Origin of the sequence: Serratia sp. 4542 (assembly GCF_016805595.1) — a bacterium.
Taxonomy (GTDB): domain Bacteria; phylum Pseudomonadota; class Gammaproteobacteria; order Enterobacterales; family Enterobacteriaceae; genus Serratia; species Serratia nevei.
In genome coordinates, this window is sequence record NZ_RXKV01000002.1 from 56,935 (window position 1) to 114,605 (window position 57,671).

General features: G+C 61.8%; 50 protein-coding genes and 1 riboswitch (1 of these 51 running past the window's edge). Of the genes, 38 read left to right on the forward strand and 12 right to left on the reverse strand.

The genetic code is table 11. The features are described 5' to 3' along the window. Positions 1-227 precede the first annotated feature (227 nt). The 6 genes from ppk1 to EKL15_RS01405 all read left to right on the forward strand — a co-directional run bounded on the left by ppk1 (position 228) and on the right by EKL15_RS01405 (position 9,812). Entirely contained in the window at positions 228-2,291 is a 2,064-nt protein-coding gene (gene ppk1, locus EKL15_RS01380; protein WP_033648827.1) for a polyphosphate kinase 1, read from the forward strand. A gap of 10 nt (positions 2,292-2,301) precedes the next feature. Then, positions 2,302-3,852 (forward strand): exopolyphosphatase, encoded by a 1,551-nt coding sequence (gene ppx, locus EKL15_RS01385; protein WP_049200673.1) that lies wholly within the window; start codon positions 2,302-2,304, stop codon positions 3,850-3,852. A gap of 182 nt (positions 3,853-4,034) precedes the next feature. Further along, a complete protein-coding gene (locus EKL15_RS01390; RefSeq protein ID WP_149571687.1) occupies positions 4,035-4,217 on the forward strand; it encodes a YfgG family protein in 183 nt (60 codons plus the stop codon). Between the two features lie 103 nt (positions 4,218-4,320). Continuing rightward, positions 4,321-5,754 (forward strand): magnesium transporter, encoded by a 1,434-nt coding sequence (mgtE, locus tag EKL15_RS01395; protein ID WP_015378729.1) that lies wholly within the window; start codon positions 4,321-4,323, stop codon positions 5,752-5,754. Between the two features lie 185 nt (positions 5,755-5,939). Then, positions 5,940-9,266, forward strand: coding sequence for a diguanylate cyclase (locus EKL15_RS01400; RefSeq protein ID WP_203088681.1), 3,327 nt, complete (start codon positions 5,940-5,942; stop codon positions 9,264-9,266). Between the two features lie 192 nt (positions 9,267-9,458). Beyond that, a complete protein-coding gene (locus EKL15_RS01405) occupies positions 9,459-9,812 on the forward strand; it encodes a DNA-binding protein (RefSeq protein WP_049200678.1) in 354 nt (117 codons plus the stop codon). Positions 9,813-9,824: 12 nt separating this feature from the next. On the opposite strand, the gene alkA is transcribed toward EKL15_RS01405, so the two are convergent. Continuing rightward, on the reverse strand, positions 9,825-11,315 hold the full coding sequence (gene alkA, locus EKL15_RS01410) for a DNA-3-methyladenine glycosylase 2 (RefSeq protein WP_203088683.1): 1,491 nt from the start codon (positions 11,313-11,315) through the stop codon (positions 9,825-9,827). Positions 11,316-11,479: 164 nt separating this feature from the next. Here alkA and yegD point away from each other — a divergent pair, with 164 nt between their 5' ends. Together yegD and EKL15_RS01420 are read left to right on the forward strand one after the other, a co-directional pair. Then, entirely contained in the window at positions 11,480-12,832 is a 1,353-nt protein-coding gene (gene yegD, locus EKL15_RS01415) for a molecular chaperone (RefSeq protein WP_203088685.1), read from the forward strand. Between the two features lie 51 nt (positions 12,833-12,883). Then, complete coding sequence (locus tag EKL15_RS01420; protein ID WP_102984290.1) at positions 12,884-13,450, forward strand: GNAT family N-acetyltransferase; 567 nt, start codon at positions 12,884-12,886, stop codon at positions 13,448-13,450. A gap of 40 nt (positions 13,451-13,490) precedes the next feature. Here EKL15_RS01420 and EKL15_RS01425 read toward each other — a convergent pair whose 3' ends face one another. After that, positions 13,491-14,444 carry an aldo/keto reductase gene (locus tag EKL15_RS01425; RefSeq protein ID WP_100396702.1) on the reverse strand — a complete coding sequence of 318 codons (954 nt, stop codon included), beginning with the start codon at positions 14,442-14,444 and terminating at the stop codon, positions 13,491-13,493. Positions 14,445-14,717: 273 nt separating this feature from the next. Between EKL15_RS01425 and EKL15_RS01430 the strand changes: the two genes are divergently transcribed. From EKL15_RS01430 to baeR, 6 genes are read left to right on the forward strand one after another with little or no spacing between them, the layout of a single operon-like run. Continuing rightward, positions 14,718-15,956, forward strand: a complete 1,239-nt coding sequence (locus EKL15_RS01430; RefSeq protein ID WP_203088687.1) for an MdtA/MuxA family multidrug efflux RND transporter periplasmic adaptor subunit — start codon at positions 14,718-14,720, stop codon at positions 15,954-15,956. Then, positions 15,956-19,075: an MdtB/MuxB family multidrug efflux RND transporter permease subunit gene (locus tag EKL15_RS01435; protein ID WP_100396700.1), complete on the forward strand. Its 3,120-nt coding sequence runs from the start codon at positions 15,956-15,958 to the stop codon at positions 19,073-19,075. The genes EKL15_RS01430 and EKL15_RS01435 overlap by 1 nt, the downstream gene beginning before the upstream one ends. Then, a complete protein-coding gene (mdtC, locus tag EKL15_RS01440; protein WP_201966032.1) occupies positions 19,072-22,152 on the forward strand; it encodes a multidrug efflux RND transporter permease subunit MdtC in 3,081 nt (1,026 codons plus the stop codon). The genes EKL15_RS01435 and mdtC overlap by 4 nt, the downstream gene beginning before the upstream one ends. Positions 22,153-22,162: 10 nt before the next feature. Beyond that, the gene (locus EKL15_RS01445; RefSeq protein ID WP_060424869.1) at positions 22,163-23,593 is read left to right on the forward strand and encodes an MFS transporter; all 1,431 of its coding nucleotides are present in this window, start codon (positions 22,163-22,165) and stop codon (positions 23,591-23,593) included. Beyond that, entirely contained in the window at positions 23,590-24,972 is a 1,383-nt protein-coding gene (gene baeS / locus EKL15_RS01450) for a two-component system sensor histidine kinase BaeS (RefSeq protein WP_049202687.1), read from the forward strand. The genes EKL15_RS01445 and baeS overlap by 4 nt, the downstream gene beginning before the upstream one ends. Continuing rightward, entirely contained in the window at positions 24,972-25,688 is a 717-nt protein-coding gene (gene baeR / locus EKL15_RS01455) for a two-component system response regulator BaeR (protein WP_197848208.1), read from the forward strand. The genes baeS and baeR overlap by 1 nt, the downstream gene beginning before the upstream one ends. Positions 25,689-25,692: 4 nt before the next feature. Here baeR and EKL15_RS01460 read toward each other — a convergent pair whose 3' ends face one another. Beyond that, on the reverse strand, positions 25,693-26,082 hold the full coding sequence (locus tag EKL15_RS01460) for a type II toxin-antitoxin system VapC family toxin (RefSeq protein WP_047730091.1): 390 nt from the start codon (positions 26,080-26,082) through the stop codon (positions 25,693-25,695). A 3-nt stretch (positions 26,083-26,085) separates the two neighbouring features. Beyond that, a complete protein-coding gene (locus tag EKL15_RS01465) occupies positions 26,086-26,349 on the reverse strand; it encodes an antitoxin (protein WP_004941563.1) in 264 nt (87 codons plus the stop codon). A 338-nt stretch (positions 26,350-26,687) separates the two neighbouring features. Between EKL15_RS01465 and EKL15_RS01470 the strand changes: the two genes are divergently transcribed. The 17 genes from EKL15_RS01470 to gutQ all read left to right on the forward strand — a co-directional run bounded on the left by EKL15_RS01470 (position 26,688) and on the right by gutQ (position 43,929). Then, entirely contained in the window at positions 26,688-27,026 is a 339-nt protein-coding gene (locus EKL15_RS01470) for a YegP family protein (RefSeq protein WP_038873760.1), read from the forward strand. Positions 27,027-27,327: 301 nt separating this feature from the next. Next, positions 27,328-28,680 (forward strand): tRNA 5-hydroxyuridine modification protein YegQ, encoded by a 1,353-nt coding sequence (gene yegQ / locus EKL15_RS01475; RefSeq protein ID WP_060424878.1) that lies wholly within the window; start codon positions 27,328-27,330, stop codon positions 28,678-28,680. A gap of 466 nt (positions 28,681-29,146) precedes the next feature. Further along, positions 29,147-30,052, forward strand: a complete 906-nt coding sequence (gene yegS / locus EKL15_RS01480; RefSeq protein WP_060424880.1) for a lipid kinase YegS — start codon at positions 29,147-29,149, stop codon at positions 30,050-30,052. A gap of 169 nt (positions 30,053-30,221) precedes the next feature. Then, positions 30,222-31,436 carry a D-mannonate dehydratase ManD gene (manD, locus tag EKL15_RS01485; protein ID WP_203088689.1) on the forward strand — a complete coding sequence of 405 codons (1,215 nt, stop codon included), beginning with the start codon at positions 30,222-30,224 and terminating at the stop codon, positions 31,434-31,436. A 5-nt stretch (positions 31,437-31,441) separates the two neighbouring features. Continuing rightward, positions 31,442-32,458, forward strand: coding sequence for a Zn-dependent oxidoreductase (locus EKL15_RS01490; protein WP_203088719.1), 1,017 nt, complete (start codon positions 31,442-31,444; stop codon positions 32,456-32,458). Positions 32,459-32,549: 91 nt separating this feature from the next. Then, a complete protein-coding gene (locus EKL15_RS01495; protein ID WP_060424884.1) occupies positions 32,550-33,839 on the forward strand; it encodes an MFS transporter in 1,290 nt (429 codons plus the stop codon). A 52-nt stretch (positions 33,840-33,891) separates the two neighbouring features. Beyond that, positions 33,892-35,397: a mannitol dehydrogenase family protein gene (locus tag EKL15_RS01500; protein WP_100396693.1), complete on the forward strand. Its 1,506-nt coding sequence runs from the start codon at positions 33,892-33,894 to the stop codon at positions 35,395-35,397. Then, on the forward strand, positions 35,378-36,709 hold the full coding sequence (locus tag EKL15_RS01505) for an MFS transporter (protein ID WP_100396692.1): 1,332 nt from the start codon (positions 35,378-35,380) through the stop codon (positions 36,707-36,709). The genes EKL15_RS01500 and EKL15_RS01505 overlap by 20 nt, the downstream gene beginning before the upstream one ends. A gap of 98 nt (positions 36,710-36,807) precedes the next feature. Beyond that, positions 36,808-37,494, forward strand: a complete 687-nt coding sequence (locus EKL15_RS01510) for a GntR family transcriptional regulator (protein WP_025303872.1) — start codon at positions 36,808-36,810, stop codon at positions 37,492-37,494. Positions 37,495-37,700: 206 nt separating this feature from the next. Further along, complete coding sequence (fbaB, locus tag EKL15_RS01515) at positions 37,701-38,750, forward strand: class I fructose-bisphosphate aldolase (RefSeq protein WP_033644067.1); 1,050 nt, start codon at positions 37,701-37,703, stop codon at positions 38,748-38,750. Between the two features lie 235 nt (positions 38,751-38,985). After that, positions 38,986-39,534: a PTS glucitol/sorbitol transporter subunit IIC gene (locus EKL15_RS01520; RefSeq protein ID WP_004941528.1), complete on the forward strand. Its 549-nt coding sequence runs from the start codon at positions 38,986-38,988 to the stop codon at positions 39,532-39,534. Between the two features lie 15 nt (positions 39,535-39,549). After that, entirely contained in the window at positions 39,550-40,530 is a 981-nt protein-coding gene (locus EKL15_RS01525) for a PTS glucitol/sorbitol transporter subunit IIB (RefSeq protein ID WP_025303875.1), read from the forward strand. Positions 40,531-40,552: 22 nt separating this feature from the next. Further along, positions 40,553-40,915, forward strand: coding sequence for a PTS glucitol/sorbitol transporter subunit IIA (gene srlB, locus EKL15_RS01530; protein WP_004941520.1), 363 nt, complete (start codon positions 40,553-40,555; stop codon positions 40,913-40,915). Between the two features lie 10 nt (positions 40,916-40,925). Further along, on the forward strand, positions 40,926-41,705 hold the full coding sequence (gene srlD / locus EKL15_RS01535) for a sorbitol-6-phosphate dehydrogenase (RefSeq protein WP_203088691.1): 780 nt from the start codon (positions 40,926-40,928) through the stop codon (positions 41,703-41,705). Between the two features lie 46 nt (positions 41,706-41,751). Beyond that, complete coding sequence (gutM, locus tag EKL15_RS01540; protein ID WP_100396691.1) at positions 41,752-42,108, forward strand: transcriptional regulator GutM; 357 nt, start codon at positions 41,752-41,754, stop codon at positions 42,106-42,108. A gap of 83 nt (positions 42,109-42,191) precedes the next feature. Beyond that, positions 42,192-42,965, forward strand: coding sequence for a DNA-binding transcriptional repressor (locus EKL15_RS01545; protein WP_033635559.1), 774 nt, complete (start codon positions 42,192-42,194; stop codon positions 42,963-42,965). Next, entirely contained in the window at positions 42,958-43,929 is a 972-nt protein-coding gene (gene gutQ, locus EKL15_RS01550) for an arabinose-5-phosphate isomerase GutQ (RefSeq protein ID WP_049270680.1), read from the forward strand. The genes EKL15_RS01545 and gutQ overlap by 8 nt, the downstream gene beginning before the upstream one ends. A gap of 39 nt (positions 43,930-43,968) precedes the next feature. Here the strand turns inward: gutQ and EKL15_RS01555 are convergent, their stop codons facing one another. From EKL15_RS01555 to thiM, 3 genes are all read right to left on the reverse strand, one after another. Beyond that, the gene (locus EKL15_RS01555) at positions 43,969-44,427 is read right to left on the reverse strand and encodes an inhibitor of vertebrate lysozyme family protein (RefSeq protein WP_084827272.1); all 459 of its coding nucleotides are present in this window, start codon (positions 44,425-44,427) and stop codon (positions 43,969-43,971) included. Positions 44,428-44,511: 84 nt separating this feature from the next. Next, positions 44,512-45,312 carry a bifunctional hydroxymethylpyrimidine kinase/phosphomethylpyrimidine kinase gene (gene thiD, locus EKL15_RS01560; RefSeq protein WP_033648851.1) on the reverse strand — a complete coding sequence of 267 codons (801 nt, stop codon included), beginning with the start codon at positions 45,310-45,312 and terminating at the stop codon, positions 44,512-44,514. Continuing rightward, positions 45,312-46,103, reverse strand: coding sequence for a hydroxyethylthiazole kinase (gene thiM, locus EKL15_RS01565; RefSeq protein ID WP_100396690.1), 792 nt, complete (start codon positions 46,101-46,103; stop codon positions 45,312-45,314). The genes thiD and thiM overlap by 1 nt, the downstream gene beginning before the upstream one ends. Before the next feature lie 35 nt (positions 46,104-46,138). Then, positions 46,139-46,235: riboswitch (TPP riboswitch) on the reverse strand. 142 nt (positions 46,236-46,377) lie between these two features. Here thiM and EKL15_RS01570 point away from each other — a divergent pair. Both EKL15_RS01570 and EKL15_RS01575 read left to right on the forward strand, forming a co-directional pair. Then, positions 46,378-46,803 (forward strand): GNAT family N-acetyltransferase, encoded by a 426-nt coding sequence (locus tag EKL15_RS01570; RefSeq protein ID WP_060424902.1) that lies wholly within the window; start codon positions 46,378-46,380, stop codon positions 46,801-46,803. A gap of 101 nt (positions 46,804-46,904) precedes the next feature. Further along, positions 46,905-47,585, forward strand: coding sequence for a methyltransferase (locus tag EKL15_RS01575; protein WP_100396730.1), 681 nt, complete (start codon positions 46,905-46,907; stop codon positions 47,583-47,585). Here EKL15_RS01575 and EKL15_RS01580 read toward each other — a convergent pair. After that, complete coding sequence (locus tag EKL15_RS01580) at positions 47,562-48,791, reverse strand: MFS transporter (protein ID WP_100396689.1); 1,230 nt, start codon at positions 48,789-48,791, stop codon at positions 47,562-47,564. The two genes, EKL15_RS01575 and EKL15_RS01580, sit on opposite strands and share 24 nt — an antisense overlap. 95 nt (positions 48,792-48,886) lie before the next feature. On the opposite strand from EKL15_RS01580, the gene EKL15_RS01585 reads away from it, so the two are divergent. Together EKL15_RS01585 and EKL15_RS01590 are read left to right on the forward strand one after the other, a co-directional pair. Continuing rightward, entirely contained in the window at positions 48,887-49,336 is a 450-nt protein-coding gene (locus tag EKL15_RS01585) for a helix-turn-helix domain-containing protein (RefSeq protein WP_033648951.1), read from the forward strand. A gap of 9 nt (positions 49,337-49,345) precedes the next feature. After that, complete coding sequence (locus EKL15_RS01590) at positions 49,346-49,615, forward strand: hypothetical protein (protein ID WP_127554714.1); 270 nt, start codon at positions 49,346-49,348, stop codon at positions 49,613-49,615. 33 nt (positions 49,616-49,648) lie between these two features. Here the strand turns inward: EKL15_RS01590 and EKL15_RS01595 are convergent, their stop codons facing one another. Then, positions 49,649-50,029 (reverse strand): putative T6SS immunity periplasmic lipoprotein, encoded by a 381-nt coding sequence (locus EKL15_RS01595; RefSeq protein WP_100396688.1) that lies wholly within the window; start codon positions 50,027-50,029, stop codon positions 49,649-49,651. Positions 50,030-50,036: 7 nt separating this feature from the next. Next, positions 50,037-50,570 carry a type IV secretion protein Rhs gene (locus tag EKL15_RS01600; RefSeq protein WP_100396687.1) on the reverse strand — a complete coding sequence of 178 codons (534 nt, stop codon included), beginning with the start codon at positions 50,568-50,570 and terminating at the stop codon, positions 50,037-50,039. A gap of 273 nt (positions 50,571-50,843) precedes the next feature. Here EKL15_RS01600 and rluF point away from each other — a divergent pair, with 273 nt between their 5' ends. Then, positions 50,844-51,713 carry a 23S rRNA pseudouridine(2604) synthase RluF gene (gene rluF / locus EKL15_RS01605; protein ID WP_084827267.1) on the forward strand — a complete coding sequence of 290 codons (870 nt, stop codon included), beginning with the start codon at positions 50,844-50,846 and terminating at the stop codon, positions 51,711-51,713. An 847-nt stretch (positions 51,714-52,560) separates the two neighbouring features. On the opposite strand, the gene EKL15_RS01610 is transcribed toward rluF, so the two are convergent. Beyond that, complete coding sequence (locus tag EKL15_RS01610) at positions 52,561-55,653, reverse strand: autotransporter domain-containing protein (protein ID WP_100396686.1); 3,093 nt, start codon at positions 55,651-55,653, stop codon at positions 52,561-52,563. Between the two features lie 195 nt (positions 55,654-55,848). After that, on the reverse strand, positions 55,849-56,163 hold the full coding sequence (locus tag EKL15_RS01615) for a hypothetical protein (RefSeq protein ID WP_049197946.1): 315 nt from the start codon (positions 56,161-56,163) through the stop codon (positions 55,849-55,851). A gap of 175 nt (positions 56,164-56,338) precedes the next feature. Here EKL15_RS01615 and EKL15_RS01620 point away from each other — a divergent pair, with 175 nt between their 5' ends. Continuing rightward, positions 56,339-56,971: a response regulator transcription factor gene (locus tag EKL15_RS01620; RefSeq protein WP_100396685.1), complete on the forward strand. Its 633-nt coding sequence runs from the start codon at positions 56,339-56,341 to the stop codon at positions 56,969-56,971. After that, positions 56,968-57,671: the start of a hybrid sensor histidine kinase/response regulator gene (locus tag EKL15_RS01625; protein WP_100396684.1), read on the forward strand. The gene runs 1,081 nt beyond the window's last position; only the first 704 of its 1,785 coding nucleotides appear in the window; it begins with the start codon at positions 56,968-56,970; its stop codon lies off the right edge, out of view. The genes EKL15_RS01620 and EKL15_RS01625 overlap by 4 nt, the downstream gene beginning before the upstream one ends.

Consider the following 57,671-nt stretch of genomic DNA (forward strand, 5'->3'; position numbering starts at 1 on the left):
CTTAATATCACCAAGAATAAGCCTGCTAACCTTCATTTCATGCTGCTCATTCCACCCCCCTGCGCCCTGCATCGGCGAAAATTTACTGCCGCCAAAAAACGCCGCGCGCCAACGCAATGGATATGTTGGACTTTCCTGTCAATCTCTCGCAATAATGATGAAGGACACTAGAGCGGCATCCGGGCGCTGCGTCCCGGATCCTATTCTAAATTTGAACTGGAGTGGCAATGGGTCAGGAAAAGCTCTACATCGAAAAAGAACTAAGCTGGTTATCCTTTAATGAACGCGTGTTGCAGGAAGCCGCAGATAAGAGCAATCCCCTGATTGAACGTATGCGTTTTCTGGGCATTTACTCCAACAACCTCGACGAGTTCTATAAAGTCCGCTTCGCCGATCTCAAACGGCGCATCCTGATCAGCGAAGAGCAAGGCTCCGCCGGCGCCTCGCGCCACCTGCTGAAAAAGATCCAGGCCAAGGTGCTGAAAACCGATCAGGAGTTCGACGGCCTGTACAACGATCTGCTGCTGGAAATGGCGCGCAATCAGATCTTCCTGATCAACGAACGCCAGGTGTCCGAGAACCAGCAAATCTGGCTGCGGCAATATTTCAAACAGCATCTGCGCCAGCACATCACGCCGATCCTGATCAACCACGACACCAACCTGGTGCAGTTCCTGAAAGACGATTACACCTACCTGGCGGTGGAGATCATTCGCGGCGCGCGCATCGACTATGCGCTGCTGGAGATCCCGTCCGACAAGGTGCCGCGCTTCGTCAATCTGCCGCCGGAAGCGCCGCGCCGCCGTAAGCCGATGATCCTGCTGGACAACATTCTGCGCTACTGCCTGGACGATATCTTCAAGGGCTTCTTCGACTACGACGCACTCAACGCCTACTCGATGAAAATGACCCGCGACGCGGAGTACGATCTGGTCACCGAAATGGAATCCAGCCTGCTGGAACTGATGTCCTCCAGCCTGAAACAGCGCCTGACCGCCGAGCCGGTGCGCTTCGTGTATCAGCGCGACATGCCGAACGAAATGGTGGAGCTGCTGCGGGGCAAGCTGGGCATCTCCAACTACGATTCGGTGATCGCCGGCGGCCGCTACCACAATTTCAAAGATTTCATCAGTTTCCCGAACGTCGGCAAGGCCAACCTGGTCAACAAGCCGCTGCCGCGTCTGCGCCACATCTGGTTCGACGGTTTCCGCAACGGCTTCGACGCCATTCGCGAAAAAGATGTGCTGCTCTACTACCCGTACCACACCTTCGAGCACGTGCTGGAGCTGCTGCGCCAGGCGTCGTTCGATCCGAGCGTGTTGGCTATCAAGATCAACATCTACCGGGTGGCGAAAGATTCGCGCATCATCGAATCGATGATCCACGCCGCGCACAACGGCAAAAAGGTCACGGTGGTGGTCGAGCTGCAGGCGCGCTTCGACGAAGAGGCCAACATTCACTGGGCGAAGCGCCTGACCGAAGCCGGCGTACACGTGATCTTCTCGGCGCCGGGCCTGAAAATCCACGCCAAGCTGTTCCTGATTTCGCGCCGTGAAGGTGATGAAATTGTGCGCTATGCTCATATCGGTACCGGCAACTTTAACGAAAAAACCGCGCGCATCTACACCGACTATTCGCTGTTGACCGCCGACTCACGCATCACCAACGAGGTACGCCGGGTATTCAACTTTATCGAGAACCCCTACCGGCCTGTCACCTTCGACAACCTGATGGTGTCGCCGCAGAACTCGCGCCTGAAACTGTATGAGCTGATTGACAACGAAATCGCCAACGCCCAGGCCGGGGAACAGGCCGGCATTATGTTGAAAATAAATAATCTGGTGGATAAAGGGCTGGTAGATCGGTTATATACCGCGTCCGGCGCCGGCGTGAAGATCCGCCTGCTGGTGCGGGGCATGTGTTCCCTGATTCCCAACCTGCCGGGGATCAGCGACAATATTCAGGTGATCAGCATCGTCGATCGCTTTTTGGAACACGATCGGGTGTACGTTTTCGACAATAAAGGTGACAAACGGGTATATCTGTCCTCCGCCGACTGGATGACCCGCAACATAGATTACCGTATCGAAGTGGCGGTATCGCTGCTGGATCCGGCGCTGAAACAGCGCGTTCTGGACATCCTGGAGATCCTGTTCAGCGATACGGTCAAGGCCCGTTATGTGGATAAAGAACTGAGCAACCAGTACGTGCCGCGCGGCAACCGCCGCAAAGTGCGTGCCCAGGTGGCTATTTACGAGTATTTAAAAGCTCTGGAACAACCAGGACAGTAGGCCAGCAACTATGCCGCTAAAAAACACTGCAACGAACAAACCGCAGGAAATCGCCGCCATCGACCTCGGGTCGAACAGTTTCCACATGGTGATCGCCCGCGTCGTCAACGGCGCCTTACAGGTATTGGGCCGTTTAAAACAGCGGGTGCATCTCGCCGACGGATTGGACAGCAACAACGTACTCAGTGAAGAGGCGATAGAACGCGGCCTGGCCTGTCTGGCCCTGTTTGCCGAACGGCTGCAGGGCTTCCCGGCGGATAACGTCACCATCGTCGGGACGCACACCCTGCGTCAGGCGGTGAACGCCGAAGTGTTCCTCAAGCGCGCCGCCAAAGTGATCCCCTACCCGATCGAAATCATCGCCGGTCAGGAAGAAGCACGTTTGATCTTCATGGGCGTGGAGCACACTCAGCCGGAGAAAGGCCGCAAGCTGGTGATCGACATCGGCGGCGGCTCCACCGAGCTGGTGATCGGCGAAGACTTCGAGCCGCTGCTGGCGGAAAGCCGCCGCATGGGCTGCGTCAGCTTCGCCCAGCTGTTCTTCCCGGGCGGCGAGATCAGCAAAAACAACTTCCGCCGCGCGCGGCTGGCGGCGGCGCAGAAGCTGGAAACGCTGGCCTGGCAGTACCGCATTCAGGGCTGGCAGTATGCGCTGGGCGCTTCGGGCACCATCAAGGCCGCCCACGAAGTGCTGGTGGCGATGGGGGAAAAAGACGGTCTCATCACCCTGGATCGCCTGGAAATGCTCGCCGAGCAGGTGCTGCAGTTCAAAAGCTTCAGTTCACTGAGCCTGCCGGGGCTGTCGGAAGATCGCCAATCGGTGTTCGTGCCGGGGCTGGCTATCCTGTGCGGCGTGTTCGATGCGCTGGCGATCCGCGATCTGCGCCTGTCCGACGGCGCGCTGCGCGAAGGCGTGCTGTATGAAATGGAAGGCCGTTTCCGCCACCAGGACATCCGCAGCCGCACCGCCAAGAGCCTGGCCGATCACTACAACATCGATCGCGAGCAGGCCAAGCGGGTGCTGGAAACCACCGAGCTGCTCTATTCGCAGTGGATGGCGCAGAACACCAAGCTGGCGCATCCGCAGCTGGAAGCCCTGCTGAAATGGGCCGCCATGCTGCACGAGGTGGGGCTGAGCATCAACCACAGCGGCATGCACCGCCATTCGGCCTACATTCTGCAAAACTCCAACCTGCCTGGCTTCAACCAGGAACAGCAGTTGCTGCTGGCGGCGCTGGTGCGCTTCCACCGCAAGGCGATCAAGCTGGAAGAGCTGCCTCGCCTCAACCTGTTCAAGAAGAAACACTACCTGCCGCTGATCCAGCTGCTGCGTCTGAGCACCCTGCTCAACAACCAGCGTCAGTCGACCACCACGCCGGAAACGCTGCGCCTGACCACCGACGACAACCACTGGACGCTGCGCTTCCCGGCCGGCTACCTGGCGCAGAACAACCTGGTGCAGCTCGATTTCGAACGCGAGCAGGCCTACTGGAACGACGTCGTCGGCTGGAAGCTGCTGATCGACGAAGAAGGCTCGCAAGACGAACAGCGCTCCGCCTGATCCCCCCGCCCCCTGCCAGACAGGGGGTTTTTCTTTCCGCCCTCGCCCCGACAACCTAAACGAAACCCTAATGCGCCGTGCCGCACGCCGGAAAAAAATGGACAACTTTTGTCATCAGCGCCTAAAATCCGGTTACAAATTCTCGAGCGAATAACACAGGATACCGGCATACCGGGTGATATATGCGCAAGAAAACCACCGGACAGATGACGAAGATAGTGTTGTTTATCAGCTTTATCATTTTAGTCGGCCGACTGCTGTACGCCGCCGTGGTGGCGGTGCCTCATCATCAGGAAAAAAAGCAGGCCGCTGCACAAAACGCCGCCGAAGTCAGCGCGCCGCAACAGGACGCCTCCCCTGAATAACCGCCGCGCCCCGTCCGTTTCATAAAAATGACTCCGGCACTCGCTATGCTCTATCTTTTAATGAGCCTGCGTCAGGAACGCCGAGCGCCCGTTAAGGAACACCATGTCAGCCGCAACCCATAACGTCAAAAAAGTCGCTGAACACCGCCAGCGCATTCTCACTCTGTTGTTGAACAATAAGGAATTGGTCGACGGCATTCTCGGCCGGCCAGGGGATGAGCACGCCCTCAGCCAAAGCGAACTGCTGAACCAGACGGCGGAAATCACCGGCCTGTTGGACGACATGCACGCCGCCGACCTGGCGGACCTGCTGGAAGCGCTGCCGCAGGATGAACGTATGGCGCTGTGGCGGCTGGTGGGCAACAGCAAGCGCGGCCAGACGCTGGTGGAGGTCGCCGAGCCGGTCTGGGACAGCCTGATCGAGGAAATGAGCGACAAAGACCTGCTCAAAGCGATCAAAACGCTGGACGTCGACGAACAGGCCTACCTGGCGCAATACCTGCCGCGTAACCTGATGGGCCGGTTGCTGACCTCGCTGGAGCCGGAGCAGCGCGCCCAGGTGCGCGAGATGAGCCAGTACGCCAAAGACAGCGTCGGCTGGATGATGGATTTCGAACTGGTGACGGTGCGGCCGGACGTCACGCTCGGCGCGGTGCACCGCTTTTTGCGCATGCGCAAAACCATTCCCGACGCCACCGATAAACTGTTCGTCACCGACCGCAAAAACACCCTGCTGGGCGAGCTGCCGCTGACCGCAGTGCTGCTGAACGATCCGGAGATCCCGGTGCGCGAAGTGATGGACAGCGATCCCGCCACCTTTCAGCCCGAAGACAAGGCCGATGAAGCGGCCGGCGCGTTCGAGCGTTATGACCTGATCAGCGCCCCGGTGGTTGACGCCAAGGGCAAACTGATGGGCCGCCTGACCATCGAAGAGATCGTCGACGCCGTCAACGAAGAGAGCGACACCAACCTGCGCCGCATGGGCGGTTTAAGCCCGGAAGAAGACGTGTTCGCCCCGGTCAGCAAGGCGGTCAAGACCCGCTGGGCCTGGCTGGCGATCAACCTCTGCACCGCGTTCGTCGCCTCGCGCGTGATCGGCCTGTTCGAACACACCATTTCCCAGCTGGTGGCGCTGGCGGCGCTGATGCCGATCGTCGCCGGCATCGGCGGCAACACCGGCAACCAGACCATCACCATGATCGTGCGCGCGCTGGCGCTGCACCAGATCGAAGTCGGCAACATCTCGCGCCTGATGCTCAGAGAGCTGGGGGTGGCCATCATCAACGGCGTGGTGTGGGGCGGCATCATGGGCGTGATCACCTGGCTGCTGTACGGCGACGCGGCGATGGGCGGCGTGATGACGCTGGCGATGCTGCTCAACCTGCTGCTGGCGGCGCTGATGGGCGTGGTGATCCCGATGACCATGCTCAAACTGGGCCGCGATCCGGCGGTCGGCTCGAGCGTGCTCATCACCGCGCTGACCGACACCGGCGGCTTTTTCATCTTCCTCGGCCTCGCCACCCTGTTCCTGCTGTAATACGCCAAAAGCCGGCCCCGCGCCGGCTTTTTCGTCATTCTGTCGCCGGGTTTGCGTTAACGCAGCAAAGTCGGCCTTCCCGGTAGGTTTTCCTCTCGCGCTGTACTACCCTTTGCCAATAAATCGTCTTAATTCATCCACGTCATGAATCCAATCACTGACAGAGGCCATCGGTAAGGGTGTCTATGGAGATCAGCGCGCCGAACACGTTCGGCACCCACAAAGGCGTCATGCTGACGCATTCCCTGTTAGTGGCGTTGGCGACGTTTCTGCTCGCCTTGCTGAGCCTGTCGCTGTCCAGCGAAGCCCGCCACTTCACGCCGCTGTGGTTCCCGACCGCCGCCGCGATCGCCGTGCTGTACCGCCACGCCCCGCGCCACTGGGGCCTGCCGCTGCTGGCCAGCGGCCTCGGCATCGTGCTCGCCAGTTTCTTGCTGTTCGGCGTCAGCGCCACTCCCGTCAAGCTGGCCGCCATCAACCTGCTGGAAGCGGCGGTTTGCGCCCTGCTGCTGCGCCGCACGCTGCCGGCGAACGATCCGCTGAGCGATCTGGGCTGCTGGCTGCGCTTTGTGGTGTGCGCCGTGATCTTCACCCCGCTGTTCAGCGCGCTGCTGGCCGCCGGGCTCTCGCCCACGCCGGATCAAACGTTCTGGCAATCGTTCGGCATCTGGTTCATCTCCGAAGCAATAGGGGTGCTGTCGCTGGCGCCGCTCGGCCTCACCTATCACCGCCGCACCTTGGCGGCGCTGAACCCCTACCCGCTGCTGCTCACGCTGATGGGCTCCCTGGCCTTCAGCTACCTGGCGCTGACCTATCTGCCGTTCCCGTTCACCTTCGTCATCCTGCCGCTGCTGTGGGCCGCCATCGCGCTGCCGCGCTTCGAAGCCTTCGCCGTCTGTTTCTGCACCCTGCTGCTGATCACGGTGCTGATCTCGCTGGGCGTGCTGCACCTGCAGGCCTCTGCACACGTCTTCGGTGAGCTTGGCCTGTACTTGCCGATGCTGCTGATCCTGATCCCGGCACACGCGATGGCGATGGTGATGCACACCTTCCGGGTGGAGAAACAGCACATCGTCGAGAGCGAAAGCCGCTTTCGCAGCGCGCTGGAGTATTCCGCCATCGGCATGGCGCTGGTGTCGCCGGAGGGCAAATGGCTGCAGGTCAATCAGGCGCTGTGCAAACTGCTCGGCTATACGCCGGAAGGGCTGCACCGCCTGACGTTCCAGGCCATCACCCACCCGGACGACCTCAACGCCGATCTCAGCCAGTTGCACGATCTGCTCGACGGCCACATCAGCAGCTACACCATGGAGAAACGCTATATCCGCAGCGACGGCCAGACCGTTTGGGCGCTATTGGCCGTCTCGCTGGTGCGCGACGCCGAAGGGCAACCGCTGTACTTCATCTCTCAGGTCGAGGACATCAGCGGCCTCAAACGCAGCGAGGCGGAGAACAACCGGCTGGTGGAGCGCATTACGCTGGCCAACCAGGTGGGCGGCGTCGGCATTTGGGAATGGGTGATGAGCCAGGAAAACTTCACCTGGGATCAGCGCATGTTCGAACTCTACGATCTCAATCCCGACCAAACGCCGACGCTGGCGCTGTGGCGCACCCTGCTGGTGCCGGAAGATCGCGAGCGTACCGATCGCGAGCTGGCCGCGCTGCTGGCCGCTCCCAAGCCTTTCGTTATGGAATTTCGCATTACCACGCGCGGCGGCAAATTGCGCCATATTCGCGGCCAGGGCAACGTGATCCTCGACGACCAGGGCCAGCCGCTGCGCATGATCGGCACCAATATCGACATGACCGAGCTCAAGATCCTCGCCGAGGCGCTGCACGAAGAAAAAGAGCGCCTGCACATCACCCTCGACGCCATCGGCGAAGGGGTGATCTCCACCGACAGCCACCTGCGCATCACCTTTATGAACCCGGTGGCCGAGCAGATGTGTGGCTGGCCGCTCGAGCTGGCGATCGGCATGCCGGTCGCCGGCGTGGTACGCCTGACCAATGGCAAAGACGGCCCGGAAATCGAAAACCTCACGCAATACCCGCGGCAGTGGCCGGCGGATTACGCGCTGGTGCTGCACAGCCGCGACGGACGTTATTTCGACGTGCAGCAGTCGGTCTCACCGCTGAAAACCCTCGATGGCGAAACCATGGGCGCGGTGATGGTGCTGCAGGACGTCACCGCCTCGCGCGAACTGATGAAAAAACTCAGCTATAGCGCCTCGCACGACGCGCTGACCGGTCTGCCGAACCGCACCCGCTTCGAGAAGCAGCTGAAGGCGGCGATCGCCGCCGGCGGGGAACCGTCGTCGTCGCATTCGCTGGTGTTCCTCGATCTGGATCGGTTCAAAGCGGTAAACGACACCGCCGGCCACGCGGCGGGTGATGCCTTGCTGCGGGACATCGCCCAGCTGATGCGGCACCAGCTGCGCAACAGCGACTGCCTGGCTCGGCTAGGCGGCGACGAGTTCGGTTTGATCCTGTTCGACTGCCGGCTGGAGCAGGCGAAATCGCTGATGCAACAGGTAGTCAGCCAAATCAGCCAGCATCCGTTCTACTGGGAAGGGAAAATTTATCGCGTCGGCGCCAGCGCCGGCATCACGCGCATCGGCGGCGACGCCAAAAGCAGCGAACTGCTGGCCCAGGCCGACATCGCCTGCTACACCGCCAAGCACCACGGCCGCGGCCAGGTTTATCTGTACGAAACGCGGCAAAAACAGATGCTGGAACGGCAGCATGAATTGCTGAACCCACAGGAGGTACAGACGATCATCAGCGAGGGGCAGCTGCGGCTGCTGACCCGCGCGGTCGCGCCGCCGGCAACGCCGCTGTCGGCCGCGTTTCACCACGTGAAACTGCAGGTGATGGCACCGGACGATCGGCCGCTGCCGCACGAGGCGTTCATCGCCGCGGCGCAGCTGTACGGCCTGATGCCGGACATCGACCGCTGGGCGGTGACGCAGCTGCTGGTATCGTACGCCGACGACATCAAGCGCAAGGGGCTGTCGCTCGCGTTGCCGCTGGCTACCGACAGCCTGCTGAACACCGACTTCCAACGCTTCCTGACGGAAACGGTGCGCGCTTCCTCGCTGCCGCCGCGGGCACAGCTGTTCAGCGTTGATGAAGCCGTGGTGCTGGAGCACGCCGCGCAGTGCCGAGCGTGTCTGCGCGAACTGCAGCAGCTGGGCTGCCGACTGATCGTCAATGGCTTTGGGCATAACATCAATGCCTTCGATGAGCTGGGCGATCAGAAGATAGACATCATTCGCATCGATGAACGCTTTATCACCAACCTGCACTGCAACCAGATGGATGAGCTGATGGTCTCGATGCTCAACGGCGCGGCGCATCGGATCAAGGCGCAAACGCTCGCCGGGCCGGCCCACCAGCCGGTGACGCTGCAGGCGCTGCGCGATGTCGGCGTCGATCTGGCAGACGGCGACCAGGTGGCGCTGGAGCAGCCGTTGGCGGTTCTGCTCAGCGACGGCTACTTCGGCATCCGCTAACGCCTTCCCTCGCCGGCGCCGTCTCACGGGCGGCGCCGCACCTCTCATCTTTCACATTATGTTAACCAATACGAGATTAGTGATATAAATAACACCTGAAGCTTAAACGATTAAGTAAGATGAAGCTCCCGTGCGGACATCGACGTATCCGTTGATTTTCCTCGACATGTGATAGCTCAGGGATAAGGGACTATGGAAAAGAAATGGTTTTCCGCCAGGGAACTGATGGGGAAAGCGGGGTTGCCCTCGACCCCGCAAGGGGTCAATCTGATGGCCCGACGCGAAGGCTGGGTCAGCCGCCGCCGCAGCGGCGTGCAGGGTAAAGCGCTGGAATACCATATCGACAGCCTGCCGTTCGGCGCGCGCAGCCTGTCGGCCTTACGCGAGGCCGACCATCCCGACTACGACATCAAACGCCAGGATCCTATTCGGGTCTGGATCGAGTATTACTACCATCTGACGCCGGCCGAGCGGGAAAAGCTGCTGGCGTTCCTGATGCGCGAAGGCATGAGCCGCCTGCTGCAGCTGATCGACGCCCCGCGCTAGCCCGAATGCGCCTCACTCCTCCCCTTCCGGTGCCCAACCGTCGTTGTGCCACAGGTGCAGCGTGGCGTAAGAACGCCACGGGCACCAACGTTCGGCATAGCGTTCGATCTGGCGCGGCGTCATGCCGGGGAAACGCTGTTTGATCAGGTAATCGCCGGCCAGGAACACGTCCGGCCACGACCAGGCGCGCATCGCGATATAGCTGGCGGTCCAGCTGCCGATGCCCGGCAGCGCGGTCAGCGCCTTTATGCCCTGTTCGATATCCAGCACGTTATCGAGCTGCAGCCGCCCTTCGCCCAGCGCGCGGGCGATCTCGATCAGCGCCGCCGCGCGCTTCAGCTGTACCCCGAGCGGGCGCAGTGCTTCGGGCTGCAGCTGCGCCACCCGTTCGGCGCTAGGGAAAACGTGGGTGATGCCCTCGTGCGGCGCCGCCAGCGGTTCTCCCCAACGTTCGGCCATCCGCCCGGCGAAGGTTGCCGCCATTTTCACGCTGACCAATTGCCCCAGCACCGCACGCGCCGCCTGCTCGAAGCTGTTTACGCAGCCCGGCAAGCGCAGCCCCGGCGCATCGGCCGCCAGCGAACCCAGCGCCTCATTGATGCGATCCGGCGCGGCGTCCAAATCGAACAGCAAGCGTACGCGGCGCAGCACCTCCGTCGTGACCAAACTGAGCGCCGGCGCGATCTCTACCTTGACCCGGTTGCGCGCTTCTTCCGGCTGCACGCTGAGCCAGCCGCAATACTCCGTACCGCCCTGGCTGACTGAGATCGAACGCAGATAGCGGCGGCCCTCGACCCGCTCTACGCCCTGCACGGCGCGCGCCTGCAAGAAGTTCAGCATGCGATCCCAGTCATAGGGCGGCCGATAGCCCAGGTGGAACACCAGGCCGCTGGCGGCGGCCCGTTCACCGCGCGCGCCGCCGCTGCGCAGCGCCGACGGAATCAGGCGATAGCGCGCCTTGAACAGCTCGTTGAAACGCCGCAGGCTGCCGAAACCGGCGGCGAATGCCACTTCGCTGAGCGGCAGATCGGTATCCGCCAACAGGCGTTTGGCCTGCAGCAGCCGGTGCGACTGCGCGTAATCGATCGGCGAAGCGCCAAACTGCTCGGCGAAGATACGCCGCAGGTGGCGATCGGAAATGCCGAGCCGCGCCGCCAGCGCTTCGCAGCTGTGTTCGGACAGATAGCCCTGCTCGATGAGCTGCACCGCCACCTGTGCATAGCGGTTGCCCAGATCGATCAGCGCCAGGCCGGGCGCCAGTTCCGGCCGGCATTTAAGACAGGGGCGAAAGCCCGCCAGCTCGGCCGCCGCCGCGCTCGGATAGAAGGTGCAATTTTCCAGCTTCGGCGTGCGGGCGCTGCACACCGGGCGGCAATAAATGCCGGTGGAAGAGACGCCGACGAAAAAGCGGCCGTCGAATTTGCGGTCACGCGCGCGCAGCGCGTCGTACAACGCTTGCTGTTGGGTATTCATGGCAACGCTCGGGTTCGGTTTTTTCTGCATTATGGGGCTCGGCTGGCGCGCTGACGTGCGGAATTCGGACATTAAGTTAAGCATACCGATGCCGCGCCCGCTAAATTTTTCGACACTCGCGCATCAGCGCATTGCCCACCGGCCCCGTCTCGGGTAAAGTCGCCCCCCTTCATTGGCATGGGGACAAAAAAGAGATGTTTATTGGATTCGACTATGGGACAGCCAACTGTTCCGTCGCGGTGATGCGCGACCACGGCCCCGAGCTGCTGACGCTGGAAAACAACGAACCGTATCTGCCTTCGATGCTGTGCGCGCCGACCCGCGAAGCGGTGAGCGAATGCCTGCACCGCCATTGGCAGGTGCCGACCGGCAGCGAAGAAAACCAGCAGCTGCTGCGCCGCGCCATCAGTTACAACCGCGAAGAAGACATTCCGGTCGGCGGCGACAGCGTGCTGTTCGGCCTGCAGGCGCTGGCGCACTACATGGAAGATCCGGAAGAGGTGTACTTCGTGCGCTCGCCGAAGTCCTTCCTCGGCGCCAACGGCCTGAAGCCGCAGCAGATCGCCCTGTTCGAAGACCTGGTCTGCGCCATGATGTTCCACATCAAACGCCAGGCGGAAAACGTGCTGCAGGCCGGTATCGATCAAGCGGTGATCGGCCGACCGATCAACTTCCAGGGCATCGGCGGTGAAGAGGCCAACCGGCAAGCGCAGGGCATTTTGCAGCGCGCCGCCGAACGCGCCGGTTTCAAAGAGATTGAATTCCAGTTCGAGCCGGTGGCGGCAGGGCTGGACTTCGAGGCGACGCTGAGCGAAGAGCAAACCGTGCTGGTGGTGGACATCGGTGGCGGCACCACCGACTGCTCGGTGCTGCTGATGGGCCCGCAGTGGCGCGACCGCGCCGATCGTCAGCAGAGCCTGCTGGGCCACAGCGGCTGCCGGATCGGCGGTAACGATCTGGACATCATGTTGGCCTTCAAACAGCTGATGCCGCTGTTCGGCCTGGGCGGCGAAACCGGGAAAGGCATCGCCCTGCCGGCGCTGCCTTACTGGAACGCGGTGGCGACCAACGACGTACCGGCGCAAAACGACTTCTACAGCGCCGCCAACGGCCGCGTGCTGCGCGATCTGATCCTCGACGCGGCGGAGCCGGAAAAGGTCAAACGCCTGCTGAAAGTGTACCAGCAGCGCCTGAGCTACCGGCTGGTGCGCGCGGCCGAAGAGAGTAAGATAGCCCTGTCAGGCCAAACCGCCATCAGCACGCCGCTCAGCTTCGTGCAGGCCGATCTGGCGGAAAGCATCAGCCAGGATCAGCTCGCCGACGCCATCTCACAGCCGTTGATGCGCATCCAGGAGCAGGTCAGCGCCGCGTTGGCCAGCAGCCAGACCGCGCCGCAGGTGATCTACCTGACCGGCGGCAGCGCGCGTTCGCCGCTGCTGCGCGCCGCGCTGCAACAGCAGCTGCCGGGCATTCCGATCGTCGGCGGCAACGACTTCGGCTCGGTCACCGCCGGGCTGGCGCGCTGGGCGCAAACGCTGTTCCGTTGACGGCCCAAGGGCGCGGCTCGCCGCGCCCTTGCTCATTGGAGGCTATGCATCATGTCCACCATCCTTACCCTCGACAGCGACAGGCTGCGGCTGCGCCCCTGGCGCGACGACGATCTGCCGGCCTTCGCCGCGCTTAACGCCGATCCGCAGGTGATGCGCTATTTCCCGGCGACGATGACGGCCGAAGAAAGCCACGCGCAGGCCGAACGCATCCGCGCCTTCATGCAGCAACATGGCTGGGGGCTATGGGCGGTGGAAGTGAAAGGCGGCGCGCCCTTTATCGGTTTTGTCGGGCTGGCGCGGCCGGGCGACGACCTGCCTTGCTCCCCCTGCGTGGAGATCGGATGGCGGCTGGCGGCGGCCCACTGGGGCAACGGCTACGCCGCTGAAGCGGCACGCACTGCGCTGGCGTGTGCCTTCGACACGCTGCACTTGCCGGAAGTGGTGTCCTTCACCGCCGAAGATAACCAGCCGTCACGCCGGGTGATGGAGCGCATCGGCATGCACTTTGACGGCGAAACCTTCCTGCACCCGCGCCTGCCGGCGGGGCACCCGCTGCAAAAACATGTCTTGTACCGGCTGAACCGGCAAACGTGGCGCGAACGCCGCGGCGATTAATACGGCAGGCTGCCGCCCGCCTCATCAAGAGTAATGCGCCTTACCCGGCGCTGGCGTGGTTCAGCGCCTGGATGTCGTCCTCATCCAGCGTCAGGCGCGTGGCGCTGACCAACTCATCCAGCTGCGGCAACGAGGTGGCGCTGACGATCGGCGCGGTGATGCTCGGGCGCGCAATCAGCCAGGCCAGCGAGACCTGCGCCGGGGAGGTGCCGTGCTTGCCGGCCACCTGATCCAGCGCCGCCAGAATGCGGAAGCCGCGCGGGTTAAGGTAGCGTTCGACGATGCGATCGCCGCGCTGGCTTTTGCCTTCATCCGCTTTGCTGCGGTATTTGCCGGTCAGGAAACCGCTGGCCAGCGCGAAGAAGTTGATCACCCCGAGACCATGGCGCTGCGCCACGCCTTCCAGCTCGGCTTCATACCCTTCGCGCGCATACAGATTGTATTCCGGCTGCAGGGTTTCGTAGCGCGCCAGCCCGTTGCTTTCACTCACCCGCAGCGCTTCTTCCAGACGATCCGCCTGATAGTTGGAGGCGCCAATCGCCCGCACCTTGCCGGCCTTGATCAGCGCATCGAACGCCGCCAGCGTCTCTTCCAACGGCGTATCGCGGTCATCGTCGTGCGATTGGTAAAGATCGATATAATCGGTTTGCAGGCGGCGCAGCGAGTCTTCCACCGCCTGCTGAATATAGCGCGGCGACAACCCCTGTTTGCCTTCGCCCATCGGTTTGCCCACCTTGGTGGCAATGATCACCTGGTCGCGCTTGCCGCTCTTCTTGAGCCATTCGCCGATGACGGTTTCCGATTCGCCGCCCCGGTTGCCCGGCGCCCAGCTGGAATAGACGTCGGCGGTATCGATAAAGTTGAGCTGATTGTCCACCAGCGCATCCAGCAGGCTGAAAGAGGTCGCTTGATCCGCCGTCCAGCCGAACACGTTGCCGCCGAAGGTCAACGCCGGCACCTGAATGCCCGAACGGCCCAGTTGTTTTTTGCTCATTGCAGAGGCTCCATGGGGTTGAATGATTTACTTGTTAAGTATTAGTCAAAATAATAAAAAGCCGTTAAAACTCATTGGCTATAAGCAAAAACCCAGCGCTTATAAACAGCGTAGGCAACAATCGTTAACTTATTCGGAAAATGCTGACGGTTCCTCCTTATTTCCTTCATTTTTATGCCGCTTTCACTGGCTAAACTAGTATTCTGTAAGGAGTGTCATTTTTTTGGCAACGCGTGCTCGCACGGTTGCCCTCTGGAGAGAACTGTCGCCGCCATGAATGCAAAACCCCAACGTCGTTCCCTGATGCTGCGCCTGCTGGTTGTCGCCATCGTGGCCATTGTCGCCGTGCTGGTTTGGCGCCACTTTAACGCCGCGCCGCCGGCCGCCGAAACGCCTGCGGCCGCCCGCCCTGCCGGCGGTGCCAAGGGGGCGACAGGCGGCAAACGGCGCGGCAATCTGTCGCCGGTGCAGGTGGCCACCGCCACGCAGCAATCCGTGCCGAGCTATCTGATTGGGCTGGGCACCGTCACCGCCGCCAATACCGTTACCGTCACCAGCCGGGTCGACGGCCAGCTGATGACGTTGCATTTCACCGAAGGGCAGCAGGTGAAGGCCGGCGATCTGCTGGCGGAGATCGATCCGCGCCCCTTCCAGGTGCAGCTGACCCAGGCGCAGGGGCAACTGGCGAAAGATCAGGCCACCCTGGTTAACGCCCGGCGCGATCTGGCCCGCTACCAGCAACTGGTGAAAACCAACCTGATTTCCCGGCAGGAACTGGACACGCAGGCCTCGCTGGTGCAGCAGACCGAAGGGTCAATCAAAGCCGATCAGGGCGCGGTAGACAGCGCTCAGCTGCAGCTGACCTACAGCAAGATCATTGCCCCGATCTCCGGCCGCGTGGGCCTCAAGCAGGTTGACATGGGCAACTACATCACCAGCGGCACCACCGCCATCGTGGTGATCACGCAAACGCATCCGATCGACGTGGTGTTCACCTTACCGGAAAGCAATATCAGCGAGATAGTCAAGGCGCAGAAAGCCGGGCCGGTCAGCGTCGAAGCCTGGGGGCGCACCAACAAAACCCTGCTGGCGCAGGGCAATCTGCTCAGCCTGGATAACCAGATAGACACCACCACCGGCACCATCAAGCTGAAGGCGCAGTACGCCAACCAGGACGACGCGCTGTTCCCCAATCAGTTCGTCAATGCGCGGCTGAAAGTCGCCACGTTGCAAAACGCCATCGTGGTGCCGACCGCCGCCGTGCAGATGGGCAACGAAGGCAACTTCGTCTGGACGATGGACGATGAGAATAAAGTCAGCAAACGCCTGGTCACCGTCGGCATTGAAGACAGCCAGAACGTGGTCATCGCCAGCGGCCTGAACGCCGGGCAACGCGTGGTGACCGACGGCATCGACCAACTGACGGAGGGCATGAAGGTTGAGGTGGTGACGCCGCAAACCAAAGCGGCCGGCGGCAACGCCGCACCGCACGCCAAGCGGGAGAAAGCCTGATGCAGGTGATGACGCCGAACCCCGGCGGCGGCCCGTCCCGCCTGTTTATTCTGCGCCCGGTCGCTACCACGCTGCTGATGGTGGCGATCCTGCTGGCGGGGATCATCGGCTACCGCGCGCTGCCGGTTTCCGCCCTGCCGGAAGTGGACTACCCGACCATTCAGGTGGTAACGCTGTACCCCGGCGCCAGCCCGGACGTGGTGACCTCCGCCATCACCGCACCGCTGGAGCGCCAGTTCGGCCAGATGTCCGGCCTCAAGCAAATGCTGTCGCAAAACTCCGGCGGCGCCTCGGTGATCACCCTGCAGTTCCAGCTGGCGCTGTCGCTGGATATCGCCGAGCAGGAGGTGCAGGCGGCGATCAACTCCGCCACCAACCTGCTGCCGACCGATCTGCCCTACCCGCCAATCTACAGCAAGGTTAACCCCGCCGATCCGCCGATCCTGACGCTGGCCGTCACCTCCACCGCCATGCCGATGACGCAGGTGGAAGACATGGTGGAAACTCGCGTGGCGCAAAAAATTTCCCAAGTGACCGGCGTCGGTCTGGTCACCCTTTCCGGCGGCCAGCGCCCGGCGGTACGCGTGAAGCTCAACGCGCCGGCCATGGCGGCCAACGGGCTCGACAGCGAAACCGTGCGCACCGCCATCACGGCCGCCAACGTCAACTCCGCCAAAGGCAGCCTGGACGGCCCGACCCGCTCGGTCACCCTGTCCGCCAACGATCAGATGAAGTCCGCCGATGAGTACCGGCGGCTGATCGTCGCCTACAAAAACGGCGCGCCGATCCGCCTGCAGGACATCGCCACCGTCGAACAGGGTGCGGAAAACACCCGGCTGGCGGCCTGGGCCAACAAGCAGCCGGCGATCGTGCTGAACATTCAGCGCCAGCCCGGCGTCAACGTCATCACCACCGCCGACAGCATTCGCGAAATGCTGCCGACGCTGATTAAAAGCCTGCCCAAGTCGGTCGACGTCAAAGTGCTGACCGACCGCACCACCACCATTCGTGCCTCGGTCAGCGACGTGCAGTTCGAGCTGCTGCTGGCGATCGCGCTGGTGGTGATGGTGATTTACGTGTTCCTGCGCAACGTGCCGGCAACCATTATCCCCAGCGTGGCGGTGCCGCTGTCGCTGGTCGGCACCTTCGCCGCCATGTACTTCCTCGGTTTCTCCATCAACAACCTGACGCTGATGGCGCTGACCATCGCCACCGGCTTCGTGGTGGACGACGCCATCGTGGTGATCGAGAACATCTCGCGCTACATCGAGAAAGGCGAAAAACCGCTCGACGCCGCGCTGAAAGGGGCCGGCGAAATCGGCTTCACCATCATCTCGCTGACCTTCTCGCTGGTGGCGGTGCTGATCCCGCTGCTGTTCATGGGCGACATCGTCGGCCGCCTGTTCCGCGAGTTCGCCGTGACGCTGGCGGTGGCGATTCTGATCTCCGCCGTGGTGTCGCTGACGCTGACGCCGATGATGTGCGCCCGCCTGTTGAGCCATGAGTCGCTGCGCAAGCAGAACCGTTTCTCCGCTGCCTCGGAACGTTTCTTCGAACGCGTGATCGCCGGCTACGGCCGCTGGCTGAAAGTCGTGCTCGCCCACCAGTGGCTGACGCTGTGCGTGGCGTTGAGCACCCTGGCCGTCACCGTGCTGCTCTACCTGTTCATCCCCAAAGGCTTCTTCCCGATTCAGGACAACGGCCTGATCCAGGGCACGCTCGAAGCGCCGCAGTCGGTGTCGTTCAGCAAAATGGCGGTGCTGCAACAGCAGGTCGCCGCGCAGGTGCTGCAAGATCCGGCGGTAGAGAGCCTGACCTCGTTTATCGGCGTCGACGGCACCAACGCCGCCCTCAACAGCGGCCGGCTGCAGATCAACCTGAAGCCGCTGAGCGAACGCAGCGACAGCCTGCAGACCATCATCGACCGGATGCAGGAGAAGGCGGCAGCGCTGCCCGGCCTGAAGCTCTATCTGCAACCGGTGCAAGATCTGACCATCGACACCCAGGTCAGCCGCACGCAGTATCAGTTCACCCTGCAGGCGATGTCCCTCGAGCAGCTCAGCCAATGGGTGCCGCAGCTGATCGACGAACTGCGGCAGACGCCCGAGCTGCAGGACGTCAGCAGCGACTGGCAGGATCAGGGGCTGGAGGCCTATATCAACGTCGATCGCGACTCGGCGTCGCGCCTCGGCATCCAGATGAGCGACGTGGACAGCGCGCTGTACAACGCCTTCGGCCAGCGCCTGATCTCCACCATCTACACCCAGGCCAACCAGTACCGCGTGGTGCTGGAGCATGACGTGCAGGCGACGCCGGGGCTGGCGGCGCTGAACGATATCCGCCTCACCAGCAGTACCGGCGCCGTGGTGCCGCTGAATACCCTCGCCAAAATTGAACAGCGCAACGGGCCGCTGGCGATCAACCACCTCGATCAGTTCCCGGCGACCACCGTCTCCTTCAACGTGGCGGAGGGCTACTCGCTGGAAGAAGCGGTCAACGCCATTACCCAGGTCGAGAAGACCCTGGCGATGCCGAAAGACATCACCACCAAATTCCAGGGCGCGACCCTGGCCTTCCAGGCGGCGCTCGGCAGCACGCTGTGGCTGATCCTGGCGGCGGTGGTGGCGATGTATATCGTGCTGGGCGTGCTGTATGAAAGCTTCATCCATCCGGTCACCATCCTCTCCACCCTGCCGACCGCCGGGGTTGGCGCGCTGCTGGCGCTGATGCTGGCGGGCAGCGAGCTGGACGTGATCGCCATCATCGGTATTATCCTGCTGATCGGCATCGTGAAGAAAAACGCCATCATGATGATCGACTTCGCCCTGGCCGCCGAACGCGAGCAGGGCATGAAGCCCTATGACGCCATCTATCAGGCCTGCCTGCTGCGTTTTAGGCCGATCCTGATGACCACGCTGGCCGCCCTGCTTGGCGCGCTGCCGCTGATGCTCAGCACCGGCGTCGGCGCGGAGCTGCGCCGGCCGCTCGGCATCTGCATGGTCGGCGGCCTGATCATGAGCCAGATCCTGACGCTGTTCACCACCCCGGTGATTTACCTGCTGTTCGATAAACTGGCGCGCAACACCCACGCCAAAGAAGAAGCGCGGGAGACACCGTGAAATTCTTCTCGCTGTTTATCTTCCGGCCGGTGGCCACCACCCTGCTGACGCTGGCGATCGCGCTGGCGGGCGCGCTGGGCTTCAGCCTGCTGCCCGTCGCGCCGCTGCCGCAGGTGGACTACCCGGTGATCTCCGTCACCGCAACCTTGCCGGGCGCCGATCCGGAAACCATGGCGACCTCGGTCGCCACCCCGCTGGAGCGCGCGCTCAGCCGCATCGCCGGGGTTAACGAAATGACTTCGATGAGCTCGCTCGGCAGCACCCGCGTGATCCTGCAGTTCGATCTCAGCCGCGACATCAACGGCGCGGCGCGCGACGTGCAGGCGGCGATCAACGCCGCGCAAAGCCTGCTGCCCTCCGGCATGCCGAGCCGCCCGACCTATCGGCAGATGAACCCGTCGGACGCGCCGATCATGATCCTGACGCTCACCTCCGACACCTACAGCCAGGGGCAACTTTACGACTTCGCCTCCACCCAGCTGGCGCAGAAAATCGCCCAGACCGAGGGCGTCGGCGACGTCACCGTCGGCGGCAGCTCGCTGCCTGCGGTGCGGGTGGAGCTGAACCCTTCCGCGCTGTTTAACCAGGGCGTATCGCTGGACAGCGTGCGCCAGGCCATCAGCAACGCCAACCTGCGCACGCCGCTCGGCTCGGCCGAAAGCCAGGACAAGCGCTGGCAGATCCAGAGCAACGACCAGATCAAGAAGGCCGAGGGCTACAAGCCGCTGATCGTGCATTACAACAACGGCTCCGCCGTCCGGCTGACCGACGTCGCCAACGTCATCGACTCGGTGCAGGACGTGCGCAACGCCGGGATGACCAACGCCCAACCGGCGATCCTGCTGGTGGTCAGCCGCTCGCCGGACGCCAACATCATCGCCACCGTCGATCGCATCCGCGCCGAGCTACCCGATCTGCGGGCCAGCATTCCGGCCTCGATCAAGCTGAACATCGCGCAGGATCGCTCGCCGACCATTCGCGCCTCGCTGGCGGAAGTGGAGCAATCGCTGGTCATCGCCATCGCGCTGGTGATCCTGGTGGTGTTCGCCTTCCTGCGCTCCGGCCGCGCCACACTGATCCCCGCCGTCGCGGTGCCGGTGTCGTTGATCGGCACCTTCGCCGCCATGTATCTGTGCGGTTTCAGCCTCAACAACCTGTCGCTGATGGCGCTGACCATCGCCACCGGCTTCGTGGTGGACGACGCCATCGTGGTGCTGGAAAACATTTCCCGCCACGTGGAAGCCGGTATCAAGCCGCTGCAGGCGGCGCTGCAAGGGATACGCGAGGTCGGCTTTACCGTGCTCTCGATGAGCATGTCGCTGGTGGCGGTATTCATTCCGCTGCTGCTGATGGAGGGGCTGCCGGGGCGCCTGTTCCGCGAGTTCGCCGTTACCCTGTCGGTGTCTATCGGGCTGTCGCTGATCATCTCGCTGACGCTCACGCCAATGATGTGCGCCTACCTGCTGCGCCCGCAAACGGAACGCGCGCAGCAGCGCGTGCGCGGCTTCGGCAAGCTGTTGATGAAACTGCAGCAGGGCTACGGCCGCTCGCTGCACTGGGTGCTCGACCATGCCCGCTGGGTGCTGGCGATCCTGCTGGCGACGGTGGCGCTGAACGTCTGGCTGTACATCAGCATCCCGAAAACCTTCTTCCCGGAACAGGATACCGGCCGTCTGATGGGGTCGATTCAGGCCGATCAGAGCATTTCGTTCCAGGCCATGCGCCAGAAACTGCAGGATTTCATGACCATCGTGCGCGACGATCCGGCGGTGGATAACGTCACCGGCTTTACCGGCGGTTCGCGCACCAACAGCGGTTCGATGTTCATCGCGCTTAAACCGCTGTCCGAACGCAAAGAGAGCGCGCAGCAGGTGATCGCCCGCCTGCGCACCAAGCTGGCAAAAGAGCCCGGCGCCAGCCTGTTCCTGATGGCGGTGCAGGATATCCGCGTCGGCGGCCGGCAGGCCAACGCCAGCTACCAGTACACGCTGCTGTCGGACGATTTGAGCGCCCTGCGCACCTGGGAGCCGAAAATCCGCACCGCGCTGGCCGCCCTGCCGGAGCTGGCGGACGTCAACTCGGATCAACAGGATAAAGGCTCGGAGATGGATCTGATTTACGATCGCGACACCATGTCGCGCCTCGGCATCTCGGTGTCCGACGCCAACAACCTGTTGAACAACGCCTTCGGCCAACGGCAGATCTCGACCATCTATCAGCCGCTCAACCAATACAAGGTGGTGATGGAAGTGGCGCCTCCTTACACCCAGGACGTGAGTTCGCTGGACAAAATGTTCATCATCAACAGCGAAGGCAAGGCGATACCGCTCTCCTATTTCGCGCATTGGCAGCCGGCCAATACGCCGCTGGCGGTCAACCACCAGGGGCTGTCCGCCGCCTCCACCATCTCGTTCAACCTGCCGCTCGGGGCCAGCCTGGGTGACGCCACCGACGCCGTCACCCGCGCCATGACCCAGCTCGGCGTACCGCCTACGGTGCGCGGTGCCTTCGCCGGCACCGCCCAGGTGTTTCAGGACACCCTGAAATCGCAGGTGATCCTGATCCTGGCGGCGATCGCCACGGTGTACATCGTGCTCGGCGTGCTGTACGAGAGCTATATCCATCCGCTGACCATCCTCTCTACGCTGCCTTCCGCCGGCGTGGGCGCGCTGCTGGCGCTCGAGCTGTTCGGCGCGCCGTTCAGCCTGATTGCGCTGATCGGCATCATGCTGCTGATCGGCATCGTGAAGAAAAACGCCATCATGATGGTCGACTTCGCGCTCGAGGCGCAGCGCAACGGCGGCATCAGCGCCCGCGAGGCGATTTTCCAGGCCAGCCTGCTGCGTTTCCGGCCGATCATGATGACCACGCTGGCGGCGTTGTTCGGCGCGCTGCCGCTGGTGCTGGCCAGCGGCGATGGCGCCGAGCTGCGCCAGCCGCTCGGCATCACCATCGCCGGCGGCCTGGTGATGAGCCAGCTGCTGACGCTGTACACCACGCCGGTGGTCTATCTTTACTTCGACCGACTGCAGGCGAAGTTCCGCCGCAGTAAGCAACTGGCCCCGCTGCCACACTAATGGCCGACCGATGCTGATGAAACACGCCGCCACGGTACGCTGGCAACTCTGGATAGTGGCATTCGGCTTCTTTATGCAGACGCTGGATACCACTATCGTCAACACCGCCCTGCCCTCGATGGCCGCCAGTCTGGGGGAGAACCCGCTGCGCATGCAGTCAGTGATCGTCTCCTATGTGCTGACGGTGGCGGTAACGCTGCCGGCCAGCGGCTGGCTGGCGGACAAGGTCGGCGTACAGCGGGTGTTTTTCAGCGCCATCGTGCTGTTCACCCTCGGCTCCATTCTCTGCGCCCGCTCGGAAACCCTGAACGAACTGATCGCCTCGCGCGTGATTCAGGGCATCGGCGGCGCGATGATGGTGCCGGTCGGCCGCCTGACGGTGATGAAGATCGTGCCGCGCGAGCAGTACATGGCGGCGATGACCTTCGTGACGCTGCCGGGCCAGATCGGCCCGCTGATGGGGCCGGCGCTGGGCGGCTTTCTGGTGCAATACGCCAGCTGGCACTGGATTTTCCTGATCAATATTCCGGTGGGCATCGTAGGCGCCATCGCCACGCTGCTGCTGATGCCCAACTACCAAATGCAGACCCGACGCTTCGACCTCAGCGGCTTTATCCTGCTGGCGATCGGCATGGCGTCGCTGACGCTGGCGCTCGACGGCCACAAGGGCATGGGGCTCTCCGGCAGCGCCATCGCCGGCTTGGTGGCGCTGGGCGTTGCGACGCTGTTGGGGTATGTTTGGCATGCCTACGGCAATAGCCGCGCCCTGTTCTCGCTGCGGCTGCTGCGCACCCCGACTTACAAGATCGGGCTGCTGGCCAGCCTGCTGGGGCGCATCGGCAGCGGCATGTTGCCGTTCATGACGCCGCTGTTCCTGCAGGTGGGCATGGGTTTCACGCCGTTCCACGCCGGGCTGATGATGATCCCGATGATCATCGGCAGCATGGGCATGAAACGCATCGTGGTACAGGTGGTCAACCGCTTTGGCTACCGCAACGTGCTGGTGGCCGCCACGCTGCTGCTGGCGCTGGTCAGCCTGAGCTTCCTGTTGGCGGCGATGCTCGGCTGGCTGTGGCTGCTGCCGGTGGTGCTGTTCTTCCAGGGGATGGTCAACTCGCTGCGCTTCTCGGCGATGAACACCCTGACGCTGAAAGACCTGCCGGATCGGCTGGCCAGCAGCGGCAATAGCCTGTTGTCGATGGTCATGCAGCTGTCGATGAGCCTTGGCGTCAGCGTTGCCGGCATCTTGATCGGCAGCTTCGCCCATCACCAGGTGGTAGCCGACAGCCCGGCCATCCACAGCGCATTTATTTACAGCTACTGCTGTATGGCGTTGATTATCGCTCTGCCCGCACTGGCCTTCGCGCGCGTGCCGGCCGATAGCGCGCCCAACCGCACGCTGACCAAAGAGCCGGGTACCGGTTCAACGAGGTTGCAATGAAGATAGGCATTACCGGGAAACTGTTCCTGGCCATTTTCGCCACCTGCATGCTGGTGCTGATCACCATGCATTGGGGGGTGCGCGTCAGCTTTGAACGCGGCTTTATCGACTACATCAAGCACAGCAACGAGCAGCGCATCAATATGCTGAGCGAAGCGCTGGAGGAACAGTACAGCCACCACGGCAACTGGGTGTTCCTGCGCAACAACGATCAGGTGATCTACCAGATCATGCGCTCGTTCGAACAGAACAGCGACAGCAGCCACAACCTGCCGCCCAAGGGCTGGCGCACCCAGTTTTGGGTGGTGGACAGCCAGTTCAACCGCCTGGTAGGCCACTCCGGGCCGGTCCCGAAAGAGGGCCCGCGCCACCCGATCCGCTACAACAACGAGATCGTCGGCTGGGTGATCACCACCCCGGTCGAGCGCCTGACGCGCAACACCGACATCAACTTCGATCGCCAGCAGCGGCGCACCAGCTGGATTATCGTCGCGCTCTCCACCCTGTTGGCGGCGGCGGTGACCTGGCTGCTGTCGCGCGGCATGCTGGCCCCGGTCAAGCGCCTGGTGGCGGGCACCCATCGCCTGGCGGCGGGCGATTTCACCACCCGCGTGGCGGTCAGCAGCCAGGATGAACTGGGCCGGCTGGCGCACGACTTCAACCAGTTGGCCACCTCGCTGGAGAAAAACGAACAGATGCGCCGCGCTTTTATGGCCGACGTCTCGCACGAGCTGCGCACGCCGCTGGCGGTGCTGCGGGGCGAGCTGGAGGCGCTGCAGGACGGCGTGCGCCAGCCGACGCCGGCGTCGCTCAGTTCTCTGCAGGCCGAGGTGTCTACCCTGACTAAACTGGTCGACGATCTGCACCAGCTGTCGCTTTCCGATCTCGGTGCGCTGGCCTATCGCAAATCGTCGGTGGACTGCGTGCACCTGCTGCAGATCGCCGTCGCCGCCTTTCGCGAACGCTTCCGCGCCAAAGGGCTGGAGATCGTTACGCATCTGCCGGCCCAGGCGCCGCTGTTCGGCGATCCCGACCGTTTGAACCAGCTGTTCAATAACCTGCTGGAAAACAGCCTGCGCTACACCGACGCCGGCGGCCGGCTGGAAATCAGCGCCGAGCTGCAGCCAGGGCGGCTGTTCCTCTACTGGCAGGACAGCGCGCCGGGCATCAGCGATCAGCAGCTGACGCGCATTTTCGAACGTTTCTACCGGGCGGAAGGTTCACGCAACCGCGCCAGCGGCGGTTCCGGGCTGGGGCTGGCGATCTGCCACAACATCGTGGAAGCCCACGACGGGAAAATCCGCGCCGAGCATTCGCCTTTAGGCGGCGTGCGCATTACAGTAGAATTTGCTACCCCGATAAAAAATAAGGCGCCCTGATGGACATTCAGAATCACTCTGTGCAGATCATGATTGTTGAAGATGAGCCCAAGCTGGGCCAGCTGCTGGTGGACTATCTGCAGGCGGCGGGTTACGCCACCCGCTGGCTGACCAACGGCAACGAGGTGGTGCCGACCGTGCACCAGCATCCGCCGGCGCTGATTTTGCTCGACCTGATGTTGCCGGGTGCCGACGGCCTGACGGTGTGCCGCGAGCTGCGCCGCTTCAGCGACGTGCCTATCGTGATGGTGACGGCGAAAATCGAAGAGATCGATCGCCTGCTGGGGCTGGAGATCGGCGCCGACGATTACATCTGCAAACCCTACAGCCCGCGCGAAGTGGTGGCGCGGGTGAAAACCATTCTGCGCCGCAGCTATCGGCCGCAGGAGAGCGCGCGGGAAGATGACCTGCTGCACATCGATGAGCCGCGTTTCCAGGCCAGCTATCAGGGGCAGTTGCTGGATCTGACGCCGGCGGAATTCCGTCTGCTGAAAACGCTGGCCAGCCAGCCGGGCAACGTGTTTTCACGCGAGCAGCTGCTGAACAACCTGTATGACGACTATCGGGTGGTCACCGATCGCACCATCGACAGCCACATCAAAAACCTGCGCCGCAAGCTGGAACTGATCGACGGGGAAAAATCCTTTATTCGCTCGGTATACGGCGTGGGCTACCGCTGGGAAGCCGAGCCCTGCCGGCTGGTGAATGGGGTTTAGGGGATCAGCGCGTCCAGTCTTCAACCGCCAACCCGGGCACCATGGCAAATGCGCGATCGTTGGTCACCAGCGTCGCGCCACGGCTCTGCGCGTGAGCGGCGATCAGTTGATCCAGCGCGCCCATGATTTTGCCCTTTCTCTCCATGTTCGCGCGCATTTCACCGTAGCAGCGGGCGGCCTCGCTATCCCATGCATAGACCGTCACCGCGGCAAGAAAGGCCTCGACCATGCTTTGCAACGCCTTGTTCCGCCGTTTAGCCACACCGTAAAGCAGTTCCGCTTCCGTGACGCTGGAAATACATACGGCAGAAGGCGGGAGCTTTTCCATGACGTTAAGCACCTGCGGATGCTGCCGAAACAGGTGGCTGACGGTGTTGGTATCAAACATGTACATCGCCTACTCTTCCTCTGAGAATGGATCGCGGTCTGCAACCCCTTGCTGACGATCTTCCGCGCCAAGAAACTCTTGCGGCACCGGCGTTTGGGCGATAATGCTCAGCAGCGGAGCCCAGCTGTCCGGCTTTGCCGGATATTTGGATAAAATCACGTTGCCCTCCCGATCGCGACGGATATAGACACGATCCGTATCAAATTCAAATTCCACCGGTAACCTCACCGCCTGATTTCTGCCGTTTTTAAACAGCTTTGCGATTCTTTCCATCTCGACACCTCCACAGCAGGCATAGGCCAAAGCATATGCCTGTAGCGTGTCGATGCCAAGATGTATCGCTCACTTTTCACTCACCTTTACGTAGCGGGCAAACGGTAACGCGCAATGCTGCTCGATGAAACCACGTAATTGTCATTATGCGGCGCACTGCGCAATCACCACGCCTTCCCTTAGCTTCCCGTGCGGCGCCGGGATTCTCGGATGAAAACTCCGCGCCGGCGCAAGAAAACTGCGCATTTTTTAGACTAAGCTGCTGTGAGGTTTAGCCGCCGATTTTCAAGCGATTGGCTACACTTACATCACGAATCGGAACCTACAGGAGAAGAACCATGGCAATCGGTCATTACGAGCTGAAAAAAGCAAAGAACGGACAGTACCACTTCAACCTGAAAGCCAGTAACGGCGAGATCATTCTGGCCAGCGAGATGTACGCCAGCAAAGCGTCGGCGGAGAACGGCATCGCCTCGGTGCAGACCAATGCGCCGCACGAAGCGCAGTTTGAACTGAAGCACAGCACCAGCAATCAGCCCTATTTTGTGCTGAAGGCCAAGAACCATCAGGTGATCGGCGTCAGCGAAATGTACAGCTCGGAAAGCGCAGCCAAAAACGGTATCCAGTCGGTGATGAAAAACGGCCCGACCACCGATATCCGCGATTTGAGCGCCTGATCCCCCGTGTCGCCCGCGCGGTGGCCGCCATCGCGCGTTTTCCGTTTGACCGGGATCAATCTCCCTTGAATAAATCCGGTTAACTGCTGATTTCTTGCCGCGCTGCGGCTACAATTCCCCGCTTTTACTGCGCCATCTGGGGCGCGATATACCCACTGGCTTTCATACGGCAGCTAGGCGGCAAGTTCGTGAGTCTCCAGGAGCTTGTTCAACCAAGTGACTGGAGTGAGCGAATGCAGCCAACAACGCTGCAGTTCGAAAGACAGAGGTATACTGACCTGAAATCAGACCGAGACACACTATGTTTACACCGGAACTTCTCTCCCCGGCCGGAACGCTGAAAAACATGCGTTACGCCTTCGCCTATGGCGCCGATGCGGTTTACGCCGGCCAGCCGCGCTACAGCCTGCGGGTGCGCAACAACGAATTCAACCACGAGAATCTGGCGCAGGGCATCAATGAAGCCCATGCGCTGGGCAAAAAATTCTACGTGGTGGTGAACATCGCCCCGCACAACGCCAAGTTGAAAACCTTCCTGCGCGATCTGAAGCCGGTTATCGATATGGGCCCGGATGCGCTGATCATGTCCGATCCCGGCCTTATCATGATGGTGCGCGAAGCCTTCCCGCAGATGGACATCCACCTGTCGGTGCAGGCCAACGCCGTTAACTGGGCGACGGTGAAGTTCTGGAAGCAAATGGGTCTGACCCGCGTGATCCTCTCGCGCGAGCTGTCGCTGGAAGAGATCGCCGAGATCCGCGCCGAAGTGCCGGACATGGAGCTGGAGATCTTCGTCCACGGCGCGCTGTGCATGGCCTACTCCGGCCGCTGCCTGCTGTCCGGCTATATCAACAAGCGCGATCCCAACCAGGGCACCTGCACCAACGCCTGCCGCTGGCAGTATAAGGCTGAAGAAGGCAAAGAGGACGACACCGGCAATATCGTGCACCTGCACGAGCCGATCCCGGTGCAAACCGTCGAGCCGACGCTGGGCATCGGCGCGCCGACCGACAAGGTGTTCATGCTGTCTGAAGCGCAAAAACCAGGCGAATATATGAGCGCCTTCGAAGACGAGCACGGCACCTATATCATGAACTCCAAGGATCTGCGCGCCATCCAGCACGTGGAGCGTCTGACGCAGCTCGGCGTGCACTCGCTGAAGATCGAAGGCCGCACCAAGTCCTTCTACTACTGCGCCCGCACCGCCCAGGTCTACCGCCGCGCCATCGACGACGCGGCCGCCGGCAAACCCTTCGATCCGACCCTGCTTACCACGCTGGAAGGCCTGGCGCACCGCGGCTACACCGAAGGCTTCCTGCGCCGCCACGTGCACGAAGCGCAGCAGAATTACGACTACGGCTCCTCGCTCTCCGAGCGCCAGCAGTTCGTCGGCGAATTCACCGGCGTGCGCCGCGATGGCTGGGCGGAGGTCGACGTGAAGAATAAGTTCTCACTCGGCGACAGCGTCGAGATGATGACGCCGGGCGGCAACGTGGTCTTCACCCTCGAAAGCATGCAAAATAAGAAAGGCGAGCCGATTGAGGTGGCGCCGGGCAACGGCCATATCGTTTATTTGCCGATCCCGCAGGATATCGATCTCAATTATGCGTTGCTGATCCGCAATTTGGCGGAAGAAAATAGCGCCGGGGCATAAAAATGAATCGCCGTCATTCGGCGGCGATTTTTAGCAAATATTAGAATTGGATCACATCAATGTGCGCGCAGCTTGGTTACTATCACGCTGCTTAAAACGAACAACGAAAATATTTGCATAGCAATACTAGGAACCACCTCCTTAGCCGGCCCAATCTCCCTTGGGCTGGCTTTTTCTTTATGGGCTCGCCTATTTTTTTTGCTGCGCCTATTTCCATAACTTATTCTCGTTATCCGTTTTAATAATAATAATCACGCCGCTTCGATATATAAATAACGCTACAGCGATTAATCCTCTCGTCTTTAAAACCTGGCTTATTTCCGCGTAAAATTCAGATAAATTCGCCTTGCTTCATATTCACTGAACGCCGGGGAATAACCAGAATTAGCTGAATATTCTGATGGCCTGGTGGCGGCAGCTGGTTTATCTTGAGGCATTCTTGGTTTTCCGCCGGAGGAGATCGGCAATGCCTCAACACTCACATGCGCCCGCCCTGCTTATTCTCAACGGCAAAGGCGCCGGTAACGAAGAGCTGCGTCAGGCGGTCAAACGCCTGCGCGCAGAACGCATCACGCTGCACGTGCGCGTGACCTGGGAGCACGGCGACGCCGCGCGCTACGTCGCGGAAGCCGCACAGCTCGGCGTCGGCACCGTCGTCGCCGGCGGCGGTGACGGCACCATCAACGAAGTGGCGGCCGCGCTGGTGCAACTGCCGGCGCACAACCGGCCGGTGCTGGGCATCCTGCCGCTCGGCACCGCCAACGATTTCGCCATGGCCTGCAATATTCCCCCGTCGCCGGAACAGGCGCTGCAGCTGGCGATCAAGGGCCGCTCGGTGCCGATCGATCTGGCCAAGGTCAACGGCGAGCGCTACTTCATCAACATGGCCACCGGCGGCTTCGGCACCCGCATCACCACCGAAACGCCGGAGAAGCTGAAGGCGGCATTGGGCGGCGTGTCCTACTTCGTGCACGGCTTGCTGCGCATGGATACGCTGCAGGCCGACCGCTGTGAAATTCGCGGGCCGGACTTCCGCTGGGCCGGCGAGGCGCTGGTGATCGGCATCGGCAACGGCAAACAGGCCGGCGGCGGCCAGGAGCTGTGCCCCAGCGCGCTGATCAACGACGGCCTGCTGCAGCTGCGCCTGCTGATCGCCGATGAACTGCTGCCGGCGCTGGTCGCCGCCCTGTTCAACGACGAAGAGAGCAACAGCATCCTCAGTGCAGCGCTGCCGTGGCTCGAGATCGACGCGCCGCATGAGATGACTTTCAACCTCGACGGCGAGCCGCTCAAAGGCCGTCATTTCCGCATCGAAGTGTTGCCGCAGGCCATCGAATGCCGCCTGCCGCCTAACTGCGCCCTGCTGGGCTGACCTTGTCGGGCGCAGCCGCTGCGCCCCGCTTCTTCCCCCTCCGCTTACCCGCTTCCGCTCACGATCAAATGTGATCCTCTCCGGCAAATTCATTAATTCATACTTGTATGGTAGTTAGTTCATGGCGTATTTTCGCGCTATCTCTCCGCAGCTACAGGATGTGAAGGTTATGAAAATCGTCAACGCCGAGGTGTTCGTCACCTGCCCGGGGCGCAACTTTGTCACGCTGAAGATCACCACCGATGACGGTATCGTCGGCCTCGGTGACGCCACGCTGAACGGGCGTGAACTGTCGGTGGCCTCTTACCTGAAAGATCACCTCTGCCCGCAGCTGATCGGCCGCGACGCGCAGCGGATCGAAGACCTCTGGCAATTCTTCTACAAAGGCGCTTACTGGCGGCGCGGCCCGGTGACCATGTCGGCCATTTCCGCCGTCGACATGGCGCTGTGGGACATCAAGGCCAAGGCCGCCAACATGGCGCTGTATCAGTTGCTGGGCGGCGCGTCGCGCTCGGGGGTGATGGTGTATTGCCACACCACCGGCCACTCGATCGACGAGGTGCTCGACGACTACGCCAAGCATAAAGAACAAGGCTTCAAGGCGATCCGCGTCCAATGCGGCGTGCCGGGCATGAAAACCACTTACGGCATGGCCAAAGGCAAAGGCCAGGCCTATGAGCCGGCTACCAAGGGCGACTGGCCGGAAGAGCAGCTGTGGTCGACGGAAAAATACCTCGATTTCACCCCCAAACTGTTCGACGCGGTGCGCAACAGGTTCGGCTTCAACGAGCACCTGCTGCACGACATGCACCACCGCCTGACGCCGATCGAAGCGGCGCGCTTCGGCAAAAGCGCCGAACCGTATCGCCTGTTCTGGATGGAAGATCCGACACCGGCGGAAAACCAGGCCTGTTTCCGCCTGATTCGCCAGCATACCGTCACGCCGATCGCCGTCGGCGAGGTGTTCAACAGCATCTGGGACTGCAAACAGCTGATTGAAGAGCAGCTGATCGACTACATCCGTACCACCCTGACGCACGCGGGCGGCATTACCGGCATGCGGCGCATCGCCGACTTCGCCTCGCTGTATCAGGTGCGCACCGGCTCCCACGGCCCTTCCGATCTGTCGCCGATCTGCATGGCGGCGGCGCTGCATTTCGATCTGTGGGTGCCGAATTTCGGCGTGCAGGAATACATGGGCTATTCCGAGCAGATGCTCGAGGTGTTCCCGCACAGCTGGACGTTCGACGACGGCTATATGCATCCGGGCGACAAGCCGGGCATCGGCATCGAGTTCGATGAGAAGCTGGCGGCCCGTTACCCGTATGAACCGGCCTACCTGCCGGTCGCGCGTCTGGAGGATGGCACCTTATGGAACTGGTAAACACCATGCGCAGCGTCGTGATCGAACAGCCCGGGCGCCTGGCGCTGCAGACGCGCGCGCTGCCGCAGCCGGCGGCCGGCGAGGTGCGGGTCAAGGTGAAATTCGCCGGCATCTGCGGCTCCGACGTCCATATCTATCACGGCCATAACCCGTTCGCCCGCTATCCGCGGGTGATCGGCCACGAGTTCTTCGGCCTGATCGATGCGCTGGGCGAAGGCGTCGATCCGGCGCGCCTCGGCGAACGCGTCTCGGTAGATCCGGTGGTGAGCTGCGGCCACTGCTATCCCTGTTCGGTCGGCCGGCCCAACGTCTGCACCTCGCTGCAGGTGATCGGCGTGCACCGCGACGGCGGCTTCAGCGACTACGCCTGCGTACCGGCGCGCAACGCCTATCCGGTTCCGCCCGCCATCAGCGATCGCCACGCCGCGATGATCGAACCCTTCAGCATCGCCGCCAACATCACCGCCCACCTGCAACCGCGCCCTGACGACATCGCGCTGATCTACGGCGCCGGGCCGATGGGGCTCACGGTGATCCAGACGCTGAAAGGCGTGTACGGCGTCAAGCAAGTGTGGGTCGTCGATCGCATCGCCGAGCGGCTGGACATGGCGCGCGCCAACGGCGCCGACGAGACGTTCAACAACGCCGAGGCCGCACTGCCGCAGGCGCTGCAGCAGCGCGGCATTCAGCCGATGCTGATCGTCGATGCCGCCTGCCACCCTTCTATTTTACCGGAGGCGATCGCGCTGGCCTCACCGGCGGCGCGCATCGGCATCATGGGCTTTTCCGGCGACGCCTGCACCCTGACCCAGCAGAGCATCACCAGCAAAGAGCTGTCGATCTTCTCCTCGCGCCTGAACAGCGCGCGCTTCCCGCAGGTGATCGCCTGGATGGCGGACGGCAAGCTAGACCCGCAGCGGCTGCTCACCCACTGCGTGCCCGCCGACGACGTCGAACGGGCGATGCTGATGTTCGAGCGGGATCAGCGCACCTGCTGCAAGGTGCTGCTGCAGTTCGAGTAACGCCAAGGCCGCATCGGGGCATTGGGCGGCCCCCGCCGCCCGTGCAAACAACGAAGCATCACGATTAAAACGACACCCAGTGGAGTGCTTTATGTTTAAAAACCTGCGTTGGACCATCGTGTTCCTGCTGTTCATGGTCTACATGATCAACTACCTCGATCGCGTGGCGCTGTCGATCACCGTGCCGATGATCGAACAGGATCTGATGCTGAACGCCGAACAGTTCGGCCTGATCTTCGGCAGCTTCTTCTTCGGCTATGCCATCTTCAACTTCGTCGGCGGGCTGGCGGTCGACCGTTTCGGCCCGACGCTGGTGCTGGGCGTGGCGGTCGGCCTGTGGTCCCTCTTCTGCGGCATGACGGCAATCGCCACCGGTTTTTACTCGATGCTGATCCTGCGCGTCCTGTTCGGCATGGCCGAAGGGCCGATCTGCGCCTCGGCCAACAAGATGATCAACGGCTGGTTCCCGAAGAAGCAGGCGGCGACCGCCATGGGCTTGCTCAGCGCCGGTTCGCCGTTGGGCGGCGCGGTGGCCGGGCCGATCGTCGGCTATCTGGCGCTGGCGTTCGGCTGGCGACCGGCGTTTATGATCATCTGCGCCATCGGCATCGTCTGGATGCTGGTGTGGTTCTTCGTGGTGGCGGATAACCCGGCGAAAAGCCAGCGCGTCAGCGCCGAAGAACGGGCGCTGATCGCGCGGTTGAAACAGGAAAACCTCGGCGAGGAAAGCGCGCTGAGTGACGCAGCGCACGGGCTGGGTTACTACCTGAAGCAGCCGATCATTCTGGTCACCGCCTTCGCCTTCTTCTGCTACAACTACATTCTGTTCTTCTTCCTGAGCTGGTTCCCCTCGTATCTGGTGCAGGCGCACAACCTGAACATCAAGGAGATGAGCCTGACCACGATGATCCCGTGGATCGTCGGCTTCGTCGGGCTGGCGCTCGGCGGCTATATTTCCGACAAAATCTTCAACATCACCGGCAAATTGCTGCTGTCGCGCAAAATCGTGCTGGTCACCAGCCTGCTGGCGGCGGCGGTGTGCGTGGCGTTGGCAGGCACCGTCAGCAGCGTGGTGCCGGCGGTGATGCTGATGTCGGTGTCGATCTTCTTCCTCTACATTACCGGCGCCCTCTACTGGGCGATCATCCAGGACGTGGTGCATAAATCCCGGGTCGGCGGCGCCAGCGGGTTCATTCATTTGATCGGCAGCGTCTCCGGCATCATCGGGCCGATCGTCACCGGCTACATCGTGCAGAACACCGGCAAATTCGACAGCGCCTTTATGCTGGCGGGCGGCGTCGCCGCGCTGGGCGCGCTGCTGGTGCTGCTGGTGATCAAGGCGCCGCGCGCAACGGCGGGCGTGCAAATCTTAAAACCATAACGCCAGGCGGGGCGGCTTCGCCCCTTTGCTTACCTCTCCAGGGACATTGAACATGAGACTTTCCGACCACCGCGTTCTGCCGGCCGCCATTATTCGGCCCGGCTACGCACGTGAGCGCGTGAAACCACGCATGGTGCATATCGGCTTCGGCGCGTTTCACCGCGCGCACCAGGCGATGTACGCCGACAGGCTGGCCAGCGAGCACGGCAGCGACTGGGGCTACTGCGAAATCAGCATGCAGCACGGCCGGCAAAAGATCGCCGACCTACGGCAACAGGATCTGCTGTTCTCGGTGGCGGAGATGGACGACGACGGCTGGCGGGGCCGGGTCATCGGCGTGGTGCGCCAGGCGCTGCACCTGCAAACCGACGGGCTGGCGGCGGTGCTGGCGGCCCTGACGCAGCCTGAGATCGCCATCGTCTCGCTGACCATCAGCGAAAAGGGCTATTGCCACCACCCTGCCAGCGGCCGGCTGATGGCGGAACACCCGGCAATCGCGCATGATATCGCCCATCCGGCACAGCCACAGTCGGCGCCGGGGCTGCTGCTGGCGGCGCTGCGCCTGCGCCGTGAACGCGGGCTGCCACCGTTCGCCGTGATGTCCTGCGACAATATGCCGGCCAACGGCCGGGTCACGCGCCAGGTGCTGCTCGACCTGGCGCAGCGGCAGGATCCGGCGCTGGCCGACTGGGTGCGTCAAGAGGTCGCCTTCCCTTCCACCATGGTGGATCGCATCGTGCCGGCGATGACGCAGGAAGCCCGCGGGCAGCTGCTTGCCTGGCTGGGCGGCGTCGAGGATGAGGTCGGCGTGGCCTGCGAGCCGTTCAGCCAGTGGGTCATTGAGGACCGCTTTCCCCAGGGGCGACCGGCCTGGGAAAAGGTCGGCGCCGAACTGGTGAGCGACGTGCTGCCGTTTGAGGAGATGAAGCTGCGCATGCTGAACGGTAGCCATTCGTTCCTCGCCTATCTCGGCTATCTGGCCGGTTATCAGCACGTCGGTGACTGCATGCAGGACGCGGATTTTGTCCGCGCCGCCCGTCACCTGATGCTGGCGGAACAGGCACCAACTCTGCAGGTGCCGAACATCGATTTGGCGCAGTATGCCGACTCGCTGCTGCGGCGTTTCCGCAACCGCGCGCTGAAGCACCGCACCGCACAGATCGCCATGGACGGCACGCAAAAGCTGCCGCAGCGGCTGCTGGACGCGATCCGCTGGCATCTGGCGCGCGGCAGCCGCTTCGACTGCCTGGCGCTGGGCGTCGCCGGCTGGATGCGCTACGTCGGCGGCCGCGATGAGCAAGGCACGCCGATCGACATCAGCGATCCGCTGCGCGACCCCATCGCCGCGTTGGTCGCCGGCAGTGAGGAAGGCCGGCCCCGCGTCCTGGCGCTGCTGCAGCTCGACAGCGTCTTCGGCCAGGATCTGCCCGACTCGCCTGGCTTCGTCCGCGCCGTCAGCCACGCTTATCATCAACTGCTGAGCCTGGGGGCCAAAGCCGCCGTCGCCGCTCTGCCGCTTACCGACCGGGAGGTTTCCGATGACCGTCACCACGCATAACGCCGTCAATACCGGCAATCAACCGCTGCTGCGGCGCGTCGCCAGCGCTTCGGCCATCGGCACCGCCGCCGAATACTATGATTTCTTCGCTTACGGCACCGCCGCGGTGCTGTTCTTCGGCCAGCTGTTTTTCCCCAGCGCCGATCCGCTGATCAGCACGCTGGCGGCCTTCGCCACCTACGCGGTCGGTTTCCTGGCGCGCCCGCTGGGCGGCATCGTGTTCGGCCACATCGGCGACAAGGTCGGCCGCAAGAAGGCGCTGGTGATCACCATCCTGATCGTCGGCCTCGGCACCTTCTGCATCGGCCTGCTGCCCACCTATGAGCAGATCGGCATCTGGGCGCCGCTCGCGCTGATCTTTATCCGCGTGCTGCAGGGCTTCGGCGTCGGCGGCGAACAGGCCGGCGCGGTGCTGATGACCGCCGAATACGCGCCGCCGCCGCGGCGCGGCTTCTACGCCAGCTGGGTACAGATCGGCGCGCCCGCCGGTTTCCTACTGCCGTCTGGGCTGTTCGCGCTGCTGACCGCCGTGCTGTCGCCGGCGCAGATGCTGGACTGGGGCTGGCGCATTCCGTTCCTGCTCAGCCTGCTGCTGGTGATCGTCGGGCTGTTTATTCGCCTGAAGATCGACGAGTCGCCGGTGTTTACCCAGATCCGCGCCACCAAGGCGGTGGAGAGCCGGCCGGTGGTGGAAGTGGCCCGCCGCTACCCCGGCCTTATCGGCAAAGGGGTGTGCGCCAAGCTGATTGAAGCCTGCGCCTTCGCCATGTTCACGGTGATCGTGCTGGCCTACGGCAAGGCCAACCACCTCAACGAGACCATTCTGCTGGAAGCGATGATCGTGGCGGTGCTGCTGGAGATTTTCGCCATTCCGCTGATGGGCCACCTCTCCGATCGGGTTGGGCGCAAACCGGTGTACATCGCCGGCGCGCTGCTGCAGGTGGTGTGCATCGTGCCGTTCTTTATGGCGATCAACCTCGATAGTTTCTGGGTGACGCAGATCGCCATGATCGTGGTGCTGACCTTCGGCCACAGCATGTGCTACGCGCCACAGGCCTCCTACTTCCCGGAGCTGTTCCCCACCCGCGTGCGCTGCAGCGGCATCGCGCTGATCTGGCAGATAGGATCGCTGATCGGCAGCGGCATTCTGGGGCTGCTGGCGGTGAAGATCCTGCAGGTGACCGGCGGCCACTACTACGGGTTGGCGGGGTACATGATGGTGCTGGGCGTGGTGTCAGCCATCGGCCTGAGCCTGATGCCGGAAACCGCGCCGGGGCGGCGCAAGCAGGAATATCAGGATTGGCATCACTGAGTTACCCTACCCGGCGGGTGGATTTATCCCCCCGCCTTCAACCAATAATCTGCTAGTATGGTGGCATTCGAATTCCAGCCAGATGCCTGATTGTCGCCATGTCTGAAACGTACAGTCTCACCAACAACGTCCCGGTCAACCAGCAGATCTATCGCTTCCTGCGCAAGGATATCGTCGACTGCACCATCCCCCCCGGCACCCTGTTGTCCGAGAAAGAGATTTCCACCCGCTTTTGCGTTTCGCGCCAGCCGGTGCGCGAAGCCTTCATCAAGCTGGCGGAGGCCGGCCTGGTGCAGATCCTGCCGCAGCGCGGCACTTTCGTGATGAAAATCTCCGCCAAGCGCGTGGCCGACGGGCGCTTTATTCGTCAGGCGGTGGAATGCGCCATCGTGCGCCGCGCAGCGGAGCGCGCCACCCCGGCGCAGCTGATGACGCTGGAGCATAACCTGCACCGTCAGGCGCTGGCGGCGCAGAACGGGCAGACGCGCGAGTTTCTGGCGCTGGACGATGAATTCCACCAGCTGCTGACCCAGTTCGCCGACTGCCCGCTGGCGTGGGAGACCATCGAAACCATCAAGGCCACCATGGATCGGGTGCGTTTCCTCAGCCTGAGCGAAGTCTCGCCGCCGGAGAGCCTGATCAAGCAGCACTACCGCATCTACGAGGCGCTGAAAGCGCGCGATGCCGAGGCGGCGGAGCGCGCCATCCACGATCACCTGCAGGAGATGATCTACTCCATCACCCCGATCGCCCTGCAGAACACCGAGTGGTTCGAGATCGAATAATTAATCGCTTAGCGCGCCGGGGGCGATCGTCCCCGCGTATTTGGCCTCGCCAATGGCATTTCCTCTCAATCGCATCTATTGTTTGTCCTTGCCGGATCAAGTTCGGTAGTATCGCTTTACAGCTTCAATCACCGCTTTTTTACTTCGCCGGTGGTCAAAAACCCTTGCATTGCCGGTGTATGAAGAAGCTTAATCGGGAGTGAATCATGACTGATATTGTGCAGTTGCTAGGAAAGGAAGCGGAAGATCTGCTGCAACACCGCTGTACCACTATCCCCGCCGAGAATCTCTACCTGCCGGGCGCCGACTTCGTCGACCGCGTAATGATCGATAACAACCGTCCCAACAGCGTGCTGCGTTCGATGCAAACCCTGTTCAACCACGGCCGCCTGGCCGGCACCGGCTACCTGTCGATCCTGCCGGTCGATCAGGGCATCGAGCACTCCGCCGCCGCCTCGTTCGCCGCCAACCCGCTGTATTTCGATCCGAAGAACATCGTCGAGCTGGCGATTGAAGCCGGCTGTAACTGCGTCGCCTCCACTTACGGCGTGCTGGCGTCGGTATCGCGCCGCTACGCGCACAAGATCCCGTTCCTGGTCAAACTCAACCACAACGAAACGCTGAGCTACCCGACCCAGTACGACCAGACCCTGTACGCCAGCGTCGAGCAGGCGTTCAACATGGGCGCGGTGGCGGTCGGTGCCACCATTTACTTCGGCTCCGAGCAGTCGCGCCGCCAGATCGAAGAGATCTCGATCGCCTTCGAGCGCGCGCATGAGCTGGGCATGGTCACCGTGTTGTGGGCCTATCTGCGCAATCCGGCGTTCAACAAGGATGGCGTGGACTACCACTCCAGCGCCGATCTGACCGGCCAGGCCAACCACATCGCCGCCACCATCGGCGCCGACATCGTCAAACAGAAAATGGCGGAAAACAACGGCGGCTACCGCGCGGTGAAATTCGGCTATACCGACGATCGCGTCTACACCAAGCTGACCACCGATCATCCGATCGATCTGGTGCGCTACCAGCTGGCCAACTGCTACATGGGCCGCGCCGGGCTGATCAACTCCGGCGGCGCCGCCGGCGAGAACGACCTGCAGGAATCGGTGCGCACCGCGGTGATCAACAAACGCGCCGGCGGCATGGGCCTGATCCTGGGGCGCAAGGCGTTCAAGAAATCGATGAAAGACGGCGTGGCGCTGATCAACGCCGTGCAAGACGCTTACCTGGACAAGAAGGTCACCATCGCCTGATGTGACGGACCACCTGTCCCAAAGCCCGGCTAGCCGGGCTTTTTTGTGCCCGCTTTCTCCCCCTCATGCCACAGACCTTCTTTTTCTTTCACTTTAAACTTTCAAAATAAAATATTTATCTTTCAAAATGTGATCTATTTAAAACAAATAGCCCAACAAAGTGACTACTGTAAGGCCCATGGCGACAGAGCCGCCGTTCGCTCCAGGCCATATCAGTCCATTACAGGAGAACATAATGATTGAGCTAATCACCCACGGCGCCGAGTGGTTTATCGGCCTGTTTCAGAAAGGCGGTGAAGTGTTTGTCGGCATGGTGACCGGCATTTTACCTTTGTTGATCAGCCTGTTGGTTATCATGAACGCGCTGATCAAATTTGTTGGCCAGGAACGTATCGAACGATTGGCGCAGCGCTGCGCGGGCAACCCCGTCTCGCGTTATCTGCTGCTGCCGCTGATCGGCACCTTTGTCTTCTGCAATCCGATGACCCTCAGCCTGGGGCGCTTCATGCCGGAGAAATACAAGCCGAGCTACTACGCGGCGGCCTCCTACAGCTGCCACTCGATGAACGGCCTGTTCCCACACATCAACCCCGGCGAGCTGTTCGTTTACCTCGGCATCGCCAGCGGCCTGACCACCCTCGGCCTGCCGCTCGGCCCGCTGGCGGTGAGCTATTTCCTGGTGGGGCTGTTCACCAACTTCTTCCGCGGCTGGGTCACCGATCTGACCACCAGCCTGTTCGAACGCAAGATGGGCATCCGTCTGGATCGCCAGGTGCAACTTTAATTCGTGGAGTGCAGCATGAGTGCTTATATCCGTATTGAAAAAGGCGCCAGCGGCTGGGGTGGCCCCCTGGAGCTGCCGATAGAGCCCGGCAAGAAAGTGGTGTACATCACCGCCGGCACCCGGCCTTCGATCGTCGATCGCCTCAGCGAATTGACCGGCTGGCCGGCCGTCGACGGTTTCAAAGAGGGCGAGCCGCCGGCGGAAGAGATCGGCGTGGCGGTGATCGACTGCGGTGGCACCCTGCGCTGCGGCCTGTACCCGAAACGCCGCATTCCGACGGTCAACATCCACGCCACCGGCCAGTCCGGCCCGCTGGCGCAGTTTATCCTCGAAGACATCTATGTCTCCGGCGTGCGCGACCACAACATCAGCCGAATCGAAGCGGCAGATAGCCAACCCGCCGCCGCCGTTGCAGCACCGCCCAAGGCGCGCGACTACGACACCAGCAAGAAGATCACCGAGCAAAGCGACGGGCTGCTGGCGAAGGTCGGCATGGGCATGGGATCGGTGGTGGCGGTGTTCTTCCAGGCCGGGCGCGACACCATCGACACCGTGCTGAAGACCATCCTGCCGTTTATGGCGTTCGTCTCGGCCTTGATCGGCATCATCATGGCCTCCGGCCTCGGGGACTTTATCGCTCACGGCCTGACGCCGCTCGCCAACAGCCCGATCGGCCTGGTGACGCTGGCGCTGATCTGCTCATTCCCGCTGCTGTCGCCGTTCCTCGGCCCCGGCGCGGTCATCGCCCAGGTGATCGGCGTGCTGGTCGGGGTGCAGATCGGCCTCGGCCATATTCCGCCGCAGCTGGCGCTGCCCGCGCTGTTCGCCATCAACGCGCAGGCCGCCTGCGACTTCATTCCGGTCGGCCTGTCGCTGGCGGAAGCCAAGCAGGATACCGTGCGGGTCGGCGTGCCCTCGGTGCTGGTCGGCCGCTTCCTGACCGGCGCGCCGACGGTGTTGATCGCCTGGGCCGCCTCGGCCTTCATTTATCAATAAGCTGATTTTCAGGGAGACGTTTATGCACACCATTTTTCACACCACCATCACGCAGATCGGTGGCTGCGCCCGCGACGCGTTGCTGGACAACATGCTGATCACCTTCCGTGAAGGCGCGCCGGCGGATATCGAAGAGTTCTGCTTCATCCACCGCCACGGTGCGACCGCCGGTGAGCTGCAGGTCGGCGGCGTGATGGAGCTGGCGCAGCAGCGCTACGCCATCACCGCCGTTGGCAGCGTTGCCACGCAGAACCTGCGCGAACTGGGCCACATCACCGTGCGCTTCGACGGCGAAGCCGAAGCCGAATTCCCCGGCTCGATCCACGTATCCGGCCCGACGCCGACCGATATCCCGTTGGGCAGCACGCTGTCATTTATCGCATAAGGAGTAGACCATGTCTGAAGTAGCTGTAGTGATTGGCGGCGGCCAAACGTTAGGCGCCTTTTTGTCCCACGGGCTGGCGCAGGCCGGTTATCGGGTGGCGGTGGCCGATCTGAACGCCGACAACGCCAATCTGGTGGCACAGCAGATCAACGAAGCGTTTGGCGCAGGCGGCGCCTGCGGTTTTCAGGCCGACGCCACCGACGAGCAGAGCGTAATCGCGCTGGCGGCGGCGGTTGACCGGGCGTTCGGCCAGGCCAACCTGCTGGTGTACAGCGCCGGCATCGCCAAGGCGGCGCCGATCACCGATTTCCCGCTGGGCGACTTCGATCGCTCGCTGCAGGTGAACCTAGTGGGTTATTTCCTCTGCGCCCGCGAGTTCTCGCGCCTGATGATCCGCGACGGCATCGCCGGGCGCATCATTCAGATCAACTCCAAGTCCGGCAAGGTCGGCAGCAAGCACAACTCCGGCTACAGCGCCGCCAAGTTCGGCGGCGTGGGGCTGACGCAGTCGCTGGCGCTCGATCTGGCGGAATACGGCATTACCGTGCATTCGCTGATGCTCGGCAACCTGCTGAAGTCGCCGATGTTCCAGTCGCTGCTGCCGCAGTACGCGCAAAAACTGGGCATCGCGCCGGACCAGGTGGAGCAGTACTACATCGACAAAGTGCCGCTGAAGCGCGGCTGCGACTACCAGGACGTGCTGAACACTCTGCTGTTCTACGCCAGCGACAAGGCCTCTTACTGCACCGGCCAATCGATCAACATCACCGGCGGCCAGGTGATGTTCTGACGCCATCGACGCCCCCTTCCGCGGAAGGGGGCCTAAGGAGAACCCCATGACTCAAGCTCTGATCGCCTTCGCGCTGCTGGCCTGGCTGCTGCAAATCGCCTTCGGCTGGTGGCAACTGCAACTCTTCAACCGCGCCTTCGACGGCCTGTGCCGGCTGGGCACCGTCGGCGTCGGCCGTTCCGGCGGCCGCTTCCGCCCGCGAGTGGTGCTGGCGCTGGCCTTCGACGCCGATCGGCGGGTATGCGGCAGCCTGTTGCTGCGCGGCCTGACCGTTTTCGCCCGGCCCCGCCCGCTGCCTCGATTGCACGGTTTGCATCAGTGGGATTTGCGCCCGGATGTGATCTTCCCCGAGGATCGCGCATGCCAGTCTGCACTATCGTTAGCGATTAAACCCAAATCGTGATATTTTCACATTAAAAGACATTACCTTTCATAGTGAATTATTCAGCGAGGGGAAATGCCCAACTCTTGTGAACGGGAATCGCGATGAAACCAAAGCAGCGGCAGGCCGCTATCCTTGAATATCTGCAGCGACATGGCAAAACGGCAGTGGACGCCCTGGCCGAGCATTTCTCCACCACCGGCACCACCATCCGCAAGGATCTCACCCTGCTGGAAGAAGAAGGCGAGGTGATCCGCACCTACGGCGGCGTGGTGCTCAGCCGCGACGACGGCGATCAGCCGATCGACCGCAAAACCCATATCAATACCGAGAAAAAGCGCCACATTGCCAGCGCCGCCGTGGCGCTGATCGCCGACGGCGACTCGCTGATCTTCGATGCCGGCAGCACGGTGCTGCAGATGGTGCCGCACCTGGCGCAGTTCAATAACATCACGGTGATGACCAACAGCCTGACCATCGTCAACGCGCTGGTGGAGCTGGACAACGATCAGACCATCCTGATGCCCGGCGGCACCTACCGCAAAAAATCGGCCTCGTTCCACGGCAGCCTGGCCGAATCGGCGTTTCAGCAGTTCAGCTTCGACAAACTGTTTATCGGCGCGGACGGCGTCGATCTCAACGCCGGCGTCACCACCTTCAACGAAGTGCACAACGTCAGCAAAGCGATGTGCGAAGCCGCCGGCCGCATTATTCTGTTGGTAGACTCCTCGAAATTCGGCCGCAAGAGCCCGAACGTGGTGTGCGAACTCAGCGCCGTCGACACGCTGATCACCGACCGAGACATCAACCCCGATTACCTCGCCGCCCTGCAGGCGAAAGGCATCAATATCCTTCTGGTAGGAGACCCCGATGAGTAACGCCAACGCCCTGCTCGCCTTCGCCCGCGAAACGCTGGAGATCGAGCTGACCGAAGCGCAACGCCTGCTGGCGCGCCTGGACGACAACTTCGTCTGCGCCTGCGAACTGCTGCTGAACTGCCGTGGCAAAGCGGTGATTTCCGGCATCGGCAAATCCGGCCACATCGGCAAGAAAATCGCCGCCTCGCTGGCCAGCACCGGCACGCCGTCGTTCTTCGTGCACCCGGCGGAAGCGCTGCACGGCGATCTCGGCATGATCGGCGCCGACGACGTGGTGGTGTTTATCTCCTACTCCGGCCGCGCCAAAGAGCTGGATCTGATCCTGCCGCTGCTGGCGGAGAACGGCATTCCGGTGATCGCCATCACCGGCGGCAAAGAGTCGCCGCTGGCGCAGGCCGCGGCCTGCGTGTTGGATATCGGCGTCGAGCGCGAAGCCTGCCCGATGGGGCTGGCGCCGACCTCCAGCGCGGTCAACACGCTGATGATGGGCGATGCTCTGGCAATGGCGCTGATGCGCCAGCGCGGTTTCAACGCGGAAGATTTCGCCCGCTCGCACCCGGGCGGCAGCCTGGGGGCGCGCCTGTTGAACCGCGTGCATCACCTGATGCGCACCGGCGATCGCCTGCCGCGCGTGAGCGAAAGCGCCAACGTGATGGAAGCGATGCTGGAGCTGAGCCGCACCGGGCTCGGGTTAGTGGCGGTCTGCGACGCGCAGCAGCGGGTGGTGGGCGTGTTTACCGACGGCGACCTGCGCCGCTGGCTGGTGAAGGGCAACAGCCTGCAGGATCCGCTCAGCCCGGCGATCACCCGCCCCGGCTATCGGCTGCCGGAGCAGTGGCGCGCCGGCGAGGCGCTGGAAGCGCTGCACGAACAGCACATCAGCGCGGCCCCGGTGGTCGATATGGACGGCGTGCTGGTGGGGGCGCTCAACCTGCACGATCTGCATCAGGCCGGCATCGGCTGATCAACGCCGGGGGCGCCATCACCGGCGCCCCCGGTCTGATCATTTCCAATCAGGATTGTTCTCGAACTGCTGCTTCAGCAGCGCCTTCATGTCGTCATTCGGCTTGCCGAGCCACTGGTACTTGGCATACTTCTTCGGATGATCGACGGCTTCCGGCCGATCTTCCACTGCCACCCGCACGCCCCAGGCCTGGGATTTGTCCGCGCTGAACGCCACGATCAAAAAGTTGTTGCCGCAGTCGTGCGGCTTGCACAGGTTGCCGACCAGATACTCTTTGCCCTTCCAGTTCAGATTCTGCGCCGGCGTTGAGGTGCCGACGCCCTTGCGCGCCCAGCCCGGCATCCGCGCCTGGCCTTTCACCATGTTTTGCCAGCTGGCCTGATACCCCGGCTGCTGAATCAAATCCGACGTGGTGACGATCTGCTGGGCAAAGCTGCCCGCGCTGAAGCTGAGCAGTGCGCCGAAGAGGGCGCAACGCAGCGCCTGGTGTCCCGTCATAGTCCTTCTCCCTAGGTTAAATCAGGTTTCGCCCATAAAACCGGGCCTGAACTAGTCAGACCACGGTTGCGGCAAAAAGTTGACTCACCACCAGGCGTGGAAATGATGCACCGGCCCGATGCCGTGCCCCACCTCCAGCGTGTCCGCCTGTTGCAGCGCTTGTTGCAGGTAGTCCTTGGCGGCGGCCACCGTAGCCGCCCAGTCGGCATGGCGCGGGCGCAGCGCCGCCAGCGCGGCCGAGAGCGTGCAACCGGTGCCGTGGGTATGGCGGGTGGCGACGCGCGGCGCGGTAAAGCGCTGCTCGCCTTCAGCGGTAAACAGCCAGTCCGGGCTCTCGCTCTCGCTCAGGTGGCCGCCCTTCATCAGCACCGCCCGGCAGCCCATCGCCAGCAGCGCCCGCCCCTGCTCGCGCATCTGCGCTTCATCTTCCGCCGGCGCGCACGCCAGCAGCGCCGCCGCTTCCGGCAGGTTCGGCGTAATGATCGACACCAGCGGCAACAGCTCGCGCCGAATAGACGCCACCGCCTCCGGTGCCAGCAACGGATCGCCGCTTTTCGCCAGCATCACGGTGTCCAGCACCACGAACTCCGGCCGGTAATGGCGCAGCCGTTCGGCCACCGCCTGCACGATGTCGGCGTTGGCCAGCATGCCGATCTTGACGCTGTCGATGCGCACGTCGCTGAACACCGAGTCCAACTGCGCGGCGACGAACGCCGGATCGATGTAATACACCGACTGCACGCCGCGGGTATTCTGCGCCACCAGCGCGGTGATCACCGAGGTGCCGTAGGCGCCGAGCGCCGAGAAGGCCTTCAAATCGGCCTGAATACCGGCGCCGCCGCTGGGATCGGTGCCGGCGATGGTCAGCGCGTTAATGCGTTTCATCACAGATCCTCCCCGCGCAGTTGATACAGGGCGTCGAGGAACGCCGGCGTAAAGCTGCCCGGCCCGCCGGCCTGTCTGGCCGCGAGACCGCCGCAGTGGGACATCACCCGGCAGGCGGTCGCCACGTTGTCCAGGCGATCGCCCGGCAGGGCGCAAAACGCCGCCACGACCGCCGACAGCGCGCAGCCGGTGCCCACCACCCGCGTCATCAGCGGGGAACCGCCTTCGATCGCCCAATCGCGTTGGCCGTCGGTGACGTAATCCACCGCGCCGGTGACCGCCACCACCGCGCCGCTGCGCTGCGCCAGCTCACGCGCGGCGGGCAAGGCCGCCAGCGAATCGTCGCCGCTGTCCACGCCGCGGCCGCTGGCCAGCAACCCGCTGAGCGCCATGATTTCCGAGGCGTTGCCGCGTATCGCCGCCGGTTTCTCGTCCAGCAGCTGTTTAGCAAAGGCGGTGCGGTAGGAGAGCGCGCCGACCGCCACCGGATCCAGCGTCCAGGGCTTGCCGGCCTGATTGGCGGCGGCCACCGCCACCCACATCGATTCGGCGCGCAGCGCATTGAGGGTACCGACGTTGATCAGCAGGCCGTCGGCCAGCGCGCTGAACTGCGCCGCCTCTTGCGGCTCCACCACCATCGCCGGGGAGGCGCCGAGCGCCAATAGCACGTTGGCGGTCAGCGATTGCACCACTTCGTTGGTCAGGCAGTGGATCAGCGGAGGCCGCTGTTGGAATTGGGTCAGACAGGCCGCGGCGCGCGCGCCGGGTAGTGCATCAGGTCGAGCGATCATATTCCTCCCAACCAGCGTTCAAGAAGGCGGCGCCGGCTGGGCGGCCGTGACTTCCCTACGCTGGCATTATCCAGATCAGGTAATACGGGTATTTCTCAGCCTTCACGTAGAAGGGCACCCCGAGTCATGAAAATCAATAGGTTGTGATCAACGTTGCGTTAATCCCTGCAGGGGATCATGCCAGCGGCGGCGCGGACAAACAAGCGAATAAATTGGCTCGGCAGGCATACGCCGCGCAATGCGCTATAGTGAGCACAAACCACCGGGAGATGCCATGCAGATAAGACCCTACCAAGAGACCGATCGCCCCTTCCTGCGCACGCTGTACCTGGCGTCGCGCAAGGCGGCGTTCGGCTGGCGCGATACCTCAAACTATCAGTTGGAAGATTTCGACGGCGCGACGCTGGGCGAAGCGATTTGGGTGGCGGAAGACGGCGGCGTGCTGCTGGGATTCGTCTCCGTCTACCGCGAAGACAACTTCATTCATAACCTGTATGTCGATCCCCATCAGCCGCCGCGCGGCGTCGGCAGTGCGCTGCTGCAGGCGGCGGAAGCTACCTTCACCGCCACCGGCTCGCTGAAATGCCTGGTGAAGAATGAAAAGGCGCTGGCGTTCTACCGCAAACACGGCTGGCGCATCATCTCTACCGGCAACGACGGCGAAGAAGATTATTACCTGATGCATTCGCCGGCCCGCTAACGCCGCCTTTCCCGTCACAGAACTCATTAATGATAATGGATTTCATTATCATTTAAGCATAACCTTCCTTGTCTCTCTCAATGAACTTGGCAAGGAAGGTTATGCAACACCAAACGGATACACGCTTCCCCGATGCCGCAGCGGCGGACTACGATCGCCGTATTCTGACCCTGGTGCCCGGCTATCAGTTTGCCCAGGCGCTGCTGACGGCGACGCTCGCACAGACGCTGCCGAATGACGCCACGCTGTTGCTGGCCGGCTGCGGCACCGGCAGTGAACTGGAGGCGCTGGCCGCCGCCAACGCCAGCTGGCGTTTCAGCGCCGTGGAACCCTCCGCCGGCATGCTGGCGGCCGCGCGCGCCAAGGCCGAAGCCGCGGGTTACGCACAACGGGTGAGCTTCCAGCCCACCTTGCTGCAACAAGCGCCGCAAACCCGCCACGACGCGGCGGTGTGCTCATTGGTGCTGCACTTTATCGCCGACGATGGCGCCAAACTGGATTTTCTGCAGCAGCTGGCGCAGCGCCTCTCCCCCACCGCACCGCTGCTGCTGTTCGACTATCAGCCGGAGGGTCTGCCCGTCAGCCACTACCAACATTGGCTGCAAAGCGCCGGGCACTCGGCGGCGCAGGCGCAGGAGGTGATCGAACGCACCCGCCGCAACTGGCACCCGATGGCGGCGGCGCGCAGCCGTCTCCTCCTGGCGGAAAGCGGCTTCACCGCGCCTCAGCAGTTGTGCGGTGCGCTGGGCTTCCAGCTTTCACTGCTCCACCGCCGTCGATGAGGGCGGCATCCCGCGCAGCGTCAGCCGCCAAAACAGCAGCGCGCTCAGGCTCACGCCTGCCCCCAGCCAGCAGACGCCGCTCCAGCCCGCCCAGGCGTACATATGGGTGCCGGCAAAGGCACCCAGCCCGCTGCCGACGGCGTAAAACAGCATGTAGCAGCCCACCAGCCTGCTGTGCGACTGCGGGTGCGCGCTGAAGATCATGCTCTGGTTCAGCACGTGGATCGCCTGGCCCGCCAGATCCAGCAATACGATGCCCGCCACCAGCCAAACCAGGCCGCTGCCGAGCAAACCGAGCGGCAGCCAGGCCAGCGTCAACAGCAGCAGACACACGCCGCTGGCCGCCTGCCCCAGCCCGCGATCCGCCAGATGCCCGGCGCGCACCGCCGCCAGTGCGCCCACCGCGCCGACCAGGCCGAACGCCCCCACCGCGGCATGGGTGAAGTTGAACGGTGCCTGGCTCAGCGGCAACACCAGCGAACTCCAAAAGAGGCTGAAAGCGCCGAACATCAGCAGCGCCAACATGCCGCGAATTTGCAGCGTGCGGTCATGCAGCAACAGGCTCAGCATCGAACGCAGCAGCGCGGGATAGCTCAGCGTACTGGGAGCGGTGCGCGGCGCAGGCAGCAGGCGCGACAAGATCGGCAGCAATACCAGCGTCACCCCGGCAGAGAAGAAATACACCGTGCGCCAGCCGCCGACGTCCGCCAGCGCGCCGGACAGGGTGCGCGCCAGCAGCAATCCCAGCACCACTCCGCCCTGCGCCGCACCAACCACCCGCCCGCGCTCCTGCGGCGCCGCCAGGGCTGCGGCGTAAGCGATCAGCCCCTGCGTCATGGCGGTGCCCAATAAGCCTACCAGCAACATTCCCGCCAGCAGCCAGGGCGCGCTGTGCGCCCAGCCCACCAATAGCAGCGCGCCGATCAGCCCCAGCTGTTGCCCCGCCAGCAACCGATGCCGGTTCAGCCGATCCCCCAACGGCACCACCAACAGCAGCGCCAGCGCACAGCCCAACTGAGTCACGCTGATCACCATGCCGACCGCCGCCAGGCTGATGGAAAAATCATGGGCGATAGCGTCCAGCAGCGGCTGCGCATAGTAAACGTTGGCCACGCTGAAGGCGCTGGCGGCGGCCAACAGCAGCACCAAGGGGGCCGGCAGGCGCCCCAGCACCGCACAGGAGGGACCCAGCAGTTTGTCGCTCATTGCACACCTCAGTCTGGTTTCATTATTAAACCCAATGAACTTTAGGCGTGGAGGTTTTATAATGCAACCAGAATATGCAGCTGGAGATAACCGTCGTGAAACGTAAAAGTCTGGAAGACGCGCCGTGCCCGGTGGCGCGCACGCTGGATGTGATTGGCGACTGGTGGTCGCTGCTGATCGTGCGCGACGCCTTCGACGGCGTCACCCGCTTCAGCGAATTTCAAAAAGGGCTGGGGATGGCGAAGAATATCCTTGCCACCCGGCTGCGCGCGCTGGTGACGCACGGCGTGCTGGAGATCGTGCCCGCCGCAGACGGCAGCGCCTATCAGGAATATGTACTGACCGAGAAAGGCCGCGCGCTGTTTCCGGTGATCGTCGGCCTGCGCCAGTGGGGGGAAGATCATCTGTTCGCCGAGGGAGAAGCGCACTCAACGCTGGTGGAAAGCGACAGCGGCCGCCCCGTCCCGCGCCTGACGCCGATCGGCAGCGCCGGGCAGACGCTCACCCCGCTGAATACCCGGGTGGTGAAGGTGGAGGAACGGTGATGAGAGTTAGTGGCGGTGCCCGCAGCTCACCCGCTGAAAAACCTGGCGGATAAAGAGCCATTCCAGACACCCGGCCAGCAGATAAACCGCGCCAAAAATGAGCGCACCAAACCATTCCGTATCGTTAAAATGGAAAAACTCGCTGGCGTCAATCAGCCAAGCGGTTTGAGCCTGGGTACAGGAAAAAGCTTTATTGTCAGCACAGCCAGCCCAACAACAGCCAATGTGTTAGCGAGCAACAGGGCAAGTTTTTTCATAGCCTTTCATTCTACAACCTAACGCAGTCCAACAAACTAAACCTAAGAACATGTGTTAATGGTTAACCCTCAGGTTGCCCCGTTCGTCGGAGACAACCATGAATGCGGCGGTAATCAAATGCGAACCTTCGGGTGTCTGTATATCGTAGGCGACGGAATAACGCTTCCCTGGCCGAAAAGCATAGTCGAATACCGGCATGCACCTCCCCGGCTCAACGAAGAAAATGTCATTATCGATAGCTTTAATGAGCTTATCGCCTGATTCGCTATAAATCTGAACGAAGCGAATATTATCCCCCGCCTTCATAGAAGAAAGAATGCAGACATGGTTATCTTTGGCAGTGACGACGGCGGGGAAGCGTGGAGTCAGCTTATCGCCAGGCCCCGGACAGCCGACCAGGAGGCAGGCCGTGAATAGAACCAAATATTTTTTCATGCTCCCCTCATCCCTTAATAATTTTTCGATAAAGTGCATAAATGTCACGCAAACTATCGGTTCCCCTGTACTTGCCCACTCGTCCAGGACGTTGATAATAACGCCACGTTTCAATACCATAAACCAACAGCAGCCAGTAATCAGCAAAAATCGAAGCTTGTTGCTCCAGCGAGTAATCAGTAATTTTATTCTTATCAAGGCGATAGTTGTACTCAGCCGCCCAACTAAACAACCCACGCATTCTTACCCATTGTCCATGCTGATGCTGCCATACATGCCCCAACTCATGGATGAAAAGATGTTTTTCTTCTATCAGAACCGTGTTATCAGAAAAATCGTCTTTATAGAGTCCCCTCCGTAACCATAACTCGCCATTAGGTGCCATGGCATAACTTCTGTTTTGTAAGCCAAACGGGAAATAGCTATCACAGTGTATCCATACACGACCATATATAATTGAGCTTCCATATATATGGCGAGCCAATTTAATTTCCCCCATGGTCATACGTCGTAACGTCCCTTCCTCGGCTAATGCGTTCATTTATCCCTCCTTGAATTTATCAATATCCTAATGCTTTTCTAAAATGAATCTATACATGACCGCTTAAATGGTTTAATTTGGCACAATCCATTTATAACTTGAATAATTTGCAGAAAAATCCTCATCGAATTTCTATAATTAATTAAACGAAAAAAACATATTGCAAATACCTTTGTAGTAGCCGCGGTCAGGATACCCTTATCCAGCCCCCCTGCATGATTCGCTTCGCAGTGTCATCCGGGTAATGTATAGTCCGCGTTTTACGGAGATCTCATGCTGACCAACTCATCCATTCGTCTGAACAAATACATTAGCGAGAGCGGTATCTGCTCACGCCGCGATGCCGATCGATACATCGAACAGGGCAACGTTTTCATCAACGGTAAGCGCGCCACCGTTGGCGCTCAGGTATTTGCCGGGGATGTCGTGAAGGTTAACGGTCAGCTGATCGAACCGCGTAATGAAGAAGATCTGGTGCTGATCGCGCTGAACAAGCCGGTCGGCATCGTCACAACCACCGAAGACGGCGAGCGCGACAACATCGCTGACTTCGTCAACCACAGCAAACGCATCTTCCCGATCGGCCGTTTGGACAAGGATTCGCAGGGGCTGATCTTTCTGACCAACCACGGTGACCTGGTCAACAAGATCCTGCGCGCCGGCAACAATCACGAGAAAGAGTATCTGGTGACGGTCAACAAGCCGGTGACCGACGAGTTTATTCGCGGCATGGGCGCCGGCGTGCCGATGCTGGGTACGGTGACCAAAAAGTGCAAGGTGAAGAAAGAGGCGCCGTTCGTGTTCCGCATCACGCTGGTGCAGGGGCTGAACCGCCAGATCCGCCGCATGTGCGAACACTTCGGCTACGAGGTCACCAAGCTGGAACGCACGCGCATCATGAACGTCAGCCTGAAAGGCTTGCCGCTGGGCGAATGGCGCGATCTGACCGATGACGAGCTGATCGAGCTGTTCAAACTGATTGAAGGCTCCTCGTCCGAGGCCAAGCCGGCGAAGAAGGCCCCGGCCAAATCCGCCGCGGCGAAAAAACCGGGCGCCGGCGGCCCCAAAAGCGCCGACAAAGCCGCTGCGCCGGCCGGCCGTAAGCGCTTTACCCAGCCAGGGCGCAAGAAAAAAGGGCGTTAAGCACCGCTCGCGCTTCTCGCCAAGCCCGCCGTTGTGCGCAATGCTGATCAGTTAGCGTTTTTCTGCAGGCGTTCGTGACATTTTCGGTCGATAAAAGTGAGATGCCCCATGTGGCTCACGCACCTCGACCGAGCCAGGGGCCGAAGGCGCGCCCCCTGGCAACCCGCGCCTTTGCCCTATCAGACGGTTGGCTTTGCCAACTCCCCTCCCTCCGCCATACCGCATTGAGGCCGGTTGCGACAGGCGTCCCTGCCTGTCTCACCTGAAACCGCCGTCCATGGCGGTTTCGCCTAATGCGCTATGCCTGCGTTCGGCGTCTTCAAGGGCGCCCAACACCGCGCTCATCTCCAACTTCTCTACCACAACCTCATAAGCGACAGATTTCCCGGTAGCAGCCAGCTCAGGTGTTGACCTTGGGCGCGCATCACCGGCTGCCGAGCAAGACTGCGTTGTCAGGGGCAACCGGCCAGGGAAGGCCGGTTGAGGCGAGACTAACAGGGACGTTTGTCGCAGCCGCCCCGCCCGACAACGCAGACGCGGCGAGGGTATCCGCGTAGCGGACAGATGGTGTTAAGCGAAGGCGCGGGTGGAGGGGCCGCGCCATCGGCCCCTCCAATTGCCGTTCATATTGGCCGCAGAGAAATGCGGGACATTTACGGCAATTCCCCTGCACAGAACGCCCAGAGGCTGGATAAAAAAATGCCACTCAGGCTTAAGTGAGCGGCATTGCGCCGTTGCGCGGTTTTTTTCATCATAAAAGTCAGCCACAGGCCGCCACTGAGCCCTCACCATAAAAAAGGCCCGCATCAAGCGGGCCTGCAAGTACCAGAGAAGTCTAGAGGAAAAATCAGAACGACCAGCGCAGGTTGGCGTTGACCGAATTAACGCGGGTATCGGCGCCGAATTGCCCCTGATAGCCGACATCCAGCGTCGCGGCACGCGACAGTTTCACGCTCACGCCGATATCGCCCACCATCACGTTGTCATCCACGGCCTGGCCCTGAGTGACGAACGCGTCACTGCCGGCAAACGCCATGCGCGATGAGGTGTTCTTATCGCCGTAGGCATGCTGCCAACCGAGCGAGCCATAGAGGCTGACGTTCTTCGGCAGCTCGGTCACGCCGCGCACCCCGAGCGTGGAGTAGAAGGTGTTCATCGTTTCATTGCGCACGCTCAGCGCCGCCGCGCCACCCGACTCCTGGAAGCTGTCGGTATGCAGGCGGATGTAGCTCAAGTTAATGAACGGTTCGACGTTCATCTCCGGCTGGCCGAAACGGTAACCCGCTTCGGTGAACGCCAGCAGCGAGTTCGCGTCATAATCCGACTTCAGCCGATCCGAGAAGCCGCTGAAATCGACGTTGCGCTTGCCTTCGATCTTGTGCCAGGTGTAACCCAGCGCGCCGCGCAGCGAGAACGCATCCTGCTGCCCCGCCGCATACAGGCCGAGGTGGTAGTTGTCGGTATCAGCCTTGGAACGGCGGCTGTCGACGTCGTAGTCGCCGCGGCTGTAACCGAAGTAGCCGCCGATGCGCACGTTATGGTCCGCCAGCTTGCGATCCGCCCCCAACAGGAAGCCGGTGGTGTTGCCATCCAGCTTGCCCACGTTACCATTGCCGCTGTTTCTGCCCCAGGAACTGAAGGTCTGCCCCCAGACGCCGCTGTTTTGCGCCTGCGCCGGTTGCACCAGCGACATCGCCAGCGGTGGTATCGGCAGGCTATCGTTGTCGAACAGGCGCAGCATGCGCTGGTTCAGCACGTTGAACAGCTGGGTGCTGCCGGCGATCAGGTTAGACTGCATCGACGGATAGACTTCGCCGGACAGCTGATTGAACGCCTCGCGCGCTTCCGGCGCGCTCAGCAGCAGCAGCGAGTTGTACAGCGCCAGCGAAGGGCCGTTCTGCACCAACGTCGAGAGCGCACCGGCGGTATTCCACTGGTTGCCGCTCTCGGCCACCGTTTGGAAAATGCCCGGCTTGCCGCTGCCTGGGTTCTCGCCCCCCGGATTTTCACCGCCTGGGTTTTCCCCACCCGGATTCTCGCCCCCCGGATTTTCACCACCTGGGTTTTCACCGCCCGGATTCTCGCCCCCTGGATTCTCACCCCCTGGATTCTCACCGCCTGGATTCTCACCGCCTGGATTTTCCCCACCCGGATTCTCGCCCCCTGGATTTTCACCGCCCGTGTCTTTCTGCGCGATGGTGAGATCCACGGCGTTGGCGCTGTGGTTCAACGCCACATCGAGGAAGGCAGACTTGGAGACCGCCGCCGCGAATTGGCCGTCAATGCCGCCGTCCGAGGTCAAAATGCGGTAGCTTTGGCCGGTTTTATAGCTGGTTTGCGGATCCAGCGCCGTGACCTGCACCTTGGCCCGATCGCTGATGGTGGTTTTGCCCGCCACCAGCAGTTGGTCACTGCGGCCGTCACCGGCGATATCGACGTCATAGAAGGATTCGCCGATAAAGTTCAGGTAGCGTTTCAGCGTCAGCGTGCCGATATTGCCGTCGCCGGGCGAAATATGGCCGCCGGACTGGATCTCGGTCTGGCCCAGCGTGCCGTTGCCGCCCAGCGTGCCGCCGGCCTTGATCGACGCGGCGCTGCTGTAGCCCTGCCCGTTATTGACGTCGGAACCCGCCGTCGCGTTGAGGATCAGCGTGCCGCCGTTTTCGGCGCTGAGGGTTTGGATCTCGAAAATGTCGTCTTCTTTCTGGGTATTGATATCGCTGGCGATGATGAGTTTGCCGCCGCGCGCGGTGACGTTGGCCTGCAGCCCAGTGAGATCGCCGTTCAGCGTCGTGTGCCCAGCGGTGTTGATCACCTCGCCTTCGCCGCTCATCTTGTTGCTGAAGACGTAATTGCCGTCGGTATGGTTAAAGTACACATAGCTGCGGAACAATCCGCCCCGCAGGGCGATCGCCGTCTGGGCATCGATAGTGCCTGCAGCGCCCGCCGCGCCGAGCGTCGGCTCGGTCAACCCGGTGCCGGTATCCATGTTGCCGCGGCTGCCGATAATCAGCGCGCCGCGGTTAGAACCGGAACCGGTCTCGCCCAGCACCACTTCGTTGCCGCCGGCGGAGAATGTCCCGCCGTCCATGACCGCCAACACGCCATTGCCGTAATCGCCGACGTTGACGCTGCTGCCGCTGGTAAACCGTGAGCCGTTGCCGGCGATCGTCAGCTCGGCGGTTTTACGCGCGCCGGAGACGCCCGCCACCTGAATATTACCGACGTTGACCGCAGCGCCGTTCAGCACGTCCAGATCGCCGTTGAGCGTGAGCGCACGGCCGACGTTCCACTGGGAATTGGCCCCCGTGACCGTGGCCTTCGGGCTCAGCGTATCGGTCTCGCCCGGCCCGCTGCCATTACCGATGCGCGCGTCAAAGGCGGTATTCAACACCGCGCCGTCTTCAATCGCCAGCGTGGATCGCGCCCCTAAGTCGGTGCCGACGCTGAGAAAATTGCTGGTGACGCGGGAACCGGCACCGGTGGCGATCAGGTGGCTGTCATAGCCGCGCGTGGTGCCGACCACGATCTCTTTCGCGCTGGCCAGCGCGCCGTCTTCAACCCGCAGGGTGCCCCGCCCCAGATTCAGGCCGCCGCGCAGCACGAACTGATCGTTCACCGCGTTCAGCTCAGCGTTCGGCCCGCGAACCGTGACCAGGCTGTCATGAATTTGGCCGTTGAACATCCGGCCGATATTGATGTTATAGGCGCTGATCTTGCCATTCTCGATCAGCAGGTTGCCGCTTTGATTGCGGCCGACGTAAACGTCCCCGGTGTAGGCCAATGATTCGGTAATTTTTGAGTCGCCGTCAAAAATAGCATCGTCTGCGCGAGCGATATCGGCGGGCGCCAGCATCAACAGCGGCGCGGAAAATAGAGCGAGGTAAAGTTTGGAAAGCGGTGTTTTAACCGCTAAAGGGTGCGATGTCTTGTCATTCACGGGCTATCTCCGTACTCGTTGGCATGATGGCGCGAAATTTATTGTTATGGGTAAACTCACTGCGCTAGAGGAAGTGTGAGGCGTTATTTCGCGCACGCCGGTTTAGTGATCGTCGAAGCAAAAGCTTATTGCCCCCCGGCGCTGACGCTCCGACGATGGAAAACCAGGAAGCGGCAATACCGCCCCCAAAGCGAATTATTTATGCGTGACCACCGGCGTACAGGTCGGCGCGCTCAGCGACGGCGACGAACCTAAAATTCCCGGCATCATCAGCGACGAGCAATCGAAAATACGGCCCTTTTCCGTGGTGGCGCGATATGAAAGTTTTTGGCCGCCCAGCGCATCCGGCTGCGCGCCATTGACGTTGGTCACGGTAATTTCGTCCGATGAGCCCAGGCCCAGCATTTTGGCGGTTTCCGCCTGCAGCAGTGGAATGGCCTGATCGGTTTTCAGGGTGGAACAACCGGCTATCATCATCGTCGCGGTTAAAGCGATAAGTGGTTTCTTCATAAATTATCCTTTATAACCAATCAGTTAAAATTATCGATTGGCTTTATGTTTTCTCTTATCCAAATCCTCGAATAATATATTTCCCTTTCCTAAACGAAAAAACCCTCCTAAAGTAGGGAGGGTTGATAATAATTCATCAGACTTATCTGAACTGTGAAGGCGAAAGGAGAATCCTTTGGGGCAGGATTATGCGTTGGTCGTTGATGACCATCCATTGGTAGCAAGCGGCATCGCTAATTTTCTCAGCACGCATTGCCGATTCAAACAGGCGCATGTGGTGACCAATGAAGAGAATTGCTACCGTCATATTAGGGAAAATGGCCCGCCGCGTTTACTGGTGATTGATTTTTGGCTCTCTTCCGGTACAGCGTTGAAATTACTCAAAGAAGTAAAACAACGTTATCCGCAGGTACGGATTTTAGTGGTCAGCGGCGACGAGAATAACGATATCTGGCAGAAAGTGCACAATGCCGGCGGGCACGGATTCGTATTAAAAAACGAGCCACCTGAATTATTCGCCAGGGCGGTTTTTGCGCTAAACAATAATCAGGAGTGGTTCCCAGATGGAAATGAACTTGCTATTAAAAGCAGCCGCGAACATTTAAATAAATTCAATTTAACGCCGAGGCAAATCGACGTATTAACCATGATGTTGCGCGGCCTGCCAAATAAAAGAATCGCGACGCAGCTCTCTATTTCCGAACCTACCGTCAAAGAACATATCAGCAATATATTGAAAAAGATCGGCGTCAACAGCCGGGTGGAAGCCATCACGCTGTTGCACGGCAAACGGGATCCGTCGTCATGAGGTTTTTCCAGAATTTACAAAATGATGGTATCTCCCCACGCGCGCAGATCCGCCTGCTGGACAACACCTTCATGCGGCTGGTATTCAGTTTCACCGCCGTGCCTTTCGTCGGCATCCCGTTCGCCATCTGGATTTATTTGCTGGGTGATGAACTCGGCCCAACCATTACCTGGATCATCGTTTACCTGCTATGCGCCGTGGCGATCCGAATATGGCACCGCCGCTACCTGCATGAGGCCAAAGAAAATGATGAAGACGCCGTGCTGCGCCGCTGGCTGCCGCGCATTAATAAGGTGGCGTTTATTCACGGGTTGGGGATCTCATCACTCTATTTAATTACGCCGCAGACCCATAACTTTGACTTTTTTCTGCTGCTCAATATCAGCATCGCCGCGATCGTCGCCGCCAACGCAACGCATCTGACGCCGGTTATCAGCACCTTTACCCGCTTTTTCTTCGCTTCCTGGGGGCTGCTGAACCTCGGCATCATCTGCCGGCTGGAAGACGTGATGTTCATCGTGCTGATGCTGAACTTGCTGTACGGCTTCGCCATTTACCGCCACGCGTTAACCTCGCATGCGTTCTTTATCCAGCAGGCGCTGCTCGAGGAACAAAGCTCGCGCCTGGCGGAGCAGTTCCGCCAGGCTAAAGAGGAGGCGGAACAGGCGCTGCTGGACAAGAACCAGTTCCTGACCACCGC

Bases quoted from the DNA above. Each gene is read 5' to 3' on its own strand.
- ppk1 (WP_033648827.1), top strand. From the start codon at position 228: ATGGGTCAGGAAAAGCTCTACATCGAAAAAGAACTAAGCTGGTTATCC.
- ppx (WP_049200673.1), top strand. From the start codon at position 2,302: ATGCCGCTAAAAAACACTGCAACGAACAAACCGCAGGAAATCGCCGCC.
- EKL15_RS01390 (WP_149571687.1), top strand. From the start codon at position 4,035: ATGCGCAAGAAAACCACCGGACAGATGACGAAGATAGTGTTGTTTATC.
- mgtE (WP_015378729.1), top strand. From the start codon at position 4,321: ATGTCAGCCGCAACCCATAACGTCAAAAAAGTCGCTGAACACCGCCAG.
- EKL15_RS01400 (WP_203088681.1), top strand. From the start codon at position 5,940: ATGGAGATCAGCGCGCCGAACACGTTCGGCACCCACAAAGGCGTCATG.
- EKL15_RS01405 (WP_049200678.1), top strand. From the start codon at position 9,459: ATGGAAAAGAAATGGTTTTCCGCCAGGGAACTGATGGGGAAAGCGGGG.
- alkA (WP_203088683.1), bottom strand. From the start codon at position 11,315: ATGCAGAAAAAACCGAACCCGAGCGTTGCCATGAATACCCAACAGCAA.
- yegD (WP_203088685.1), top strand. From the start codon at position 11,480: ATGTTTATTGGATTCGACTATGGGACAGCCAACTGTTCCGTCGCGGTG.
- EKL15_RS01420 (WP_102984290.1), top strand. From the start codon at position 12,884: ATGTCCACCATCCTTACCCTCGACAGCGACAGGCTGCGGCTGCGCCCC.
- EKL15_RS01425 (WP_100396702.1), bottom strand. From the start codon at position 14,444: ATGAGCAAAAAACAACTGGGCCGTTCGGGCATTCAGGTGCCGGCGTTG.
- EKL15_RS01430 (WP_203088687.1), top strand. From the start codon at position 14,718: ATGAATGCAAAACCCCAACGTCGTTCCCTGATGCTGCGCCTGCTGGTT.
- EKL15_RS01435 (WP_100396700.1), top strand. From the start codon at position 15,956: ATGCAGGTGATGACGCCGAACCCCGGCGGCGGCCCGTCCCGCCTGTTT.
- EKL15_RS01445 (WP_060424869.1), top strand. From the start codon at position 22,163: ATGCTGATGAAACACGCCGCCACGGTACGCTGGCAACTCTGGATAGTG.
- baeS (WP_049202687.1), top strand. From the start codon at position 23,590: ATGAAGATAGGCATTACCGGGAAACTGTTCCTGGCCATTTTCGCCACC.
- baeR (WP_197848208.1), top strand. From the start codon at position 24,972: ATGGACATTCAGAATCACTCTGTGCAGATCATGATTGTTGAAGATGAG.
- EKL15_RS01460 (WP_047730091.1), bottom strand. From the start codon at position 26,082: ATGTACATGTTTGATACCAACACCGTCAGCCACCTGTTTCGGCAGCAT.
- EKL15_RS01465 (WP_004941563.1), bottom strand. From the start codon at position 26,349: ATGGAAAGAATCGCAAAGCTGTTTAAAAACGGCAGAAATCAGGCGGTG.
- EKL15_RS01470 (WP_038873760.1), top strand. From the start codon at position 26,688: ATGGCAATCGGTCATTACGAGCTGAAAAAAGCAAAGAACGGACAGTAC.
- yegQ (WP_060424878.1), top strand. From the start codon at position 27,328: ATGTTTACACCGGAACTTCTCTCCCCGGCCGGAACGCTGAAAAACATG.
- yegS (WP_060424880.1), top strand. From the start codon at position 29,147: ATGCCTCAACACTCACATGCGCCCGCCCTGCTTATTCTCAACGGCAAA.
- manD (WP_203088689.1), top strand. From the start codon at position 30,222: ATGAAAATCGTCAACGCCGAGGTGTTCGTCACCTGCCCGGGGCGCAAC.
- EKL15_RS01490 (WP_203088719.1), top strand. From the start codon at position 31,442: ATGCGCAGCGTCGTGATCGAACAGCCCGGGCGCCTGGCGCTGCAGACG.
- EKL15_RS01495 (WP_060424884.1), top strand. From the start codon at position 32,550: ATGTTTAAAAACCTGCGTTGGACCATCGTGTTCCTGCTGTTCATGGTC.
- EKL15_RS01500 (WP_100396693.1), top strand. From the start codon at position 33,892: ATGAGACTTTCCGACCACCGCGTTCTGCCGGCCGCCATTATTCGGCCC.
- EKL15_RS01505 (WP_100396692.1), top strand. From the start codon at position 35,378: ATGACCGTCACCACGCATAACGCCGTCAATACCGGCAATCAACCGCTG.
- EKL15_RS01510 (WP_025303872.1), top strand. From the start codon at position 36,808: ATGTCTGAAACGTACAGTCTCACCAACAACGTCCCGGTCAACCAGCAG.
- fbaB (WP_033644067.1), top strand. From the start codon at position 37,701: ATGACTGATATTGTGCAGTTGCTAGGAAAGGAAGCGGAAGATCTGCTG.
- EKL15_RS01520 (WP_004941528.1), top strand. From the start codon at position 38,986: ATGATTGAGCTAATCACCCACGGCGCCGAGTGGTTTATCGGCCTGTTT.
- EKL15_RS01525 (WP_025303875.1), top strand. From the start codon at position 39,550: ATGAGTGCTTATATCCGTATTGAAAAAGGCGCCAGCGGCTGGGGTGGC.
- srlB (WP_004941520.1), top strand. From the start codon at position 40,553: ATGCACACCATTTTTCACACCACCATCACGCAGATCGGTGGCTGCGCC.
- srlD (WP_203088691.1), top strand. From the start codon at position 40,926: ATGTCTGAAGTAGCTGTAGTGATTGGCGGCGGCCAAACGTTAGGCGCC.
- gutM (WP_100396691.1), top strand. From the start codon at position 41,752: ATGACTCAAGCTCTGATCGCCTTCGCGCTGCTGGCCTGGCTGCTGCAA.
- EKL15_RS01545 (WP_033635559.1), top strand. From the start codon at position 42,192: ATGAAACCAAAGCAGCGGCAGGCCGCTATCCTTGAATATCTGCAGCGA.
- gutQ (WP_049270680.1), top strand. From the start codon at position 42,958: ATGAGTAACGCCAACGCCCTGCTCGCCTTCGCCCGCGAAACGCTGGAG.
- EKL15_RS01555 (WP_084827272.1), bottom strand. From the start codon at position 44,427: ATGACGGGACACCAGGCGCTGCGTTGCGCCCTCTTCGGCGCACTGCTC.
- thiD (WP_033648851.1), bottom strand. From the start codon at position 45,312: ATGAAACGCATTAACGCGCTGACCATCGCCGGCACCGATCCCAGCGGC.
- thiM (WP_100396690.1), bottom strand. From the start codon at position 46,103: ATGATCGCTCGACCTGATGCACTACCCGGCGCGCGCGCCGCGGCCTGT.
- EKL15_RS01570 (WP_060424902.1), top strand. From the start codon at position 46,378: ATGCAGATAAGACCCTACCAAGAGACCGATCGCCCCTTCCTGCGCACG.
- EKL15_RS01575 (WP_100396730.1), top strand. From the start codon at position 46,905: ATGCAACACCAAACGGATACACGCTTCCCCGATGCCGCAGCGGCGGAC.
- EKL15_RS01580 (WP_100396689.1), bottom strand. From the start codon at position 48,791: ATGAGCGACAAACTGCTGGGTCCCTCCTGTGCGGTGCTGGGGCGCCTG.
- EKL15_RS01595 (WP_100396688.1), bottom strand. From the start codon at position 50,029: ATGAAAAAATATTTGGTTCTATTCACGGCCTGCCTCCTGGTCGGCTGT.
- EKL15_RS01600 (WP_100396687.1), bottom strand. From the start codon at position 50,570: ATGAACGCATTAGCCGAGGAAGGGACGTTACGACGTATGACCATGGGG.
- rluF (WP_084827267.1), top strand. From the start codon at position 50,844: ATGCTGACCAACTCATCCATTCGTCTGAACAAATACATTAGCGAGAGC.
- EKL15_RS01615 (WP_049197946.1), bottom strand. From the start codon at position 56,163: ATGAAGAAACCACTTATCGCTTTAACCGCGACGATGATGATAGCCGGT.